Source organism: Nocardioides sp. NPDC127503 (assembly GCF_040302165.1).
Lineage (GTDB): Bacteria > Actinomycetota > Actinomycetes > Propionibacteriales > Nocardioidaceae > Nocardioides.
Window position 1 is genome coordinate 1 of record NZ_JBEORH010000020.1, and the last position, 51275, is coordinate 51275.

Here is a 51275-nt window from a genome sequence, read left to right on the forward strand (position 1 = left end):
GGGGTCGCCGTCGCGGAAGAACCCGTCCCAGATCGAGAAGGACGCCTACCGGCTCTCCTATCAGCGCCGGATCGAGTCGGCGCGCAGCCTGGACCGCAACATCGCCTCCCTGCTCGGTGGGCTGAAGAAGAGCGGTGACCTGGCGCGCACGCTGGTCGTGTTCACCTCCGACAACGGGTTCTCCAGCGGCTACCACAACTTCAACGGCAAGCTCTGGTACTACGAGGAGTCGCTGCGGATCCCCGTGCTGATGAGCGGTCCCGGCGTACCCAAGGGGCGTGAGGTCGGGACCACGCTCACCAACCCGGACATCGCCACGACGCTGCTCGCGGCGGCTGGCGCCGACGACCCGCACGAGCCCGACGGCATCGACATCCTGCCGTGGCTGAGTGCGCCCGAGCAGACCCGCGTCGTCCCGATCGAGGCGTGGCCGACGTCCGACGGCACCTCGCGGCTCTGGTCCGGGGTGCGCGTGGGGCGGTGGACCTACGTCGAGCTGACGACCGGTGAGGTCGAGCTCTACGACCGCACCAAGGATCCGTACGAGATGAAGAATCTCGCCGACGACCCGGCCCACGCCAAGACGGTCTCGCGCCTCGCCGACCTGACCGAGAAGTATCGCGACTGCGCCGGCGACAGCTGCCCCAAGAAGATGTACGCCGCCGACCGCCCGCTCGACCTGGCAGGACTCTAGCGAGTTAAAGTAGACTAAATAACTCATCTTACTTGGGAGTGTTTAGTCATGCCGGTCGGCAACCTGTTCACCCGTCGCAAGCGCGCTGCTGTGGCGACGGTGGCGATGAGCGCCCTCGCGGTGACCGGCCTGGTGCACGAGCCGGCCGCCATGGCGGCGGCTCCGACGCGTACGCCTGCTCTGGAGCGGCCCGCGGAGAAGCCGAACCTGCTGATGGTCACGGTCGACGACCTCTCCGCACTCGACATGGACTACCTGCCGCGCGTGCGGAAGCTGGTCGAGCGGACCGGGGTCTCCTTCTCCGACGGGATCGCGCCGACGCCGATCTGCGTACCTGCGCGGGCCTCGCTGCTGACCGGGCAGTACGCCCACAACCACGGCGCGCGCACGATCGAGGGGCCGTACGGCGGGTATCAGGCCTTCGACGACTCCTCGACGGTCGCCACGTCGCTGCAGGAAGCGGGCTACTCGACGATCCTGGCGGGGAAGTACCTCAACGGCTACGGCGAGGGTGCGACCCGTGGCGAGGTGCCCCCTGGGTGGGACCAGTGGCGCGCGACCGTCGACCCGTCGACGTACAACTTCCGGTCGCCGAAGTTCAACGTCAACGGCGAGATCATCAAGTCCAAGGGCTACTCCTCGACCGTCATCACCGAGCACGCGAAGGCCGGGATCGCGGCCGAACGCGCGAGCGGGAAGCCCTGGTTCACCTGGGTCAACTACGTGGCGCCGCACCACGGAGCGCCGTCGGGGCCCGGTGATCCGAAGAAGGTCTACCCGGGCACCGACGCTGCACTGTCGGTGACCGTGCCCGACACCCAGGACCGCGGGTTCTACGACAACGTGCAGATCCCGGAGCGGCCAAACCTCTTTCCCGAGGACACCTCCGGCTATGCGAAGGGCTCGCCTGGGCGGGGGAAGTTCAACCCACGGAAGAAGGACGCGCTCCGGATCGCCTACCAGCGCCGCCTCGAGGCCATCCGCAGCCTGGATCGCAACATCGCCTCGCTGATCGGCTCGCTCAAGCGCAGCGGTGAGCTGAAGCGGACGCTGGTCGTGTTCACCTCCGACAACGGCTTCTCGAACGGCTACCACAACCTCAACGGCAAGCTGTGGCACTACGACGAGTCGCTGCGGATCCCGGTGCTGGTGAGCGGCCCCGGGGTGCCGCGCGGCCGGACGGTGCGGACCCCGGTCACCAACCCGGATCTCGCCGCCACCGTGCTGGCGGCGGCCGGGGCTCGGCCACCTCGGGCGCCGGACGGGATCGACATCATGCCGTGGTTGCGCGCGCCCGAGCAGGTCCGCGCCATCCCGATCAGCGGCTGGCGGGTGAGCGACGGGAGCAGGCAGCTGTGGTCCGGTGTCCGGGTCGGCTCCTGGACCTACGCCCGCCTGCACACCGGCCAGGTCGAGGTCTACGACCGCTCCTCGGACCCCTATGAGCAGCACAACCTCGCCGCCGAGCCGGCGGTCGCGGAGACCGTCAAGGCGCTCGCGAGGCTCGCCGACCGCTACCGGAACTGCGCCGCCTCGACCTGCCCCAAGGGCCTGTACGCCTCTGGCCGGGCACTCGATCTGGAGGCGCTGTGACGAGGGTCGGTGACCTGGAGCGCGAGGCCGCGCGGGCGCGGCTCGTCGAGGCGTACGCCGCGGGGAGGATCGACGCACCCGAGCTGGAGTCGCGTGCCGAGACGGTGTGGGGTGCGGCCCGGTCCGCCGAGCTCGCCGCGGTCGTCGACGACCTGCGCGAGGATCCGGCTCGGCCTGGTGGGGCAGGCCCCCGTCACGTACGCGATCTGCTGGTGTTCCTGATCTGCGGCGCGGTCGCGGTCGCGGTGTGGCACCTCACTGGCCGCGGCTTCTTCTGGCCGGTCTGGGTGCTGGTCTATACCGGCCTGCCCCTCCTGCGGATTTTGAACCCTAGGAGAGCCAGTCACACCTGACGTGCCTCGCGCTCCTAGGGTTCGGACGGTCTTCGTGGGATAACTGGATCATGGGGGTCTCGGGTGGGTCTCGTGCGGACGACGACGCGTGGGAGCGTGAGCGGGTCCGCCTGCGGTTGGAGAGTCAGCGACGGATGCAGGACGGGGTGCTCACCCACGCTCAGTTGGTGGCTGGTGGTGTGGCGCGGGCCGAACTGGCGAGGATGCAGCGGCGCAAGGAGCTGCGGCGGGTGCATCCCCGGATCTACGTCGACCACACCGGTCCTCTCAACTGGCATCAGCGGGCATGGGCGGCGGTCCTCTATGCCGATCCCGCCTATCTGTACGGCCCGAGCGCGGAATCTCCGAGGACCGAGCAGCTGGCGCGGCCTGGCTTCGTCCCCGATCCGATCCACGTCGCTATCGACCAGACTCGCAGGATCAAGGCGCAGCCCGGCATCGTGATCCACCGGCTCACCAATCTCGAGAGCCATGCCTTTGGCGGCACCCCGCCGCGCCTGAAACTCGAGGACAATGCGTTGGCGATGGCGCACGAAGCGCGTTCGGAGATCGACGCCGTAGCGTGTCTTGCGCAGGTCGTTGGGCGGTCGTACGTCACGCCGGCGAGCCTGCAGACTGCGCTCGGCCGATTCCCGTCGCTACGTCGGCGCGCCTGGATCGCCACGATCATCGACGACTTGGAGTCTGGGAGTCATTCGGTCCTCGAGCATGGCTACCTCACCAAGGTCGAGCGTGCGCACGGACTCCCGCCCGCCGAGCGGCAAGTGCCGCGCACGACGCCCAGCGGCAACCAGTTCCGCGATGTCGAGTACGCGGCGTACGGGCTCGTGGTCGAGCTCGACGGTGCGCTCGGTCATGACGCGTGGCGGGACCAGGCGCGGGACGCCGACCGCGCCCTCGACGACCTCGCCGCGTCGGGAACGGTCACGGCTCGACTGCGCTGGCACCAGGTGTTCGGCACTCCGTGTCGCACCGCCCATGCCGTGGCGCGAATCCTGACATCCCGCGGCTGGCCGGGAGACCCAAGGCCTTGCTCGGGCGACTGCCCGATTGCCACTGACCCCTAGGAGCGCAGATCACGCCATGGGTGACTGGCGCTCCTGAGGTTGCTTGGCGAGGGTGTCCGCGGGGACGTTGCCCGACTCGATCTCCCGCGCCAGCTCGGTGATGCGTACGCCGCTGGCGGTCCAGCTGCCCGCGCGCTCCTCGTGGATGGGGGTGAAGGCGCGGCGGACCTCAACGGTCCAGTGGCGGCCGAAGACGACCCGGGCGCCGACGGCGAAGGGGAGGATCGCGAGCAGGAGGAGGAGCTCGATGCTGGTCAGCAGCATGACCGCGACGACCACGACGAGGATCGGCAGCGCGATGATGAGCCAGACCACCATGAGGATCATGCTGATCGGATCGTCGCCGGAAGGCGCACCGATGGGGACCTCTAATGCGTCGAGACTCATGCGGCGCGACTTCCGCTGCCATGGGACCCAGCGCCGGGTGATCCGATAGACCTGTCCGGCCGGAGTGCGTACCTTCACGGCGGTCAACCTAACGGCGCGTCTCAGTTAGCGGTTGTAAACCTCACACTTTGTGGTCACCGCCACTTCATCGGCCTAAGGTTCGACCCATGAACGACGCCGCTCGCGACGACTCGTTGCGCCTTGCCCAGCCGGCGGATGCCCATTCCCAGGCAGAGTGGGAGGCGGCGACTGCTGCCGTCCTCCGCAAGACCGGTCGGCTGACGGCCGACGACGCCGACTCGCTCGTCTGGGACAAGCTGACCCGCACCTCTCTCGACGGACTCCGGATCGCCCCGCTCGGCTTGCCGGACACGTCCTTCGCCGACGCGGCCCGTCCTACGCGCGCCGGCGCCTGGGACATCCGCTCGCTCGTCTCCGGTCTCTCCGGCCTGGACGCCAAGGCGGCCAACGAAGCCGCGCTGGTCGACCTGGACGGAGGGGTCTCCTCGCTGTGGGTGGCCGCTGACGAGACCACCGACCTCGCGGTGCTCCTCGACAAGGTGCTCCTCGACCTGGCGCCGATCGTGCTCGACGCGCCGATCGGTGCGGTCAAGGTCGCCCAGAACCTGCTCGCGCTGATCGCCGAGCGCGGCGCCGGGCTGCACGCTGCGACCAACCTGGGTGCCGACCCGATGGGCGCGCTGCTGCGCGACCTGCCGCTGGCGCCCGATGAGGCGTTCGCCGAGCTGGTCGACCTCGCTCGTCTTGCCCAGGGGATCGGGGTGCGCGCGATCGTTGTCGATGCCACGGCTGCGCATGATCTGGGCGCGTCCGACGTGCAGGAGCTCGGCTGGTCGATCGCGGTCGGCGTCGCCTACCTGCGCGCGCTGACCGAGGCGGGCTTCTCGCCCGCAGTGGCGGCGAGCCTGATCGAGTTCCGGTTCGCGGCCACCGACGAGCAGTTCCCGACGATCGCCAAGCTGCGGGCCGCCCGCCAGCTGTGGACGCGGGTCCTCGAGCTCTCCGGGGCCGAGGGTGTCGAGATGCGCATCCACGCGGTGAGCTCGCGGCCGATGCTGTCGAAGTACGACCCCTACGTGAACATGCTGCGCGGCACCGTCGCCGCCTTCGCCGCCGGTGTCGGCGGTGCGGACGCGGTGACCGTGCTGCCCTTCGACTCCGCCAACGGCGTACCGGACGGGTTCGGGCGCCGGATCGCCCGCAACGTGTCCCACCTGCTGATCGACGAGTCCCACGTCGCGGCCGTCGCTGACCCCGCCGGTGGCTCCTTCGCCGTCGAGCAGCTGACCGCCGACATGGCCGCCGCTGGCTGGGAGGCGTTCATCCAGCTCGAGGAGGAGTGGACCGGGGCGAACGCCGTCGGAGGCCACGACTTCTCGCCCTTCCGTGACCGGATCGCCGCGGTCTCGGCCGCGCGGGAGAAGGCGATCGCGCGGCGCAAGCGTCCGATCACCGGGCTCACCGAGTTCCCCAACCTCGCCGAGACGCTCCCCGAGCGGCCGGTCGACCCGCTCAACGAGCGGGTGGTGCGCTACGGCGCCTCCTTCGAGGCTCTGCGCGACACTCCCGCCACCACCAAGGTCTTCCTCGCCACCATCGGCACCGTCGCCCAGCACACCGCCCGGGCGACCTTCGCGACCAACCTCCTCGCCGCCGGTGGCATCGGCGTCGAGGTCGCGGGCGCGACCAGCGACGCCGACGACCTCACCGGGAAGTACCGCGCGGCCGGTGCGCCGGCGGTCGTCTGCCTGGCCGGGTCTGACAAGACCTACGCCGAGTGGGGCCCAGCCGCGATCGCGGCCCTCCGCGAGGCCGGCGCCACGCACGTGATCATCGCCGGGAAGCCCGACGCCGTCGACGCCGAGGTGGACGACGCCGCCTCGATGGGTGTCGACGCACTCGCCTTCCTGACCGCTACGAGGGAGAAGCTCTCATGACGATTCCCGGCTCTTTCAAGGGGATCCCGCTGAACAGTGACGGGGTCCCGTACAACTCGACCGGTCCGTCCGGTGAGGGCTGGCTGAGCCCCGAGGGCATCGAGATCCAGCCGGCGTACGGGCCCGCGGATCTCGAGGGTCTCGACGCGCTCGACACCTTCCCCGGGCTGAGCCCGTTCCTGCGCGGGCCGTACCCGACGATGTACACGACCCAGCCGTGGACGATCCGGCAGTACGCCGGGTTCTCGACCGCGGAGGAGTCCAACGCGTTCTACCGCCGCAACCTGGCGGCCGGTCAGAAGGGCCTCTCGGTCGCCTTCGACCTGGCCACCCACCGTGGCTACGACTCCGACCACCCGCGCGTACGCGGCGATGTCGGCATGGCGGGCGTCGCGATCGACTCCATCTACGACACCAGGACGCTGTTCGACGGCATCCCGCTGGACCAGATGTCGGTCTCGATGACCATGAACGGTGCGGTGCTGCCGGTGCTGGCGCTCTACATCGTGGCCGCTGAGGAGCAGGGTGTCCCGCCGGAGAAGCTGGCCGGGACCATCCAGAACGACATCCTCAAGGAGTTCATGGTCCGCAACACCTACATCTACCCGCCGGTGGCGTCGATGCGGATCATCGGCGACATCTTCTCCTACACCGCCGCGAAGATGCCCCGGTTCAACTCGATCTCGATCTCCGGCTACCACATGCAGGAGGCCGGGGCGACGGCCGATCTCGAGCTCGCCTACACGCTGGCCGACGGCGTCGAATACCTGCGGACCGGTCTGGCCGCGGGCCTCGACGTCGACGCGTTCGCGCCGCGGCTCAGCTTCTTCTGGGCGATCGGGATGAACTTCTTCATGGAGGTCGCCAAGATGCGCGCGGCCCGCGCGCTGTGGTCGCGTCTGGTCTCGCAGTTCGACCCGTCCAACCCGAAGTCGCTGTCCCTGCGGACCCACTCGCAGACCTCCGGCTGGTCACTGACCGCCCAGGACGTCTTCAACAACGTCGGCCGCACCGCGATCGAGGCGATGGCCGCGACCCAGGGCCACACCCAGTCGCTGCACACGAACGCGCTGGACGAGGCCATCGCGCTGCCGACCGACTTCTCGGCCCGCATCGCCCGCAACACCCAGCTGCTGCTGCAGCAGGAGAGCGGCACGACCGAGATCATCGACCCGTGGGGCGGCTCCTACTACGTCGAGAAGCTCACCCACGACCTCGCCGAGCGCGCCTGGGCCCACATCCAGGAGGCCGAGGCGGCCGGCGGGATGGCCAAGGCGATCGAGCAGGGCATCCCGAAGATGCGCATCGAGGAGGCGGCCGCTCGCACCCAGGCGCGCCTCGACTCCGGTGCCCAGAAGCTGATCGGCGTCAACACCTTCCGGCTCCCCTCCGAGGATCCGCTCGACGTGCTCAGGGTCGACAACGACCAGGTCTACAAGCAGCAGGTCGCCAAGCTGGAGCGGCTGCGCGCGGAGCGCGACGATGAGAACGTACGCCGGGCCCTGGAGGCCATCACGAACGCGGCCGGTTCGACGAGCGAGCCCAGCGGCACCGGCAACCTGGACGGCAACCTGCTCAAGCTGGCCGTCGACGCGGCCCGTGCGAAGGCGACCGTCGGGGAGATCTCCGACGCGATGGAGAAGGCCTGGGGACGGCACCAGGCCGTCATCCGTACCATCTCCGGTGTGTATCGGGACGAGGCGACGACGTCAGGTGACTCGAAGGTCACCGAGGTGCTGAAGGCGACCAAGGAGTTCGAGGAGGCCGAGGGGCGCCGCCCGCGGATCCTGGTCGCGAAGATGGGCCAGGACGGTCACGACCGTGGCCAGAAGGTCGTGGTCTCGGCCTTCGCCGACCTCGGCTTCGACGTCGACGTAGGCCCGCTGTTCTCCACGCCCGAGGAGGTCGCGCAGCAGGCGGTCGACGCCGACGTACACATCGTCGGGGTCTCGTCGTTGGCTGCCGGTCACCTCGCGCTGCTCCCCGCGCTGAAGGCGGCGCTGGAGGAGCAGGGTCGCCCGGACATCATGATCGTCATCGGCGGGGTCATCCCGCCCGACGACGTGGCCACGCTCGAGCAGATGGGCGCGGCCGCGGTCTTCCTGCCCGGCACCGTCATCGCCGACTCCGCGATCGACCTGCTCGGTCGCCTGCGGGAGCAGCTCGATCACTGATCACTGACCGTTCCGAGTATGTCCTCGCCGGGGGCGTCGGGCTCGTCTAGCCTCAGAGCTGTGACGGACCTACGCCCCGGGCGGGCATCCGGGGACGGGCTGATGAGGGTCGGCGCCTACGAGATCCTCAACAAGCTCGGTGAGGGCGGCATGGGTGTCGTCCACCTCGCCCGCCACGAGGAGACCGGCGAGCGGGTGGCGCTGAAGGTGCTGCGTACGCATGTCGTGGGGGACGAGGAGACCCGCGCCCGGTTGGAGCGCGAGGTGCGGTCGCTGCGGCAGGTGCGCAGCCCCTGGATCGCCGAGATCGTCGACGCCGACCCCTACGCGGATCTTCCCTACGTCGCGACCCGCTACGTGCCGGGTCCGACGCTGCACGACCGGATCAAGGACGACGGACCCGTCGTCGGCGAGGACCGGTTCTGGCTGGCGCGCTGCCTGGCCGGCGGTGTCGCCGCCTGCCACGACGCCGGCGTGCTGCACCGTGACGTGAAGCCCTCCAACGTGGTGATGGAGGGACGTACGCCGGTGCTCATCGACTTCGGGCTGGCCAGGGTCGCCGACGATCCCAAGATCACCCTCACGGGGTGGCTGGTCGGCACCCCGGGCTATCTGGCGCCGGAGATCCTGGAGGGTACGCCCTCGTCGCCGGCCAGCGACGTGCACTCCTGGGCCGCCACGACCGCCTATGCGCTGCTGGGCCGACCGCCGTTCGGGACCGGTCCGTCCATGGCCGTCCTGGATCGCGTACGCCGCGGCCAGCACGATCTCGACGGCATCGAGGGGTCGATGCGGGAGGTCCTTACCGCCGCGCTGGCGACGGATCCTGCGGACCGGCCGGGTCTGGAGGAGCTGCGGGAGTGGCTGATGGAGCCCGAGGTGCCGTGGTCCGGAGCCGATGCCTCCGCGGTCACCAAGGTGCTGCCGGTGACGATGCCGCTCGCCGCCGCACCAGTGGATGCCGAGCTGAAGCCGACCCTGGTCGACCCGGACGCCGCCGGCGATGCCGTGACGGAGGTGGAGGCGGTGCCGCCGACTGCGGTGACCGTCGCCGACGCGCCGGCCGAGCCCGTGGTGGTGCGCCGGTTCGATCCGCAGGCTCCGCCACCGGCTCCGTCGCCCGAGCCCGGCTGGAGCCCGCCCAGCAAGCACGCCAACCTCAAGCGCTGGCCGGGTCCGATGCACTTCCTGGTCCTGGTCGCGCTCGCCGCCATCCTCGCCGGGGTCGTGGCTGCGTACCCGTTCCTGGGCGCGACCCTTCTCGGTCTCGGCGTCTGGCTGCTGCGGGCCGTCTCCATGGCCGCCGACCACCTGTCGAAGCGTCGCGAGGCGCGAGGCCGGAAGTGGTACGACGGCCTGTGGGCGCTCGTCCGCTCGCCGTGGGACCTGGTGCGTGCGATCCCCGGCACGGCGGCGCTGACCGCGCTGACGGGAGTGATCGCGGCCGCTGTGGCTGTCGGCTGCCTCGCCCTCGACCTGCCGCTGACCGTGGTGCTCTACGTCGCCGCGATGGTCTTCATGTCCGCGGCCTGGCTCGCCTCGCAACGGGTCCGTGACACGGTCGGACCGGTCGCCCGGGCCGCGTCCTCGCCGTCACAGCGCTGGGTCGTCGCCGTCGTCGGCCTGGCGATCATCGCCGCCGCGGCCGCCTGGTATGCGGTGCAGATGGGTGTCTCATGGGTGCCGCTGGACGACGTACGTTCGAGTCAGCTGCACGGCGTCGTCCGCGACGTACTGCGGCGCGCTCGCTGACCCGGTTCGCGATTGGCTAAGGTGCTGGCCATGCCAGGGCCCGACGTACAAGACCTTCTCGACGGCATCAGCGACGGCAAGCGGGCGGCGGTGTCACGGGCGATCACCTTGGTCGAGTCGACCAAGCCCCAGCACCGCGACATCGCGCGCGAGCTGCTCACCAAGCTCCCGGCGGGCGACACCGTGCGGGTCGGGATCTCCGGGGTGCCGGGGGTCGGCAAGTCGACCTTCATCGAGGCGCTCGGCAGCCGGCTGACCGCCAACGGCCTCAAGGTGGGGGTGCTGGCGGTCGACCCGTCGTCGGTACGCACCGGCGGCTCCGTCCTGGGCGACAAGACGCGCATGCAGCGGCTCTCCGTGGACCCCAACGCCTTCATCCGGCCCTCCCCGTCCGCAGGAACGCTCGGCGGGGTCGCCAGGGCGACCGTGCAGGCGATGGCGGTGCTCGAGGCGGCCGGCTACGACGTGGTGCTGGTCGAGACAGTCGGTGTCGGGCAGTCCGAGGTGACCGTGGCGGGGATGGTGGACACGTTCCTGTTCCTCACCATCGCGCGCACCGGCGACCAGCTGCAGGGGATCAAGAAGGGCATCCTGGAGATCTCCGACGTGATCGCGGTCAACAAGGCCGACCCCAACGACCCCCACCGAGCCCAGGAGGCGCGCGCGGCCGCCCGCGAGCTCGCCGGCGCGCTCCGGCTGGTGCGCTCGCGCGAGGAGTGGGCGCCGCCGGTGGTCACCGCCTCGGCGCTCCACGACGACGGGGTCGACTCGGTCTGGGAGCAGGTGATGGCCCACCGCACCCACCTCGGCAAGGACGGGCTGCGCACCAAGCGCGCCGAGCAGCAGCTCGACTTCACCTGGGCGCTCGTTCGCGACGAGCTCGACCAGCGGCTCAAGCACTCCGCGGGCGTCAAGGCGATCCGTGACGAGGTGCGTGCCGAGGTGCTCTCCGGGGAACTTCCGGCGACCGTAGCCGCGGACAGGATCCTGGCCGCCTACGACAAGGATTAGTCTGACGGGACCATGCTGGAGCCTGCTGCCTTCCTCGCCGAGCGAGTCGATGCCTACGACGCCGAGCTGATCGACCTGCGTCGGGACATCCACGCGCACCCGGAGCTCTCCTGGCAAGAGCATCGCACCACCGAGCTGGTCGCCGAGCGACTGGAGAAGGCGGGGTGGCAGGTCGACCGGCCGTCGGCGACCGGCCTGATCGCCGACCTGGGCGGTGGTGGGAAGAAGTCGAGGGTCGTCGCGCTGCGCGGCGACATGGACGCCCTGCCCGTCGACGACGTCACCACCGACATCTGGACGAGCACCGTCCCCGGGGTCGCGCACGCCTGCGGCCACGACGTACACACCACGGCACTGCTCGGTGCCGGCCTCGCGCTGGCCGACCTGCATCGCGAGTCACCGCTGCCCGGTGGCGTACGCCTGCTGTTCCAGCCCGCCGAGGAGGTCATGCCGGGCGGCGCGCTGCACCTGATGAGCCTGGGTGCGCTCGACGACGTGGAGCGGATCTTCGCGCTGCACTGCGACCCGACCGTCGACGTCGGCCGCGTCGGGATCCGCTCCGGCGCGCTGACCAGTGCGGCCGATCTGATCGACGTACACCTCAGCGGCACCGGCGGTCACACCTCGCGCCCGCACCTGACCGGCGACCTGGTCTTCGCGCTCGCCAAGGTGACCACCGAGCTGCCGGTGATCCTGAGCCGGCGGATGGACCCGCGGGCCGGGGTCAGCGTGGTCTGGGGCAAGGTCACCGCCGGCCAGATCCACAACGTGATCCCCGCACACGGGTCCGTCGGAGGCACCGTACGGATCCTCGACAGCGACGCCTGGAGCGAGGTCGAGCACGTCGTACGCGAGGTCGTCGCCGAGATCATCGCGCCCTACGGTGTGACCGCCGCCGTCGACTACACCCGGGGCGTCCCGCCGGTGAGCAACGACGAGGAGTCCCACCAGATCCTCGTGGAGACCGTCCGCGAGGTTCTGGGGGAGCGGGGTGCCGTCGTCTCGGCGCAGAGCCTCGGTGGCGAGGACTTCGGCTGGTATCAGGAGCAGGTCGCGGGCTCGATGTTCCGGCTCGGCGTACGCACCCCCGGCGGCCCCACCTACGACCTCCACCAGGGCGACCTGCGCATCGACGAACGCGCGGTGGGCGTCGGCGCCAAGGTACTGGCCGCCGCCGCCCACCGCGCGCTGGTCTGACTCGGGGCTATTCCTTGCGGTACGGCACGCCGTCGGCGGCCGGGGCACGGGAGTGCCCGACGAGCCCGGCGACGGCGAAGATCGTCACGACGTACGGCAGCATCAGCATGAACTGCGACGGCACCGGCGAGCCGATCACCGAGAGCACCGACTCGACGTTGGACGCGAAGCCGAAAAGCAGCGCCGCCAGGGTCGCCTTGATCGGATCCCACTTGCCGAAGATCACCGCGGCCAGCGCGATATAGCCAGCGCCGCCGGTCATCTCACGCCCGAAGGACGGCACCGAGACGAGCGTGTAGGTGGCCCCGCCGATGCCCGCGATCGCGCCGGCCAGCACGATGGTGCGGTAGCGGGTCGCGATCACGTTGATGCCGACCGTGTCGGCGGCCTTCGGGTGCTCGCCGACCGCGCGCACTCGCAGGCCCCACTTGGAGCGGTAGAGGGCCCAGGCGACGAGGAAGACCGCGACGTACATCAGGTAGACCAGCACCGTCTGGCGGAAGAAGATCGGGCCGAGGACCGGGATGCCGGACAGCAGCGGGATCTCCAGGCGCGGGAAGTGGGGCGGGTTGTTGAGCGCCCCGGCGTTCTCGGAGAGGACCTGGGAGAACATGAAGCTGGTGAAGCCGATCACGAGCACGTTGAGGACGACACCGACGATGACCTGTTCGACCCAGTAGGTGATCGCGAACAGGCCCAGGAGCAGCGCGACCAGCATCCCCGCGACCATTGCGGCCACCAGGCCCGCCCACGGGCTGCCGGTGAGAGAGGCGACGATCGCCGCGCCGAAGGCGCCGAAGAGCAGCTGGCCGTCGATGGCGATGTTGACGACGCCCGCCCGCTCACCGAGTACGCCGCCGAGCGCACCGAACACGAGCGGCACAGCCAACGCCAGCGCGCCGGCGAGCAGGCCGACCACGGGAAGCGTCTTGCCCGCGACCGCCCAGGCCAGGAACCCGGAAACCGCGATCACGGCGAAGGCCGCGACCAGCACCAGGGGTGTCTTGCGGCCGGCGCGAGCGTTCCAGGCCGCGTACGCCGTGCACAGCAGGCACAGGACGACGGCCGTCCACACGACGCCGTTGGCCGGCAGCGTGATGTCGGGGATGGCGAACCAGTCACCGTCGCGGCTCCACCTGAAGGTGGAGTCACCGGTGCGGGGAGCCACGATGACGAGCAGCGCCACCAGCACGGTGAACACAGCCATCACGATGGGCGTCTTCCACAGGCCCGGGATGCGCTCGGCGACGGGTGGTGCGTCGGAGTTGACCGGAAGATCGACAGCGGACACGGTCCTCAGGCCTCCTTCGTGGGGAGTCGGAAGATCGCCTTCACCAGAGGTGGCGCGGCGAGGAACAGCACGATCAGGGACTGGATGACCAGCACGATGTCGACCGGGATGCCTTCGGAGGCCTGCATGAAGAAGCCGCCGGACTTGAACGCGCCGAACAGGATCCCGGCGGCCAGGATGCCGAACGGGCGCGATCGTCCCAGCAGCGCGACGGTGATCGCGTCGAAGCCGATCCCGGCGTCGAGGCCGCTGGTCGCGCCGTCGGTCACCGAGCCGAGCACCTGGTTGACACCGGCCAGGCCGACGAGCGCCCCGGAGATCAGGAACGCGCTGAGGTAGGCGACCCCGACGTTGATGCCGGCAGCCTTCGCTGCCGAGGGGTTCTCACCCACCGCACGGAACCGATAGCCCAGCGAGGAGCGGTTGAGGATCCACCAGACCAGGACCGTCGCCAGCAACGCGAGCAGGAAGCCGGCATGCAGGTTGAACTGCTGTCCGAGCAGGTCGGGCAGGACCGCCGACTCCGGCATCGGGGAGGACTTCGGGTTGCCCGACCCGGGCGCCTGGAGCAGCGACTTGCGGGTCAGGGCGTAGAAGACCAGGTAGTAGCCGACGTAGTTGAGCATGATCGTCACGATCACCTCATGGGCACCGGTGAGCGCCTTGAGGAGGCCGGCGATCCCGCCCCACAGCGCGGCGGCCAGAGCTCCGACGAGGATCGCCAGCGGCAGATGCACGATCATCGGCAGGTCGAGCCTGACCGCCACGAACGCGGCGGCGGCGCCACCGAGCAGCATCTGGCCACGGCCACCGATGTTGAAGAGCCCGGCGCGGAAGGTCAGACCGATGCCGAGCCCGGCCAGCGTCAGCGGCGCGGCGAACTTCAGCGTCTCGGTGATCGGCTTGATCTGCTGGGTGAACGTGCTGCCCAGGTCGTTGTAGACCGCACCCCGCCACAGTGAGACGTACGCCCCCGAGATTGCCTCCCACGCGTAGAAGAACGTGTCGGAGGGACGGGCGAAGAAGTAGGAGAGCCCGTAGCGGACGTCCTCGTCGGTGAAGAGGATCATCAGCGACCCGAAGAACATCGCGAGCAGCACCGAGAGCACCGCGACCAGCGCGTTGCCGGTGGTGATCTCGCGCATCGCCACGTGCCAACGGCTCGCCTCGGGCACCCGGTCGGCGTCGGAGGTCGTCGCCGCGCCTTCCGCCTGTCCGGTGGGCTCGGTCGGCTCGGTGGGCTCTGTCGTCTCGGCCGGCTCGTTCTCCGGCCCCTTCTCGCTCATGCCGCCGCCTCCGTTGGGCAGATCGAAGAGTACGGATGCGGCGGCCTGAGGCCTGTTGCCGCTCGCTGGCGCTCGCTCATGCGTCGCTCCCTTCAGGAGACTCGCCGGCCATCATCAGGCCGAGGGTGTCGCGGGAGGTGTCGGCGGGCACGATGCCCACGACCCGCCCGCGGTAGAGGACCATGATCCGGTCGGCGAGGGCGGCGATCTCGTCGAGCTCGGTGGAGACCACGAGCACCGGGACACCGGCGTCGCGCGCGGCCACGATCTGCTGGTGGATGAACTCGATCGAGCCGACATCGACGCCGCGCGTCGGCTGCGCCGCGACGAGAAGTCGCAGGTCACGAGAGAGTTCGCGGGCCACGACGACCTTCTGCTGGTTGCCGCCCGACAGCTGCCCGGCAAGGGTCGAGACCCCGGGGGCGCGTACGTCGTACTCGGCCAGCTTCTCCTTGGCGAAGGTGTCGAGCTTCTTGAGGTTCAGCGAGCCGCGCGAGACGAAGCGCTTGTCATAGCTGCGGTTGAGCATGAGGTTCTCGGCGATGGTGAAGTTGCTGACCAGGCCGTCGACCTGGCGGTCCTCGGGGATGAACCCGATCCCCGCCTCGAGCGCCTTGCGCACCGAGCGACCGACGATCTCGCGGCCGTCGAGGTTGATCGAGCCCTCGACATGCGGAGCCAGGCCCACCATGGCCTCGGTGAGCTCGGTCTGGCCGTTGCCCTGGACCCCGGCGACGGCGAGGATCTCACCGGCGTCGATGTGGAAGCTGATCGAGTCGACGTGGACACGCCCGTCCTCGTCGGCCACCGTGAGGTCGGAGACGACGAGCGCGCGCTCGCCCGGCTGCGCCGGGTCCTTGTGCACCTTGAGCTCGACCGGGCGCCCGACCATCAGGGCCGCGAGCTCGGCGTTGGAGGCCTCCGGGGAGGCCTCGCCGACGACGGTGCCGCGGCGGATGACCGTGATCCGGTCGGCCACCTCGCGCACCTCGCGAAGCTTGTGGGTGATGAACACGATGCCCGTGCCCGACTCCTTGAGCTGGCGCATGATCGCCATCAGCTCGTCGGTCTCCTGCGGCGTCAGCACGGCGGTCGGCTCGTCGAAGACGAGCACCTCGGCGTCACGCGAGAGCGCCTTGATGATCTCGACCCGCTGCTGCACGCCGACGGGGAGGTCCTCGACGAGCGCGTCGGGGTCCACCTGGAAACCGAAGCGGTCGGAGATCTCCCGGACGCGCTTGCGGGCAGCGTCGAGGTCGAGGCTGCCGGCGAACCCGGTCGCCTCGTGGCCGAGCATGACGTTCTCTGCGACGGTGAAGACAGGGATGAGCATGAAGTGCTGGTGCACCATGCCGATGCCGGCGGCCATCGCGTCGCCGGGACCCTTGAAGCGCTGCGGCTCGTCGTCGATGACGATCTCGCCCTCGTCGGCCTGGTAGAGGCCGTAGAGCACGTTCATCAGCGTGGACTTGCCCGCGCCGTTCTCACCGAGCAGGCAGTGGATCTCGCCCGGCTCGACGGTCAGGGAGATGTGGTCGTTGGCGACCAGGGAGCCGAAGCGCTTGGTGATGTCGCGAAGCGCGAGTCTCATGGCACGGATCATTCCTTGCAGGGGTGGAGAAATTCCGGAAGTACGTGGCGAGGGGGCCGGGTGCATCCGGCCCCCTCGTCGTGGTGGTCCCGACGGGCGGGACCACCGGGTGGGTCACTTCGCGAGGTAGGAGTTGACCTTGATAGAGCCGTCCTTGATGCCGGCGGTGACTTCCTCGATCTCGTCGGGGAGAGTCTCCGAGACCTTCGACTCGAAGTTGTGGAACGGCGCCAGGCCGACCCCGTCGTTCTCGAGCGTGCCGACGTACGGCGTCGCGTCGAACTTGTCCTCACCCGCGGCGAGGATGACATCCGTGGTGGAGGTCTTCATGTTCTTCAGGATGGAGGTCAGAACGACGTCCTGGGTGTTCGGGTCGGTCTCGTAGAAGTCGGCGTCGACACCGATCAGGGCGACCTCCTTGCCGGAGTCCTCGATCGCGGTGAGCGCGCCCTGGTAGATCGGGCCGCCGACCGGCAGGATCACGTCGGCGTTCTGGTCGATGATCTGGCGGGCGGTGTTGGTGGCCTTCTCGTTGGCGACGAACTCACCGGTGAAGGAGCCCTTCTCGCCACCCTCGTAGCCGACGACCTTGACGTCCTTGTTCTTGGTCTTCGAGTAGTACTCGACGCCCTGCTTGAACCCGTCCATGAAGATCGTCACGGTCGGGAACGGCTGGCCACCGTAAGTGCCCACGACACCGGTCTTGGTGTAGTCGGCGGCGACGTAGCCGGCCAGGAACGCGGCCTGAGCGGTGTCGTAGAGGATCGGCTTGATGTTCTCCGCGTCGGTCTTGCCGTCGAAGTCGGCGTCGGCCGCGTCGTCGATCAGGACGTACTCGGTCTCGGGGTTGGCCTTGGCGGACTCGATGGTCGCGGCCGAGAGTGCGAAGCCGACGGTCACGATGGTGTCGCAGCTCTGGCCGACCAGGCCCTCCAGGTTGGAGGTGTAGTCGTTGGGGCTGTTGGACTCGACGTCCTTGAACTTCGAGCCCAGCTCGTCCGCGGCTTCCTTCACGCCCTCGTAGCTGAGCTGGTTGAACGACTTGTCGTCGAACCCGCCCTCGTCGGAGACGATGCAGGGAAGGTAGTCGCTGTTCCCCTCCCCAGCGCGCTCGGCCGGCGCCTCTCCGCACGCGGCGAGCGCGGCAGCGGTCAGGACCGCGGCGAAGCCGCCGGTGGCGGCCTTCTTGATGTTGTTCTTCACTGGTGCCTCCAGGTCGTTGCTCCGCGAAGCGCGTCGCAAAGGACATTCATGTCCGAACGTTCTCCCCAAAGACCGAGCATTGCCAGGGATTACGCGAACGGTTACCAACTTTTGATCTCGACGAAGCCTAAGCCTCGTACCTTGTGCTTGGTTGTCCGGACAGGCTTTAAGGTCGAACCATGACCGAGAAGCAGACGTACGCCGCAGAGGGCTTTGACTGGGAAGGCCTGCGTGCGCAAGCGGTGGAGGCCGCAAAACATGCGTACGCGCCCTACTCCAACTACCCCGTCGGAGTGGCCGGATACGCAGACGACGGACGCCTGCTGCATGGGTGCAACGTGGAGAACGCCGCCTACGGCGTGACGCTGTGTGCCGAGTGCGGCCTCGTCTCTTCATTGCACATGACCGGCGGTGGCCGCCTCACCCACGTCGTCTGCGTCAACGGCTCCGGCGAGGTCATCATGCCCTGCGGCCGCTGCCGTCAGCTGCTCTGGGAGAACGGCGGCCCCGAGCTGCTGCTGATGACCGTCTCGGGCGTACGGCCGATGTCCGAGGTCCTTCCGGATGCCTTCGGCCCGGAGAACCTCGCGTAACCGAACTGCGTGCTGCCAGGTTGAACGGCCACATTCTCGGAGGTCACCATGACGTACGCAACGCCCGCCCATCCACCGCCGACTGGGCCGCAGTCGTCCGGACCGAAACGGTGGGTCTGGTTCGTCATCGGCATCGCCGGTGGCCTGGTCGTCGGTCTGATCGGAGCAGGGATCTTCGCGCTCGCGCGCGCGGCGAGCGGTGGCAGCGACGACGAGCGGCCGAACATCGAGGCGCTGGTCGGAGAGAACTACTGCTACCGGATCGCCGAGAAGCTCGGCATGGACTACGTCGGCGACGACCTGTCGGGCGATGCCTTCGGTCTGGACTACGGCGGCACCTGCACTCTCACCGAGGCGAACCCTCCCTCTGAGGACTTCGGGCACAGGTCCGAGGCGAGCTTCGAGGTCGAGCTGCGAAATCTCCATCCCCTCATCGACTGGGCGCGCGATTGCCATGGTGACCAGCGCGCAACGGGCGTTGTGATTCTGCCGGGTGAGCAGGACGATGACACCTGCGTCGTGACGGCATCCAGGAGCAGGATCGGGTGGGCTGGCCGAATGCTCTCGGACTCGCTCAGTCTCACGGTGAGTCCCGACGGGAGTGAGCATCCACGTCTCGACGTACGCCTGGTCGAAATCCTCGACGCCGCAGAGAGCGAGCTGTCATGACCTCGGGAAGCTCTGCGATGTCACGGGTCGTGCTTCCGCTGGTCGGCGGAGCAGCGGTCGCCATCGCTGTGGTCGCTGGGGTGGTCGGTGGCGCGGTCGCCCTGCTCGGACCGGACGAGAGCGAGGCCGCGACTCCTCCTCCCGACGTCTGTTCGAAGGTGTCTGACGCGCTGCCGCCGGAGCTCAGTCAGGTCGGCGACGTACGACGTACGGACTCGGTCGACGGTGTGGTGCTGTGTTCATTCCGGGGTGCCACTTCGGCAGGAGACACCTCTGTTCTCGTCAGCCTCACGACGATCGGCGAGACCGGGCCCGCCGCGCGGATGGAGGAGGACCCGGAGCGTTTCGTGTCGCTCCGCTGCGGTGGGCTCGAAGCGTTTACCAAGATGCCGCAGGCGCCTGGCGTCCCGGAGGGGAGCTACGACGAAGTGCCCGACAAGTGGTGTGCGGCCACCGAGGTCCGGGCAGGTGAGAACGACAGTGCCGAGGCCGAGGCCGGGGCGGGCGCCATTCACAACAGGGTGGAGCACATCGGGGGCAGTTCGTACGTGCAGGTGACCATCCTCCGGTCCGGTGTCGAGATCGAGGGACTGGAAGAGCTCGGAGTCGACGTCGTCCAGGCGCTACGGACCTGAAACTCGGACGAGAAGTGGTCACTTTGGGCCGTCGTCGGCGGCTCGAGGAGGCCCAAAATGACCACTTCTCCGGGTGGTCGCCGGTGAGGTGCGTCGTCCGGTAGGGGAGCTGCGGCAGTCGCGCCTTACGCTGTCCGCATGGCGGAACATGATGCGGTCGAGGTGATCCTCGCCAAGCGCGACGGTGGCGAACTGAGCGACTCCCAGATCGACTGGATGATCGCGGCCTACACGGCCGGGGTCGTGGCTGAGGAGCAGATGTCGGCGCTCAACATGGCGATCCTGCTCAACGGGATGTCGCGGCGCGAGATCGCGCGGTGGACGGCGGCGATGATCGCCTCGGGCGAGCGGATGTCGTTCTCCTCCCTGGACAGGCCGACCGCCGACAAGCACTCCACCGGAGGCGTGGGCGACAAGATCACGCTGCCGTTGGCGCCGCTGGTCGCCGCGTGCGGGGTGGCGGTGCCGCAGCTGTCCGGGCGCGGGCTCGGCCACACCGGCGGCACCCTTGACAAGCTCGAGTCGATCCCCGGGTGGCGTGCGTCACTCTCCAACGAGGAGATGATGTCCCAGCTCGGGTCGGTCGGCGCGGTGATCTGCGCGGCCGGTGAGGGGCTGGCCCCGGCCGATCGCAAGCTGTACGCGCTGCGCGACGTCACCGGCACCGTCGAGTCGATCCCGCTGATCGCCTCCTCGATCATGTCCAAGAAGATCGCCGAGGGCACCGGGGCGCTGGTGCTCGACGTCAAGGTCGGCGCCGGGGCGTTCATGAAGACGCTCGCCTCTGCGCAGGAGTTGGCGCGCACCATGGTCGACCTCGGCACCGACGCGGGCGTCAACACAGTCGCGCTGGTGACCGACATGGCCACCCCGCTCGGCCTGACCGCCGGTAACGCCATCGAGGTCACCGAGTCGGTCGAGGTCCTCGCTGGCGGCGGGCCCGCCGACGTCGTCGAGCTCACGGTTGCGCTTGCCCGGGAGATGTTGGCCGCTGCCGGTGTGTCCGGCCCGGATCCCGCCGACGTACTCGCCTCCGGCAAGGCCATGGACGCCTGGCGGGCGATGATCTCGGCCCAGGGAGGCGACCCGTCGGCGCCGCTGCCGGTCGCCCGTGAGACCCACGTGGTCACCGCGCCGGCGTCCGGCGTCCTCACCCGGCTCGACGCGATGGCCGTCGGGCTCGCCGCCTGGCGCCTCGGCGCCGGGCGGGAGCGGAAGGAGGACGCCGTCCAGGCCGGGGCCGGGGTCACCTGGCACGCGCGCCCGGGCGACTCCGTCGCTGCTGGTGCGCCGCTCTTCACGCTCCACACCGACACGCCTGAGCGCTTCGACCGTGCGCTGGCCGCGCTGGAGGGTGGCTACGAGATCGAGGACGGGGCTGCGTACGAGGCGACGCCGCTGATCCTCGACCGCATCGGCTGACGGAGGCGGAGCGCGGATAACCATTCGCGCCGCACGGTTGCTGGGAACCAGACTTCACCCATGGAGATCGTCAAGCCACCCAAGGCCGTCGCGGGCGACAAGGTCGCCGTGCTGTCACCCTCGTTCGCCGCGCCCGGGGTGGCGCCGGCGATCCACGAGCAGGCGCTGATTCGGTTGACCGAGGTGACCGGGCTGGTGCCGGTGGAGTATCCGACGACGCGGAAGGTCGGTGCGACGTCGCAGGAGCGGGCGGCCGATCTGAACGCCGCGTTCGGCGATCCGGAGATCCGGGCGGTGCTGGCAACCATCGGCGGCGAGGACCAGATCACCGTGATCTCGCACCTCGACGCCGACCTGGTGCGGGCCGACCCGAAGCCGTTCCTCGGCTACAGCGACAACACCAACCTGCTCAACTGGCTGTGGACCAACGGCGTCGCTGCGTTCCACGGTGGCTCGACCCAGGTCCACCTGGGGCCGGGGCCGGGGCTCGATCCCGTCCACGAGGCCTCGCTCAAGGCCGCGCTCCTCACCGGCGAGACCCTCGAGATCACCGAGCCGGGCGAGTCGGAGGACATCGGGCATGACTGGCAGGACCCGCGCGCGCTGACCGAATACGGTGAGCGTGAGGCGACCGAGCCGTGGACCTGGACGGGTCCCGAACGGAAGATCACCGGCCGCACCTGGGGCGGCTGCATCGAGATCCTCCAGTGGGCGCTGACCGCCGGACGCTTCCCGGCCGACCCAGAGGTGCTGGAGGGCGGCGTACTCCTCCTGGAGACCTCCGAGGAGCTCATCCCGGCGCGGGAGTTCGGCTGGATCACGCGGTCGCTGGGCGAGCGTGGGCTGCTCGAGGCGATCGACGCGGTCGTCGTCGCCCGCCCGCCGACGTCGGCCATGCCTGGAACGACCAGCGAGCGTCAGCCCAGCGCCGAGGAGCGTGCCGCCAAGCGCGCCGAGCAGCGCGACGTGGCGATCGAGACCGTCGCCCGCTACAACCCCGACGCGGTGGTCGTCGTCGGCCCGCCGTTCGGGCACACCCGACCTCAGTGGATCGTGCCGTACGGCGGCGAGATGACCGTCGACGGCACGACCCAGCAGCTGTGGGCCGACTACTCCTGAGCCGGGCTCAGTCCTCCAGGAGCAGGACGACCGACTCCGCGACGCATGCGGGCTTGGCGGAGCCCTCGATCTCGATCGTCGTCTTCACGACGAGCTGGAGGCCGGTGGGGAGCTTGGTGACCTCGCCGAAGGTGATGATCGGACGGATGCGGGAGCCGACCAGGACCGGCATGGGGAAGCGGACCTTGTTGAGGCCGTAGTTGAGCTTCGCGCCGGGGGTCTCCAGCGAGTAGACGCTCACGCCGAGGTAAGGGATCAGCGACAGCGTCAGGTAGCCGTGGGCGATGGTGCCCCCGAAGGGACCCTCCTTGGCCCGCTCCTCGTCGATGTGGATCCACTGGTGGTCGCCGGTGGCGTCAGCGAAGGCGTTGACCCGGTCCTGGTCGACCAGGAGCCATTCGCCGGTGCCGATCTCGGTGCCTGCGGCGTCGGAGACTTCTTCGAGAGTGGTGAATGTGCGCACACCCGGAATCTAGCGGCATACGGAATGATGGGCCCATGGAACCGTCCGACATGCAGATCAAGGCCGCCCCGAAGGTGCTGCTCCACGACCACCTCGACGGTGGCGTACGTCCCTCGACCCTCGTCGAGCTCGCCGCTGAGGTGGGTCACCAGCTGCCGGAGGGGACCCAGGACGATCCGGTCGCGCTGGAGGAGTGGTTCGTGACCAGCGCGGACTCGGGGTCGCTGGAGCGCTACCTCGACACCTTCGCGCACACGCTGGCGGTCATGCAGACGCTGCCCGCGCTGACCAGGGTGGCTCGGGAGTGTGTCGAGGACCTGGCCGAGGACGGCGTCGTCTACGCCGAGGTCCGCTGGGCGCCGGAGCTCCATCTGGCCAATGGTCGCGAGCTGGACGAGGTCGTCGCGGCCGTCCAGACCGGGTTCGACGAGGGCATGGCGGCGGTCGCGGCGTCCGGTCGGAAGATCGTCGTACGTCAGCTGCTCACCGCCATGCGGCAGGCCGCCCGCGCTGCCGAGATCGCCGAGCTCGCGGTGACCTGGCGCGACCGCGGGGTCGCCGGGTTCGACATCGCCGGGCCGGAGAAGGGCTTTCCGCCGAGCCGGTTCCTGGCGGCGTTCGAGCAGCTGGCCGCCGACAACATGCGCTTCACCATCCACGCCGGCGAAGGCTTCGGGCTGCCCTCGATCTGGGAGGCGGTGCACCCCTGCGGCTGCGACCGGCTCGGTCACGGCGTACGCATCGTCGACGACATCACCCTCGAGGAGGGCGAGGCGCCGCGGCTCGGCCGGCTCGCTGCGTACGTCCGGGACCGGCGGATCCCGCTCGAGCTCTGTCCGCGCTCCAACGTGCAGACCGGAGCGGCGAAGTCGATCGCCGAGCACCCGATCGGGCTGCTCTACGACCTCGGGTTCCGAGTCACGATCAACACCGACAACCGGCTGATGTCACGCACCTCGATGTCGGCAGAGATGGCCGGCATCGTGGAGGCCTTCGGCTGGGGGCTGCCCGAGCTGCAGCGGCTGACGACCAACGCGATGAAGTCCGCGTTCCTGCCCTACGACGAGCGGGTCGACCTGATCCACGAGATCAAGGACGCGTACGCGGCCCTGTGAGTCGTTCGATGGCGACGTAGCCGTGCTTCGGGTAGACCGCGGTGCAGCCCTTCGCGACCGCGTCCTCGACCACCTGCGGCTGCGCGCGCCTCAGCGCCAGGCCCCGCTTGACCAGCACGAACGGTGGTTTGCGGTGCTCGCGGAGGTCGCGGGTGAGCCGGCGCCAGAAGGTCACCGTCGGTGATTGGGTGACGCAGTAGGCGGCTGCCAGCAGCCCCGCGTCGCGGCACGCGGCCACGATGTCCTGGGCGAAGATCCCCTCGGCGACGAAGAACGGCTCGTCGCCGAGGGTCAGCGACTGCCAGCCGGTACGGCCGTCGTGGGCGATGTCGTAGACGGGTACGTCGGCAGTACCCGTCTCGCAGAGCGCCGTGATCGCCTTCATCGCGTCGTCGGGATGCCAGGAGTCGGGGTGGTCCCAGTCGACCAGGCCCGCGTTGGGACCCTCGGTGATCCGGGGGAGCGAGGGGTCGGAGCCGTCCTTGTAGAAGTCGTCCAGCCTCAGAACCGGCAGCCCGAGCCGCTCGGCCAGGCGGGACTTCCCGGCACCCGAGGGGCCGGCGAGGACGATGACCTGAGCATGCACCGGAGCATTCTCGCCTGTGCCGGGCCGAAGTCAGTAGCCGGCGCCGGTCGACCCCGTCGATCCGGCCAGCAGCGCACGCGAGCCCGAGACGCCGAGCCTGGTCGCCCCGGCGGCGATCATCTGCTCGGCCTGCTCCATCGTCCGCACTCCACCCGAGGCCTTGACCCCGACATCGAGGCCGACGGTCTGCCGCATCAGCTCCACCGCGTGGACGGTGGCGCCGCCGGCGGGGTGGAAGCCGGTGGAGGTCTTCACGAAGTCCGCGCCGGCGCGGACCGCCGCCTGGCACACACCGACGATCTCGTCATCGTCGAGGGCTGCGGACTCGATGATCACCTTCAGCACGGTGGGGGCGGGAACGGCCGCACGGACGGCCGCGACGTCGGCCTCCACGTCGGTGAACCGCTTCTCCTTCGCCGCCCCGACGTCGATGACCATGTCGACCTCGTCCGCACCGGCCGCGACCGCGGCACTCGCCTCGGCGGCCTTGATCGAGGAGATGTGCTTGCCGCTCGGGAAACCGCACACGACCGCGATCTTCAGCTCGGCCGGCGCGTTGACCGGCAGCATCGAGGGAGAGACGCACACCGAGTAGGTGCCGAGCTCGGCGGCCTCCAGGATCAGCGCCTCGACGTCGGCGTGGGTCGCCTCGGGCTTGAGGAGGGTGTGGTCGATCAGCTTCGCGATGTCAGCGGGGGTAGGCACGGGCTCAGCATATGCATCTAGCCCCGGAGGGCTAAGGTTTGCGCCGTGAATGACGTTCAGCCCGAGGAGTGGTTCCGCAACTCCAGCAGCACCATGTGGGGATTCCTCTCGGCGGGGGCCGCGATCGCGGTCGTCGTGATCGACGCGGTCACCGGCTGGCACCCTGAGACGACGGCGGGCGGCGTCCTCTTCGCGCTGGTGGCGTACGCCGCGTTCATCCGCACCAAGGTCGGGGTCAGCGAGGGCGACTTCGTGCTCCACCACCTCTACTCGACGGTGCGCTTCCCGATGGCTGCACTCGAGAGCGTCGCGGTCGGCCGCACCCTCGGTGCCTACGCGGGCGGCCGCACCTATGTCAGCGGCGCCGTCGGGCGTCCGATGCGGGAGGCGGTCAAGGGCGGCAAGCGCGACCACAAGCCGCTGAGCAACCACGCCGACTTCATCGAGGACCGCCTCAACGCGCTGGCCCAGGACGCCCGCGACCGGCGCCGGATCAAGCGGGACTCCGACGAGCAGTTCGCCCTCGCCGAGGACGTACGCCGCAGTTGGGACTGGCCGCTCATCGCCATCACGGGCGTAGTGGCCGTCGCCTTCGTCGTCCTGCTCGTGATCTAGCCATCCCGACTCGGCAGGGGCTAGACGCCGAGGGCGGCGCGGATGTCGACCTTGAGCGCGCCGAGGGCGATCTCAGCGTCGGTCCGGGCCTGTGCGAGCGCCTCCAGCGAGTCGACCGGCTCGACGACCTCGAGGTAACACTTGATCTTGGGCTCGGTGCCGCTCGGCCGCACGATCACCCGTGACCCGCCGGCCAGCTGGTAGCGGATCCCGTCGGTCGGCGGCAGTCCGCCGATCCCGGTGGTGAGGTCGTCGAGCTGCTGCACGGTGGCCCCGGCCAGGGCGGTCACCGGCCGGTCGCGGAGGCGCTGCATCGCGCCCGCGATCTGGGCCGGGTCCTCGAGCCGGATGGAGAGCTGGGTGGTGGCGTGCAGGCCGTGCTCGACCGCGAGCTCGTCGAGCAGGTCGGCCAGGTCACGACCCTCCGCCTTCAGCGACGCGGCCAGCTCGCACAGGAGGAGCAGCGCCGAGATACCGTCCTTGTCGCGTACGTGTTCGGGGTCGACGCAGTAACCCAGCGCCTCCTCATAGCCGAACGCGAGCCCGGGCGCGCGTGAGATCCACTTGAAGCCGGTCAGCGTCTCGGCATAGGCCTGCCCGGCGGCCGCGGCGATCTTGCCGAGCAGCGAGGAGGAGACGATCGAGGCGGCGTACGTCCCGGTCACGCCCTTGCGGATCAGGTGGGTCGCCAGCAGGGCGCCGACCTCGTCGCCGGTGAGCATCCGCCACTTCTTGCCGACGGGGATGGCGGCGGCGCAGCGGTCGGCGTCGGGGTCGTTCGCGATGACCAGGTCGGCGCCCTTCTTGCTCGCCAGCGCCATCGCCCGGTCCATCGCCCCGGGCTCCTCGGGGTTGGGGAAGGCGACGGTCGGGAAGTCGGGGTCGGGCCGCTCCTGCTCCTTGACCACGAACGGCTCGGGGAAGCCGGCGAACTTCATCGCCAGGTTCACCAGGTCGCCGCCGACACCGTGCAGCGGCGTGTAGACCGTGCTGAGATCGCGCGGGCCGCCTTCGTCGAGGAGACCGACGACCGTGTCGAGGTAGCTGTCGACCAGGTCCTCGCTGATCGTGTGGCCGGCCGGGCCCTGCGGGACCGAGCTCACCTTGTCGACCGCCGCGATCCGCTTCGCGATGTCGACGTCGGCCGGCGGCACGATCTGCGACCCGTCACCGAGGTAGACCTTGTAGCCGTTGTCCTGCGGCGGGTTGTGGCTGGCCGTCACCATCACCCCCGCGCTCGCGCCCAGGGCCTTGACCGCGTACGCCAGCACCGGCGTCGGCAGCGAGCGCGGCATCACCAGCGCGTGGAGGCCCGCCCCGGTCATCACCTCAGCGGTGTCCTGGGCGAAGACGTCGGAGTTGTGCCGGGCGTCGTAGCCGATCACGACCGGCCCCTGCGCACCGGTGGCGAGCAGGTAGCGGGCCAGCCCCGCGGCCGCCTTGATCACGACCACCCGGTTCATCCGGTTGGGGCCGGCCCCGAGCGCGCCCCGCAACCCGGCCGTGCCGAACTGCAGCGTGCCGGAGAACCTGTCGGCCAGCTCCGCTGCGGCTCCCGGGGCCGTGGAGGTCAGGAGGCTCTCGAGCTCTGCTCGGGTCTGTGCATCTGGGTCATCGGCAAGCCATTCCCGGGCTTGGACGACGAGCGCAGATTGATCTGTGGGGACCATGGATCTGACCCTAGGTCATCGGGTGCCGGAAGATCGAAGGGCTTCTGTCGTTTTGTGGCTGGGGTTTGCCGCCGACCCGTTTTTGGAGGGTGTTCTCAACGAACCCCGGAGTAAAGGACGGCCTTCGGCCGCCGGCTTCGCCGGTCGCCTTCGGCGATCCTTGACACCGGGCTCCGTCGAGAATTTCGGCTGTATATCGGGTCGGCGGCGGGGTTTGGCGCGGAGATTTGGGTTGGGCGGGGGCTTGGGAGCTTGGGTGGTCGGTCCGACCGGTGGAAGGAATTTTCTTTCCGCCCGGAGACCAGTTCGGCAGGCGGGGTCGGGTAGGCGAACGAATTTTCGTTCGCCGCAGATGCCGCCTCGGCCGGGGGCGGGGTTGGCACGTGGAAGAAACTTTTCTTTCACGTAAAGACCCCATGTCTGGCCGAGGCGTGGATCGGTCACTTGCCGGGTGAGTGTGCCGTGGCCACACCCGGGCCGCCGCCCCGATAGCCAGCCAAATCTTTCTCGATCTGGTCCGGAGTCCAGGACCGCGAAGCGGCCGGCGAAGCCGGCGGGCCGAAGGCCCGTCCTTGACGCCGGTCCAGATCGAGAGACCCTCAAAGAACGGGTCGGCGGCCCAGCCCAGCCCCGTAGACCGCTCAGATCTTGGGAACGAGGTTGCTCAACAGCCCACCCATCCGCGTAGCGGCGTTGCGACCAGCCTCGAGAACCTCGGCGTGGTTGAGCGGCTGGTCGGAGATGCCGGCGGCAAGGTTGGTGACCAGCGAGATACCAAGGATCTCCATGCCCGCCTCGCGAGCCGCGATCGCCTCGAGGGTGGTCGACATGCCGACCAGGTCACCGCCGATGATGCCGGCCATCTTCACCTCGGCCGGGGTCTCGTAGTGGGGCCCGGGGAACTGGACGTACACGCCCTCGTCGAGCGAAGCGTCCACCTCCTTGGCGAGACCGCGGAGACGCGCGGAGTAGAGGTCGGTGAGGTCGACGAAGTTGGCTCCGACCAGCGGGGAGGTGGCGGTGAGGTTGATGTGGTCCTTGATCAGCACCGGGGTGCCAGGGGACCAGGACGGGTTGAGTCCGCCGCAGCCGTTGGTGAGCACCATGGTCGAGCAGCCCGCGGCCGCGGCGGTGCGCACGGGATGTACGACCGCGTCGACGCCCTTGCCCTCGTAGTAGTGGGTGCGGCTGAGGAAGACCAGCAGGTTGCGGCCGCTCGCCGACCGGATGGAGCGGATCTTGCCGCTGTGCCCCTGGACCGCGGCGGCGCTGAAGCCGGGCAGGTCGGTGGTGGCGATCTCGGTGTAGTCCTCGCCGAGCGCGTCGACGGCGGGCAGCCAGCCCGACCCCAGCACCAACGCGATGTCGTGCTTCTCGATGCCGGTCTTCTCCGCGAGCGCGGAGGCGGCTTCCTTGGCGAGTTCGTAAGGCGTGGTCACTCGCCGAGTTTAGACCCGGCTCAGTCGTTGGACCGGCACGGGCGCGTACGCAGCGCATGCACGTAGTCGTCCGGCGCTCCGCCAGCCTCGGCGGCATCGGCCAGCGCGCCCAGGTGGCGGGCGTCCGGGATGCCACCCTCGTACGTGTCGAGGACATAGGTCTCGCAGAGCAGGTCCTCGGCGAGCGCCGAGATCCGCACCTTGGTCTTGAAGTAGAGGCCGATGTCGGCCAGCTCCCACTTCTCCAGGGCTTCCATGTCCTGGTCCACGACGTCGTAGACCGCGACGAAGACCTGCTCGAACGGGTCCTGGACGATCGTGGCCATCGGCCCGTCGCCGAGCACGTTGTCCTCGCCCCCGAAGGTGAGTCGCCAACCACCCAGCCACCCGGTCGTACGCAACGGCGAATGCGGGCACCGCTCACTCATCAGCGCCGGGTCGAGATTGACGCCATAGGCCGCATAGAGAGTCACGGGTCACGAGGTTACCGCCCAGTCCTCACCCGCTTGGGATCTATCTGTTATTGGCGGTCTACCCTTGGGTACGTGACCCACTTTGATGTTCTCGTCCTCGGCGCTGGCCCCGGTGGCTACGTCGCCGCCATCCGTGCCGCTCAGCTCGGCAAGTCCGTCGCCGTCGTCGAAGACAAGTACTGGGGCGGTGTCTGCCTCAACGTCGGGTGCATCCCGTCCAAGGCGCTGCTGCGCAACGCAGAGATCGCGCACATCATCACCCACGAGAAGAAGACCTTCGGGATCTCGGGTGACGCGACCATGGACTTCGGCGCGACCTTCAAGCGCAGCCGCGGCGTCGCGGACGCCAGCGCCAAGGGCGTGCACTACCTGATGAAGAAGAACAAGATCACTGAGATCGACGGCTGGGGCAACCTGACCGGGCCGAAGTCGATCGCCGTCAAGGGCAAGGACGGCGCCTCGACCGACTACACCTTCGACAACCTCATCATCGGCACCGGCGCGACCGTCCGCTCGGTCCCGGGTGTCGTGCCCAACGGGCAGAACATCGTGACCTACGAGGAGCACATCCTCACCGAGGAGCTGCCGGGCTCGATCATCATCGGCGGCTCGGGCGCGATCGGCGTCGAGTTCGCCTACGTGCTGAAGAACTTCGGCGTGGACGTCACGATCGTGGAGTTCCTCGACCGGATGGTGCCGACCGAGGACGCCGACGTGTCCAAGGAGCTGCTGCGCCAGTACAAGAAGCTCGGCGTCAACGTGATGCTCTCGACCGCGGTCAAGGGCGCCGAGGACACCGGCTCGGGTGTGAAGATCACCGTGGCCCCGGCTGCCGGTGGCGAGGAGCAGGTGCTCGAGGCCGACAAGTTCCTGGCCGCCTTCGGGTTCGCGCCGCGGGTCGAGGGCTTCGGCCTCGAGAACGCCGGCGTCGAGCTCACCGACCGGGGCGCGATCGCTGTCGACGCCCGTGGCCGCACCAACGTCGAGGGCATCTACGCGATCGGTGACTGCACCGGCAAGCTGATGCTCGCCCACACCGCCGAGGCCATGGGTGTCGTCGCCGCCGAGACCATCGCCGACGCCGAGACCATGGAGATCAACTTCGACATGATCCCGCGGGCGACGTTCTGCCAGCCGCAGATCGCCTCGTTCGGCTACTCCGAGGCGCAGGCCAAGGAGAAGGGCTACGACGTGAAGACCTCGTCGTTCCCGTTCTCCGCCAACGGCAAGGCCCGCGGCATGGCCGAGGGTGTCGGCTTCGTGAAGATCGTCGCCGACGCCGAGCACAACGAGATCCTCGGCGCCCACATGATCGGCCCCGAGGTCACCGAGCTGCTGCCCGCGCTGACGCTCGCTCAGCAGTGGGACCTGACCGCCGACGAGGTCGCCCGCAACGTCTTCGCCCACCCGACGCTCTCGGAGGCGATGAAGGAAGCCATCGAGGGCATCGCGGGTCACATGATCAACCTGTGATCGACCGCTTCGGCCCGCCAGCCGAAGCACCTGGCCAGAGGCCCGGAACCACGTCCCGTGGTTCCGGGCCTTCTTGCGTCCTGTCGACCCTCGCCCGAGGCGCGAGGGTCTCACCTGATTCGGGGGAGCGCGACCGATCGGGGTTCGCGCGACGATCGCAGCAGCCCAAGGCGGCATGTGAGGCCGCGAGACGTGGCAGACCAAAGGGGTAGGGATCATGGCGCACGGAGCAGGCTCGTTCACGACGAACGTCGACAGGAATCACCTGCCCGAACCGGAGTGGTCCTACGACGACGCCGAGATCGGCATGTACGCCACCGAATCACAGCCCGACTTCCCGCCACCCAAGGAGGCGCCGGCGGGTTCCCCGAACATCCTCCTGGTCCTGCTCGACGACGTCGGATTCGGGTGGCCGAGCGTGAACGGCGGACTGGTCAGGACGCCGACCGCTGAGCGCCTCGCTCGGAAGGGGCTGTTCTACAACCAGTTCCACACGACCTCACTGTGTTCACCCACGCGAGCGGCCCTGTTGACCGGGCGTAACCACCACACGGTGGCAAGCGGGGTCATCCAGGAGATGGCGACCGGGTATCCCGGATACAGCGGCATCATTCCCAAGGGCACAGCGACTTTCGCGGAGCTGCTCAAGCACGCGGGCTACACCTCGGGCTGGTTCGGCAAGAACCACAACGTTCCGGACAACCAGACCAGCCCGGCCGGCCCGTTCGACAACTGGCCGACACATCAGGGCTTCGATTACTTCTACGGGTTCATCTCCGGGGAGACCGATCAGTTCTATCCCTCGCTCTACCGCGGCACCGAACCAGTGGAACCGCCCTCCCGACCCGAGGACGGCTATCAGCTGACTCGCGACCTCGCCGACGAGTGCATCGGCTGGATCGGACGGCAGAAGACGATCGCTGAGGACCGGCCGTTCCTGGCGTACTTCTCGCCAGGTGCTGCCCACGCGCCCCATCAGCCGCCCCTGGACTGGCGGGGCAAGAACGCCGGTCGCTTCGACATGGGTTGGGACGAATACCGGCGGACTGTCCACCAGAACCAGCTCGATCTGGGCGTCATTCCTCCGGGCACCCAGCTCACCGACCGGCCCGAGCAGATCCCCACCTGGGACAGCCAGCCCGAGGACCACCGCCGACTCTTCGCACGCCAAGCGGAGAACTTCGCGGACTTCCTCGAGCACACCGATCACGAAGTCGGCCGCGTCGTGGATGCCATCGAAGAACTGGGCGAACTGGACAACACGATCGTCATCTACATCCTCGGCGACAACGGCTCCAGCGCCGAAGGCTCGCTCGTGGGCACCCCGAACGAGATCATGAGCCTCAACGGGCGCCAACCCTCGATCGACGAGGCGATCGGCTTCTACGACACCTGGGGTCTTCCGGGCACCTCGCCGCACTACGCGGTCGGCTGGGCACACGCCGGCGACACCCCGTTCCAGTGGACCAAGCAGGTGGCCTCCCACTTCGGCGGCACCCGTAACTGCATGATCGTGTCGTGGCCCGACCACATCGCCGATACCGGGAAGGTACGCCCACAGTTCCACCACGTGATCGACGTGGCGCCGACTCTGCTGGAGATCGTCGGCGTCGCTCACCCGAGCGTGGTCAACGGGGTCGTGCAGAAGCCGATCGAGGGCACGAGCTTCGCCTACACCTTCGGCGCAGGGGAGGACGCGACCCCCAGCCGGCACACGCGGCAGTACTTCGAGATGCTCGGCAACCGGGCGATGTACAAGGACGGCTGGATCGCCTCCTGCCGACACGGTCGCCTCCCGTGGGAGACCTCGGGAACGTACTCCTGGGACGACGACGTCTGGGAGCTCTACAACATCGCCGACGACTTCAGCCAGGCGGTCGATCTGGCGAGTCAGCAGCCGGAGCGGCTGCGTGAGCTGCAGGACATGTTCATGGCCGACGCTGCACGCTACAACGTCCTGCCGCTCGACGACCGCTTCGCGGAGCGTCTCGACGTCACGCTACGTCCCAGCTACTTCGCCGGACGGGACCGCGTCACGTTCCGCGAAGGCATGGTCCGCCTGCCCGAGGGGAGCGGCCCCCGGATGGTCAGCGTCCCGCTCACGCTCACCGCGTCGATAGACGTCCCGGACCCGGGCGCCGAAGGAGTGATCTTCGCAGTCGGCGGCGACGCCGCCGGATGGGCGCTGTTCGGATGGGACGGAAAGGCCAGGTTCCACTACAACTACTTCGGGATCCGGCGCTACGACCTGACGTCCGAGGTGGCACTGCCTCCCGGAGCACACACGATCGAGGTCACGATCAGGCCGTCGACAGCCCAGCCAGGTGGCCCGGCCGAGGTCACGATGGCCATCGACGGGACCAAGGCCGGACGGCTCGAGCTCCCCGAGCAGATTCCGATGCGGTGCGGAACCGAGACGATGGACGTCGGGATGGACTGCGTCTCCCCGGTCTGCAACGAGTACGAGGACCGATCCCCGTTCCCCTTCACCGGAAAGATCCACGAGGTCACCTTCGACTTTCCCTACGTCACTCCTCCGACCGGCCACGACCGTCTGAAGATGGCCACGAAGATGGACTGAGCCGCGGCCCGGTGAGGGCTTCGTCGATGGAGGTCTCGCGCCAGGCGCGGAGCTCCTCGTGGAAGGCGACGGCGGAGCCCGGGTAGCCGGTGGGGACGTCGGGGCGCCCGACGCCCTCGGCGTTGTAGTAGCCCGGGGTGCACTCAGCGTGGAACCAGGCATGGCGCGGCGCGCCTTCGGAGAGCCGGCGGGCCCAGGCGTCCTCGGCCTCGCGGGACGGCTCGATGAGGGCGCCGCGCGCCTCGGCGGCAACCACCAGCGCCGCGGCGTGGACGGCCTGCTCGTCGAGGATGTGGCTGAAGTTCACGCTGCTGGCGTTGTGGAGCGAGCCCATCTTGATCAGGTTGGGGAACCCGTTCGACGCGAAGCCGTGCAGCGACCGCGGGCCCTCCTGCGCCCACGCCTGGAGGAGCTGGACACCGTCGCGACCGGTCACCGGCAGCCTGCCCGAGGTGATCCCGGAGACGCCGACGGAGAACCCGGTCGCGAAGACCAGCGCGTCGACCGCGTACTCGACCCCGGCCACGACCACGCCGCGCTCGGTCATCCGCTCGATGCCGTGCGAGTCAGCGGTGTCGACGAGGGTGACGTTGTCGCGGTTGAACGCGGGCAGGTACGTGTCGGAGAACGTCGGCCGCTTGCAGGCATAGCGGTACCAGGGCTGGAGCGCCGACGCGGTCGCCGGGTCCTCGACGATCTCGGTGACCCGGGCGCGGATCCGCTCCATCGTTGCGTGGTCGAGGGCCTCGTACGCTGCTTCGAACTCCTCGTTGTCCTGGCCGGCCTCGTCGCGGCGGAAGCTGGGCAGCAGCTTCTCGAGCAGCGCCGCCGACTCGGTCCAGGCGTCGTCGACGAGGTCCTCGTCGACGCCCGGGACGGCCTCGCCGGAGACGATCCGAAGGAAGTTCTCGCGGCGCTCGGTGGCCCAGCCGGGGCGGTCCGCCCCGAGGTCGGTGGCGGTCAGCGGGCGCTGGCCGCGTACGCCGACGGTGGAGGGGGTGCGCTGGAAGACGTAGAGGTGCTCGGCGTCCTCGGCGAGCATCGGCACCGCCTGGATGCCGGTCGCGCCGGTGCCGACGATGCCGACCTTCCGGCCGGCGAGGCCGGTCATGCCGCCCTCGGGGGTGCCGCCGGTGTAGCCGTAGTCCCAGCGCGAGGTGTGGAAGGTGTGACCCGCGAACGACTCGATCCCGGGGATGCCGGGCAGCTTCGGCTCGGTCAGGGTGCCGGTCGCCGTGATGACGTACGTCGCCCGGAACTCATCGCCGCGATCGGTGGTCACCAGCCAGCGCTGGTCGGCATCGTCCCAGGTCAGCGAGGTCACAGCGGTCGAGAAGAGCGCGTTCTGGTAGAGGTCGAACTTCTCGGCGATGCGTACGGCGTGCTGCCGGATCTCCTCGCCCGGGGCGTACTTCCATCGCGGGATGTAGCCGGTCTCCTCGAGCAGCGGCAGGTAGACGGCGGCGTCGATGTCGCAGTGGATGCCGGGGTAGCGGTTCCAGTACCAGGTGCCGCCGAAGTCGCCGCCCTTCTCGACGACGCGCACCGACCCGACGCCCTGCTGGCGCAGTCGCGCGCCGGCGAGGATGCCGCCGAAGCCGCCGCCGACGACTGCCACGTCGACCACGTCGTGAACCGGCTCGCGCTCGGCGCGCTCGGTGTAGGGGTCCTCGGCGAAGTAGCCGAACTCGGCCTCGGTGGGTCGGTACTGCGCGGATCCGTCGGGATGTACCCGGCGTTCGCGCTCGGCGGTGTAGCGCTCCCTGATCTGGGCAGCGCGCTCGGGGGTGACCGGGTTCTCGCAGCGCGGCAGGGTCATCGCGCGGCTCCTCTCGTGGGGTGGGGTGTGCCCGGTGCGCCGACGAGGGTCGCGAAGTGCCCCGAGCGGCATTCGCGGTTACGATAGCCGAAACGGACAAGCCTGTCCGGATCGCTCCGACGAAAGGCCGCCGCCATGTCGAACCTCACCCCCGCCTCGCCCGTACGCAGCTTCTTGGACCATCCGGTCGCCGGGAAGGTCCTGCGCGGCATCATCGCGGCCGGCGGCGGCACCGAGGAGGCGCTCGCTCCGGCGCTCGGGTTGCCGCTGGACAAGCTCGTCGAGATGTCCGGCGGCAGGTTCCCGGCCGAGGTCGTCGGGCTGCTGGTCGGTGTCGCCGAGACCGGCGTGATCCCGGAGGGTGTGCCGACCGTCGACCGGGCCCCGGCGAGCGCCGCCACGGCACCCGCAGCTGACCTGGGCATCGAGATCGGCTCGCCCCAACCCTGGACCGAGGTGCTCACTGGCGGCCGGTTCGCCGGTCAGACCGCGGTGGTCACCGGCGCCGCGGGCGGGATCGGGAAGGCAGTCGCGGCACGTATCGTCGGCGAGGGCGGGCAGGTGGTCGGCATCGACGTATCGGCCGAGAAGCTCTCCACGACGGCGACCGAGCTGGGCGAGAGGTTCCACGCGCTGGCCGCGGACATCACCGCGCCCGAGACCGCGGCCGCCGTCCTGGCCGCTGCAGGCGATCGCATCGACGCGCTGGCCAACGTGGCTGGCGTGATGGACGACGACGCCGCGCCGCACGAGATCGACGACACGATCTGGGCGCGCTGCATGTCGGTCAACGTGGACGGGCCGATGCGGCTGATGCGTGCGGTGCTGTCCGGGATGCTCGCCGCGGGCGAGGGCCGGATCGTCAACGTCGTCTCCGAGGCCGGTCTCCGCGGCTCGGCGGCCGGTGCTGCGTACACGACCTCGAAGCACGCCCTGGTCGGGCTGACGAAGTCGGCGGCGTTCCAGTACGCGGGGACCGGGGTGCGCATCAACGCGCTCGCTCCCGGTGCGGTCGCGACCGGGATCCACGTGCCCGAGGGCGCGCCGTACGGCTCGTCCCGGACGGCCGGGATGCGCGTCGCGATCCCCGGGATCGCCACTGCCGAGGAGCTCGCCGCGTCGATCACCTTCCTGCTCTCGCGCGACTCGGTGAACATCAACGGGGCCGTGGTCGCCTCCGACGGCGGCTGGTCGGCCGCCTAGAACGCGGGGGTTCAGACGCCCGGCGTGACCGGGCCGATCTCGATCCCGAGCAGGGCCCACGCCCGGCGGGCGGCGGTCTCGCGCGCCTCCGGGGTCGGTCCGTGCACCCCGCCGGAGACCATCGCGACGGCGAGCATGAGGTCGTCGGCGTCGTAGGCCTCCCTCGGGAGCCCGCCGATGGCGGTGCGTACGCGATCGGCGAGGAAGAGGGAGCTCTCCTCGCCGCTGAGCCGGATGATGCCGACGAAGGCGGTCGAGTGGATCATCTGCCAGGTGACGACGCCGAGCACATCGGCCAGCGTCGCATCAGGGCGAGCGGCGACCTGCTCGATGTCGCGTACGTTCTCCTCCAGCACCGCCGTCGCCAGGGTGAGCCGGTCCGGGAAGTGTCGGTAGAGGGTGCCCTGGCCGACGCCGGCGCGCTTGGCGACCGCCGACATCGGGGCGTCGAGACCCTGCTCGGCGAGCACCTCGCGGGCGGCGGTGACCAGGAGGTCACGGTTGCGGACCGCGTCGCTTCGGGTCGGGTTGGCGGGGCTCGTCATCCCAGCAGGGTAATCGCCTGCGGATCTTCTTCGGTCGTCGGTCCAATGCGGACCGAAACTGACCTGAATGGCTCATAGCGTTGTGGGTGTCAGCGGGAAACACCACCAAGGAGTCCATGCCATGACCGCAACCGCCGCCAGCGCCATGAAGACCAGCGCCACCGCCACCCTGTCCCGTGAGCGCACCGACCTGCTCGAGACCCTGGCCAAGCACCGCGACTTCCTGCGCTTCGCCGTCCGCAACCTGACCGACGAGCAGGCCCGGCTCACGCCGACCGCCTCCGCGCTCAGCCTCGGCGGCCTGGTCAAGCACGTGGCAGCCGGCGAGCGCGGCTGGGCCGACTTCATCGTCCGTGGCGCGGTGGCGCAGGAGCTCACCCCGGAGAAGTACGCCGAGTTCGCCGCCGACTTCGTCCTCGCCGAGCACGAGACGCTGGAGGGTGTGCTGAAGGCGTACGAGGGCGTGGCCGCCGCCACCGACGAGCTGATCCGGACCGTCGACCTCGACGAGGACCACGCCCTTCCCGAGGCGCCTTGGTTCGAGTCCGGCGCGCGCTGGTCCAACCGACGCGCCCTCGCCCACATCCTGGCCGAGACCGCCCAGCACGCCGGCCACGCCGACATCATCCGGGAGACCATCGACGGTCAGAAGACGATGGGCTGAATCTGCTGCTCCAGGGGCGTGGAAGAATGCGGCCCATGGCGCGAGTGACGATCATTGGTGGGGGTCCTGGCGGATACGAGGCGGCGCTGGTCGCGCAGCAGCTCGGGGCGGAGGTCACGGTCGTCGACCGTGACGGCCTCGGCGGCAGCGCGGTGCTCACCGACTGCGTGCCGAGCAAGACCCTGATCGCCACCTCCGAGCTGATGTCGGACATGACGCTCGCCCGCGACCTGGGCATCAACTTCCGCGACCACCACGGCGACCCGGCCACCGAGCTCTACGCCGACCTCGAGCTGGTCAACAAGCGCGTCAAGTCGCTCGCGCTCGCGCAGTCGAGCGACATCGAGAACCGGCTGACCCGCCGCGGGATCCGTATCGTCAAGGGCGCCGGGCGCATCGACGCCGACAAGCGTCAGGTGATCGCGACCCGGGCCCAGGACGGTAGCGAGGAGGCGATCGAGAACGACGCGGTCCTGATCGCCACCGGCGCCCGGCCGCGGGTGCTGCCCACCGCCCAGCCCGACGGCGAGCGGATCCTGACCTGGGAGCAGGTCTACGACCTCGACGAGCTGCCCTCGCACATGATCGTGGTCGGCTCGGGTGTCACGGGCGTGGAGTTCGCCAACGCCTACCTCAACCTCGGCTCCCAGGTCACCCTGGTCTCCTCGCGCGACCGTGTTCTCCCCGGTGAGGACGCGGACGCGGCGACGGTCCTGCAGGACGTGCTCGAGCGGCAGGGCATGAACATCCTCAGCAAGTCGCGGATGGAGTCGGTGACCCGCTCCGGCGACGTGGTCACCGTCAAGCTGACCGACGGTCGCGAGGTCACCGGCAGCCACTGCGTCCTCGCGCTCGGCTCGATCCCCAACACCGAGGGCCTCGGCCTCGAGGAGGCCGGCATCGAGCTCGACGAGGGCGGGTTCATCCGCACCGACAAGGTGTCGCGCACCTCCGCCTACGGCGTGTACGCAGCCGGCGACTGCACCGGCGGCTTCATGCTCGCCTCGACCGCCGCCATGGCCGGCCGGATCGCGATGCGCCACTTCCTCGGCGACGCGGTCATCCCGATGGACCTCAAGGAGGTCGCGGCAAACGTCTTCACCTCGCCCGAGATCGCCACGGTCGGCTACTCGCAGGCTCAGGTCGACTCGGGCGAGGTCGTCGCCGACACCCTGCGCCTCGACCTCAAGGGCAACGCGCGGGCGAAGATGCAGGGCATCTCCGACGGCTTCGTCAAGCTCATCTCCCGCCCCGGCACCGGCGTCGTCATCGGCGGCGTCGTGGTCGGCCCGCGCGCCTCAGAGCTCATCCACCCCATCGCGCTCGCTGTCTCCACCGGGCTCACCGTCGACCAGATCGCCAACACCTTCACCGTCTACCCGTCGATCTCCGGCTCCACCGCCGAGGTCGCCCGCCGCCTCCACCACGTCGAGTAGGCACCTAGAAAACGGTGTGCGAGCAGCGCCACGCCTTCGCTAGCGTGAGCGCCATGGGTAACTGCTGCATGACGATGATCGTTCGGATCCGCCGCCGCTGACGGCGCGGATCCCACCCGAAGCACTCGTTCGCATTCGCGCCGCCACCTGGCAACCCTGCCGGGCGGCTCCGAGTGCTACCCGCATGCCGCCCGGCTCCTTCTGTCTCGAGGAGCATCCATGTCCGACGTACGCCCTGGCCGGCACGAGCTCGGCCAGAACTTTCTCACCGACAGGTCGGTACTCGACCGCATCGTCCATCTCGTCTCGCAGCGGCAGGGTCCGCTGGTGGAGTGGGGCACCGGCAACGGTGCCGTCACCCTGGCGCTGGCCGAGCTCGGTCGTCCGCTGGAGGGTGTCGAGATCGACTCCCGCCGGGCGGCCGAGCTGCGCCGACGGACCGGTACGCACGTGTGCATCGCCGAGGGCGACATCCTGCGTCACGCGCCACCGCAGGACGCGGTCGTCGTCTCCAACGTCCCGTTCCACCTGACCACGCCGATCCTGCGCCACCTGCTGTCCTCGACGACGTGGCGCCATGCCGTACTCCTCACCCAGTGGGAGGTCGCCCGCAAGCGTGCGGGCGTCGGCGGCACGACCCAGCTCACCGCGCAGTGGTGGCCGTGGTTCACCTTCACCCTCGACCGCCGGGTCCCGTCGACCGCGTTCCGCCCACGGCCCAATGTCGACGGCGGCCTGCTGCTCATCGACCGACGTCGCGAGCCGCTGCTGCCCGAGTCGGAGCTCAGCGAATTCCAGCCGTGGGTGGCGGCGGTCTTCAGCAGCCGTGGCCGCGGCGTCGCCGAGATCCTGCGCCGCAACGGCGTACCCGATGCAGCTGCCGGCCAGATCGCCCGGAGGCGCCGACGATCTCAGGCGCCGGTGCTGCCGCGGGACCTGCGTGCGGAGGACTGGGTCGAGGCGTACGCATCGGTCTGACCCCGCCGAGAAGTCGCGCGCGTCGGCCGAGATAGCACTCGGGTGCCATCTCGGCCGACGCGGCTGACGTCTCGGCTCAGCCGAGCACGAGGACCAGGTCGCCGCCGTCGACGGACTGGGTGCCGGAGAAGGCGAGGCGGGAGACGGTGCCGTCGACGGGGGCGGTGATGGCGGCCTCCATCTTCATGGCCTCGATGGTCGCGACGGTGTCGCCGGCCTTGACCGACTCACCGGCCGCGACCGAGATGGTGACGACACCCTGGAACGGCGCCGCGACCTGACCCGGAACGGCGGGGTCGGCCTTCTCGGCGGCGGCGACCTCGGCAGCGACGGAGCGGTCACGTACCCCGATCGGGCGCAGGTGACCGTTGATCGTCGCCATGACGGTGCGGATGCCGCGCTCGTCGGGCTCGGAGACGGCGGTGAGCCCGAAGATGACGGTCTTGCCCTCGGAGAGCTCGACGACGTGCTCCTCGCCCTCGCGAAGGCCGTAGAGGTAGTCGAGCGTCGAGATCACCGATACGTCGCCCCACTTCGAGCGGGCCTCGGTGAAGTCCTTCGTCGGTCCGGGAAAGAGCAGCCGGTTGAGCGTCCCACGGCGGTCGGAGGCGAGCCCGGCGGCGTCCTCGGCCGACAGGGTCGGCGACGCCGCCTTCCAGGTGCGTCCCGCGGTCGCCTTGCTGCGGAACGGCTCGGGCCAGCCGCCCGGCGGGTCACCGAGCTCGCCGTTGAGGAACCCGATGACCGAGCCCGGGATGTCGTACGCAGCCGGGTCGGCCTCGAACGCGGCCGGGTCGGCACCGGCCGCGACCAGCGACAGCGCCAGGTCGCCGATGACCTTGGACGACGGGGTGACCTTGGGGACGCGGCCGAGGATCTGGTTGGCCGCGGCGTACATGTCCTCGATCTGCTCGAACTTCTCGCCCAGCCCGAGCGCGATCGCCTGCTGGCGCAGGTTGGAGAGCTGGCCGCCCGGGATCTCGTGGCGGTAGACCCGGCCTGTCGGCGCAGGCAGCCCGGACTCGAAGGGCGCGTAGACGCGGCGTACGGCCTCCCAGTAGGGCTCGAGCGAGTTGACCGCCGCCAACGACAGGCCAGTGGCACGCGAGGTGTGGTCGGTCGCCGCCACCAGCGAGGAGAGCGGCGGCTGGGAAGTGGTGCCGGCCATCGACGCGGTCGCCGCGTCGACGGCGTCGACACCGGCCTCGATCGCGGCCGTCAGCGTGGCCAGCTGGCCGCCGGCGGTGTCGTGGGTGTGCAGGTGGACCGGCAGGTCGAACCGCTCCCGGAGCGCGGTCACCAGGGTGCGCGCGGCGGGTGCCCGCAGCAGCCCGGCCATGTCCTTGATCGCCAGCACGTGCGCCCCGGCCGAGACGATCTCCTCGGCCAGCCCCAGGTAGTAGTCGAGCGTGTAGAGCTTCTCGTCCGGCGAGGAGAGGTCACCGGTGTAGCAGAGCGCCACCTCGGCGACGGAGGTCCCGGTCGCCCGCACCGCGTCGATCGCGGGACGCATCTGGGACACGTCGTTGAGCGCGTCGAAGATCCGGAACACATCGATGCCGGTCTCGGCGGCCTCCGAGACGAACGCGTCGGTGACCTCGGTCGGGTAGGGCGTGTAGCCCACCGTGTTGCGACCGCGCAGCAGCATCTGCAGGTTGATGTTCGGGATCGCCTCACGCAGGTGCGCCAGCCGCTCCCACGGATCCTCGGAGAGGAAGCGGAGAGCAACGTCGTACGTCGCCCCACCCCATGCCTCCATCGACCACAGCTGCGGCGTCAGCCGGGCGACATGGCCGGCGACGCCGAGCAGGTCGGTAGTGCGCACCCGGGTCGCGAGCAGCGACTGGTGGGCGTCGCGGAAGGTGGTGTCGGTGACGGCGACCGGCTCCTGGGAGCGCAGTGCGGCGGCGAAGCCCTCCGGCCCGAGCTCACGCAGTAGATCCCGCGACCCGGCCGGCGGAGCCTCGGAGAGGTCGAGCTTGGGCAGCTTCTCGACCGGGTGGAGCGAGACCGGCGCGGCGCCGTGCGGCTGGTTGACGGTCACGTCAGCCAGGTAGGTGAGCAGCTTGGTGCCGCGGTCACCGGAGGCCCGCGCGGTCAGCAGCTGCGGGTGGGTCTCGATGAACGAGGTCGTGATCGAGCCCGAGATGAAGTCGGGGTCGTCGAGCAGCGCCTGCAGGAACGGGATGTTCGTCGCGACCCCGCGGATGCGGAACTCCGCCACGGCCCGCCGGGCGCGGGTGACGGCGTCCTCGAAGGTGCGCCCACGACAGGTGAGCTTGGCGAGCATCGAGTCGAAGTGGGGCGAGACCTCGGCCCCGGCGTACGTCGTGCCGCCGTCGACGCGGATCCCGGCACCGCCGGGGGAGCGGTAGGTGGTGATCATGCCCGTGTCGGGGCGGAAGTTGTTGGCGGGGTCCTCGGTGGTGATCCGGCACTGCATCGCGGCACCGCGCAGCTGCACGGAGTCCTGGGTGAGCCCGAGGTCGGCCAGCGTCTCGCCGGACGCGATCCGCATCTGCGAACGGACCAGATCGACGTCGGTGACCTCCTCGGTCACGGTGTGCTCGACCTGGATGCGCGGGTTCATCTCGATGAAGACGTAGTTGCCGGCGGGGTCGAGCAGGAACTCGACGGTGCCGGCGCAGGAGTAGCCGATCTCCTTGGCGAACCGCACCGCGTCCGCGCACATGCGTTCCCGCAGCTCAGGGTCGAGATTGGGGGCGGGGGCGATCTCCACGACCTTCTGGTGGCGGCGCTGCACCGAGCAGTCACGCTCGAAGAGGTGGATCACCTCACCGGTGCCGTCGGCGAGGATCTGCACCTCGATGTGACGCGGCTCGACCACGGCCTGCTCGATGAAGACGGTCGGGTCACCGAAGGCCGCCTCGCCCTCGCGCATGCAGGTCTCGACCGCCTCGCGCAGCTTGTCGGGGGAGTCGACCCGCCGCATCCCGCGCCCACCGCCACCCGCGACCGCCTTCACGAACAGCGGGTAGGGAAGGGCGGAGGCGGCGGAGACGAGTGCGTCGACGTCGGTCGACGGCTCGACCGACTGCAGCGTCGGTACGCCGGCAGCCTTCGCCGCCGCGATGGCGGTGGCCTTGTTGCCGGTGAGCGTGAGGACCTCCGCCGACGGCCCGATGAACGTGATCCCGGCCCGGGCGCAGGCCTCGGCCAGCGCCGGGTTCTCGGAGAGGAACCCGTAGCCGGGGTAGATGGCGTCCGCGCCGCTCTGCTTGGCGACCTCGACGATCGCGTCTGGATCGAGATAGGCCCGGATCGGGTGACCGAGCTCTCCGATCTGGTAGGCCTCGTCGGCCTTCAGCCGGTGCTCTGAGCCCCGGTCCTCGTAGGGAAAGACGGCGACCGTCTTGGCCCCGAGCTCAAAGCCTGCGCGGAAAGCTCGGATCGCGATCTCACCGCGGTTGGCAACCAACACCTTCGTGAACATGGCGGCCACGCTACCCATCCGAAGCGCGTCGTCCAGGTTATGGGACGATTTCGCCCAGTTAGTGGACGTTAAGAAGTCGCGAACTGTGCGGATTCGTTGGGACCGCTGAGCGGGTCGCGGACCATACCCTCGGCGGCATGAAGATCAAGACTCGACAGCGCCGTTCAGCTCTGGTCGCCATCGCTGGTACGGCTCTGCTGGCCGGATCGCTCACCGCGCTCGGAGCGGCGAGGTCGCCGGCCGCCGCGGCCGGCACCGTGAGCTGCTCCGGCTCGATCAACGGCAAGGCCGGTGGCTACATCCGCAAGCGCGGCATCAAGAACAGCACGGTGACCAGCAACTACCGCAGCGCCGGCACCGTCACCTGGTCGCCACGGGCCTGGATCGAGATCGGCGGAGCCGGCGACGAGACCACCTGGAAGACCAGCTACATCGTGCCCGGCACCGACGGCACCGGCCGCACCGTGACCATCGGCGGGACCAACGGACAGTCCGTGCTCACCGAGACGAAGGCCGTGCAGCTCTACCGCTCCAACGGCACCGCGGTGACCGGCTGGAGTCCCAAGAAGGTCGTGAACGGCCCCACGACGGCGGTCTACAGCGTCACCACCTCCGGCGTCGTTCAGCAGACCGCGCTCTCCTACTCCAGCACCGGCACGCGCCTCGGCACGGTCACGAATCTGCCGGTCACGCTGCCGAGCACCACGACCGTCGCGGGCGTGTGGACGAGCCACAACGGGGTGATGTACAACCTGCTCTACTCGATCAACCCGAGCACCAACAAGCTCGAGCAGATCGTCGTACGTCCCGACCGCCCGGCGGAGGCGAAGAAGTACGTCGTCCGCAGCCTCGGCACCGGATGGCGCTACATGTCGGTGCACAACTGCTACGACGCCGACGGCTCGGTCGCGGCCAAGGACATCGTGCTGATCAACCCGACGACCGGCAACGCGGTGCGCATCCGCCAGAGCAGCGGCATCGGGCACAGCACGACCTTCTCTGCCTCGACCCGCGTCGGCACCGACGGCTCATGGAAGTGGAGCGGGATCAGCAGCTAGACCCTCATCCCGGCCAGAGGTCGAGCAGGTCCCCCGGGCGCAGCCCGAGGGCGTGCTCGATGTCGCCGGGAGAGGTCTCGCGCAGATACTGCGAGACCAGCTGGGCCAGCTCCATCCAGTAGCCGCGCAAGGTCGACTCGGACAGGTACATCGACCGGCTCATCTCTGCGTACGTCAGTCCGCGGGCGCGATGGGCGAGCACCTCGCGTTGCCTCGGCGTGAGGACGGTGATGCTGCGGCGGCGTACGAGGACCTCGATGAGGCCGGTGATACCCGGGGGGATCACCGGCTCATCGGCGGCGACCGCGCGGAACGCCGCCTCCGCCTCGGCCAGCGAGGCCGCCTTCGAGACCACGCCGGTCGCTCCGGCGGCGAGGCAGGCCGCGAGCACGAACCGGCGCTCCTCCTGGGAGTAGACGCAGACCCGGTAGCCGGCCTCGACGATCCGCCGGATGGCCGTGGTGCCCTGCGAGGCGTCGGGCTGGCCGGTGTTGGCGAGGTGGAGGTCGAGGATCACCACGTCGGCCTCCGGCCTCGCCGTCAGCAGGTCCTCGACGTTCTCGTGGCTGGACACGAAGGTGAGGTCGGGCAGCAGCAGACTCAGCGAGGCGCGCATTGCAGTCGCGTCGTCCACATGGCTGAAGCGCGGCCCGGAGGGTGCGGCGGACATCACGACACCTCCGCGGCAGTGGTCTGCGCGAGCGTGACGGTCGTGCCGAGGTCGCGGATGCTGTTGATCGCGACGTCGACGCCCGAGCGCGCGAGCTGCTCGACGACCACCTCGCGCAGACCGAACCCGTACGTCGTCGTGGAGCTGTCGAAGCCGATGCCGTCGTCGTGCAGGGTGACCTCCCAGCCGGATCCGTCCTCGTCCTCGGCGGCGTGCAGGCCGACCCGGCCCGCCCGCGCGTGCTGGCGTACGTTGAGCAGCAGGCTGCGCAGCGCGGCGGCCAGGTCGTCGGCGAGCGCGCGTCGGAGCGCGACGTCCTGGGCGAGGTCGGCGACCACCGTGATCGGGAGGTCATCGAACTCCGCGCCGACGGCGGTGACCACGGCGGCCAGGTTGGTCGCCTCGCTCACCGGCGGCGGGGTCTGGCCGCTCAGATAGGCGCGCATCCGGTTGAGCTCGACCTCGGCCTGCGACCGCAGCGCCCCGTTGCTGCCGGCGGAGTCGGTCTCCACCAGCAGCCGCATCATCGCGGTGCCGTTGTGGATCGCGAGCCGGGCACGCCGCTCCTCCTCGGCCTTCGCGGCCTCGGCGGCATAGCGTCGCGCCTCATCGGCCTCGGTCCCGATCCGCACGATCGTCTGACAGCCGAACCAGGCCAGCGGCCCGAGGACCAGCAGGGTCAGGCAGGTGCTCAGTGCGCCGGTCAGGTCGGCCCAGTCGTCCACGGTCGGCGCGATGTAGACCGCCTCGGCGACCGCCAGCGAGGCGAGCAGGAACATCCACAGCCACCGCGAGCGTACGGCCGACAGCCCGCAGGAGACGCACAGCGCGTAGCCCAGCTGGAACCCCACCCAGGTGCCCGTACGCAGCTCCACCGGGACCGTCCACAGCCCCACGATCAGCAGGGCCACGGCCACGGCGACGTCGAGCACGGCGTACGGCACTCCCGGCGGCCGCCTGGTGGCCAGGGTGATCGCAGCGATCGCGACGAGCATGACGGTGGCCAGGATCCAGCTGGCTCCGGTCAGCCAGGGGTGGTCGACGCGGGAGAGCGCGGGCATCGCCGCCAGCAGGGACGGCGCCATCTGCGCGAGGGTCGCGAGCCGCATCCCGGCCACGAAGAATGCCACCAGGCGCACGGCGGCTGCCCGAGTCGAATGTGGCACCCGTGAATTGTCGCTGATGGTCGATCCGCGGACGTCACCGGCCGATCAGGGCATCTCGCTGTTCGTCCATCTGCTCCCGCAGGCCACCCACGACGGCGGCCACAGCGGGACGGCGCCAGGACTCGGGATGCACGACCGCCCAGTAGGGCAGCCGCTGGTGGATGTCCTCGTGGAGCAGCCGGACGAGGTCGGGGTGCCGGTCGGCCATGAAGCAGGGCAGCAGGCCCAGACCGGCCCCGGCCCGGGTCGCCTCGACGTGCACGAACACGTTCGTCGACGTGACCGCATCGCGGATGCCGGGCAGCAGACGCCGGGGGATGTCGAGGTCGTCGACCTGGAGCATCGAGTCGACGAAGTAGACCAGGCGGTGGCGTACGGCCTCCTCGATCGTGCCCGGGGCGCCGTGGCGCTCCAGATAGCCGGGGGAGGCGTAGAGACCGAGCTCGTACCCGCCCAGGTGCATCGCCCGGCCGCGGTTCACCGCGGGCTCGCCGACCACCACCTCGATGTCGACGCCGGAGCGGTGCTGCGCAGCCTGCCGGGTCACGGTGACGATCTCGACCGATAGCTCGGGATGGTCCTGCCGCAGCGCGGCCACCGCCGGCGAGGCGATGTACGCAGCGAACCCGTCGGTCGTCGACATCCGGACCACGCCGGCCACCGGGTCGGCCGGCTCGTCGGCCGCCAGCCGGGCCAGCGACTCGGCGACTCCCTCGGCGGCCCGCGCGGCGCGTTCGCCGAGAGCGGTCAGCGCCCAGCCGTCGGAGCCGCGCACCAGGACCCGGCCGCCGAGGGCGCGCTCGAGGGCGGAGATGTTGCGGCTGACCGTGGTGTGGGTCAGGCCGAGCGAGCGGGCGGCGGTGGTGAAGCGGCCGCTGCGCGCCACCTCCAGCAGCACCAGCAGCTGGTCGGCGGAGGGCGGCGTCGACGGGGAGGTGGCCATCGGGCCAGCCTATCGGCAATGTGCATTTGCGTTCACGCCGTGTGCCAACATGCGCGTTGCGAGCACATCGTGATCGCTGTCACACTCCCAGCCATGTCCTCGACACAGCCGGGCGCCACCGCCGCCCCCAACGACCAGAGCCTGCTCCGCAGGACCGTGGCGGCCTCCATGGCCGGCACGGTCGTGGAGTGGTACGACTTCTTCCTCTACGCCACCGCCTCGGCGCTCGTCTTCGCCAAGGTGATCATGCCGGCCACCGGCAACGCCTACGACGCGATCATCGCCGCCTTCGTGACGTACGCCATCGGGTTCGTCGCCCGCCCGCTGGGCGGCGTCGTCTTCGGCCACATCGGCGACCGCCTCGGCCGCAAGTACACGCTGCAGCTGACCATCATGCTGATCGGTGTCGCCACCGTGCTGATGGGCTGCCTGCCGACGTACAACCAGATCGGCCTCCTCGCGCCGATCGCGCTGGTGGTGCTGCGGTTCGTGCAGGGCCTCGCCCTGGGCGGTGAGTGGGGCGGCGCCGTCCTGCTGGTCGCCGAGCACGCCCCCGACGACCGGCGGGCGACCTGGGCCGCCTGGCCGCAGGCCGCCGTGCCGGTGGGCAACCTGCTCGCCACGCTGGTGCTCACCCTGATGACCATCACGCTCTCCGACGCCGCGTTCCTGGCGTGGGGCTGGCGGGTCGCGTTCTGGCTCTCCGCCGTGGTGGTCGTCGTCGGCTACTTCATCCGCCGCTCGGTGACCGACTCGCCCATCTTCGAGGAGGCGAAGGCGGAGCAGACCGAGTCCGCCTCGACCGGCTACGGCGTCTTCGAGGTGCTCCGCCGCTACCCGCTGGGCGTGCTCAAGGGCATGGGCCTGCGGTTCGCGGAGAACATCATGTACTACCTGGTGGTCTCCTTCTCGATCGTCTACCTGGTCGAGGACCAGAAGATGGACCAGGGCGCGTTGCTCGGCCTGATCGCGGTCGCGCACGCCTGCCACTTCTTCTTCATCCTCGCCGTCGGCCGGATCGCCGATGGCGTGGGCCGCAAGCCGGTCTACCTGGGGGGTGCGGTGCTCGGCGCGACCTGGGGCTTCTGGGCCTTCCCGATGCTCGACACCAAGAACAACCTCGCGATCGTGGCGGCGCTGATCGCCGGTCTGGCCATCCACGCGCTGATGTACTCCACGCAGCCCGCGATCATGGCCGAGATGTTCCCGACCCGGATGCGCTACTCCGGCATCTCGATCTCCTACCAGGTGACCTCGATCTTCGCCGGCTCGCTCGCGCCGCTGCTGGCCATCGCCTGGCTCAAGGACACCGGCACCTGGACCAATACCGCGATCTACCTCGCCGTGGCCGGCATCATCACCGGTCTGGTCGTGCTCACCCTCAAGGAGACCAAGGGCACCTCGCTGCGGGCCCTGGACCGCGCCGACGCTGAGCGTACCGAGCGCGAGGTGAGCCCGGCGTGAGCTCAGCGACGACGGCCCCGCCCGCGTCGGTCGATTCCGGACGTACGCTGCGGGGCCGGCGCGCCCTGGTCACCGGCGGCGCCTCGGGGATCGGCGCCGCGGTGGCCCGCGAGCTCGCCGCCCGTGGCGCGAGGGTCGTCGTCGCCGACGTGGCCGGCGATGCCGCCCAGGCCCTCGCCGAGGAGATCGGCGGCGAGGCGTGGGTGGTGGACCTGACCGCGACCGAGGAGCTGGACGACCTCACCCTGGAGGTCGACATCCTGGTCAACAACGCCGGCATCCAGCGGGTCAGCCCCATCGAGAAGTTCGATCCCGACGACTTCCGCCGGATCCACTCGATCATGCTGGTCGCGCCGTTCCTGCTGGTCAGAGCCGCCTTGCCGCACATGTACGCCAACGGCTGGGGTCGCATCGTCAACATCTCCTCCGTGCACGGCCTGGTCGCCTCCCCCTTCAAGAGCGCCTACGTCTCGGCCAAGCACGGCCTGGAGGGACTCTCGAAGGTCACCGCCCTCGAGGGCGGCCCGCACGGGGTGACCAGCGTCTGCGTCAACCCGGGCTATGTGCGTACGCCGCTGGTGGAGAAGCAGATCGCCGACCAGGCCGAGGTGCACGGTGTCCCGGCCTCCGAGGTCGTCGAGCAGGTGCTCCTGCAGGACGTGGCGGTGAAGCGGCTGGTCGAGCCGGACGAGGTCGGCTCCCTGGTCGGCTGGCTCACCGGCCCGGACGCATCGATGGTCTCCGGCGCCTCGTGGGCCATCGACGGCGGCTGGAGCGCCCGGTAGCTCCAGCCCGGCCGCGCTCAGGCCTGCGTACGCCACCAGTCCACCGTCGCCTTGGCCCCGGTCTCGAGCGGGGTGGGGGCCAGGCCGAGCAGGGCCTCGCTGGCCGAGGAGTCCAGCACGAACGGCTTGTCGAACTGGTAGACCATCTCGGCCAGCTCCCGGGTGCCGGCGTGCACCGTGCCGATCGCCTTCATCGTCCAGGTGGGGATGCGGCCGACCCGGGGCGCCGCGACCCCGGCCACGTCGGCGTAGAGCTGGACCAGCGCACGCTGGGAGACCGCGGGTGCGGTGGGCGCGTGCAGGAAGGTGTCCCACAGGGTCTTCTCGTCGGCCGCCTTGATCATCGCGGCGCCCAGGTCGGGGACGTACGTCCAGGAGTGCGGCGCGTCCGGATCACCGAGGACGCGCATGGTGCGGCCGGCGAGGACGGTGGGGACCATGCGCTCGCCGGCGTGAGCGGTGCGCACCAGCGGGCCGTAGAAGTCCGAGGCGGCGACGCTGACCGTCGGTGTCGGTGAGGCATCGCGGGCGCGAAGCAGCTCGACCCGCACCGCGGGCTTGCCGAAGTCGGCGTTCCGCGGTGTCTGCTCGGTCATCGGCCCGGTGACGTGGCCGTAGGCGTAGAGGCTCTCCGGGAAGACGACCACGGCACCCGCCCGTCCGGCGGCCTCGAGCACGACCTTCTCGGCCCGCGGGAGCTCGGCGCGCCAGGTGTCGGCGGCGTAGGCGCTGCCGTGCATGCAGTGGAAGACGGCGCTGACCCCCGCGGCCGCCTGGGTGACGGTGTCGAGCTCCGTGGCGTCGCCGCGGAGCCGCTCGATGCTCGCGTGCACCGGGCCGCTGCCGGAGCGGGTGAGGAGGCGTACGCGATCCCCGCGGGCGGCGAGCTGCTGGGCGATGGTCGAGCCGACGGGGCCGGCGCCGATGACGAGGTAGGTGCTGTTCATGGCTGTCTCCTGAGTTCGAGGGTTTCGAGAGCAGTGCTCTCGGAATGAGTCTGGCGCGAGTCGTCGGCAAAAGCAAGAGCACTGCTCACTTTTGTTGACAGCGCTCTCTGGGTCGGGTCACGATGGAGCCATGACAGCCACCTCACGAGACGGCACGCCCCGCGAGCGGGCGCGGGCGCAGACCATGGACGAGATCGTCCGGATCGGCCGCGAGCACCTGGCGATCCACGGCGCCGCCGCGCTCTCGCTGCGCGCGGTCGCCCGCGATCTCGGGGTGGTCTCCTCGGCGGTCTACCGCTACGTGAAGAACCGCGACGAGCTGCTGACGCTGCTCCTCGTCTCCGGGTACGACGAGCTGGGCGACGCCGTCGACGCCGCCGTCGCCGCGGCCCCCGAGGACGACCACCGAGCCCAGTTCGTGGCGCTCGGGCGCGCGGTCAGGACCTGGGCGCTCGCTGAGCCGGCGACGTACGCCCTGCTCTTCGGGTCGCCCGTCCCCGGCTATGCCGCGCCGGACGAGCGCACCAGCGTGCCAGGCACCCGCGTACCGACCGCGATGCTGCGTCTGGCCGCCGGCGCGATGGCGGCCGGTCGGCTGCGCGTGCCCGAGGAGCCAGCAGAGGTCTCACCTGCTCTCGCGATGGGGCTCCAGGGCATCCGCGACCAGCTCGGCCTCGACCTGCCCGACGCCTGCCTCACCCGCGGCGTACTCGTCTGGACGAGCCTCTTCGGCCGTGTCAGCTTCGAGGTCTTCGGTCAGTTCGGCCCCGACAGCTTCGGTGACCCCGCCGCCCTCTTCGAGCTCCACCTGACGACCCTGGCCGACTCCCTAGGCCTAGCCGAGTAGTCAGTTTCTGGCGCCGCGAAGTCAAAAATTGACGGCGAGAGGTCACCGGAGTGACCTCTCGCCGTCAAAAATCGACTACTCGGCGACTACTTGATCTCGGCGATGACCGCGCCGTTGGCGACGGTCTCGCCGACGGTGGCGTTGAGGCCGGTGATGGTGCCGGTCTTGTGGGCCTTGAGGG

At 69.8% G+C, this 51275-nt stretch carries 44 protein-coding genes; 26 read left to right on the forward strand and 18 right to left on the reverse strand.

Annotated features, from left to right (window positions below; genetic code table 11):
* The 4 genes from ABTW65_RS28715 to ABTW65_RS28730 all read left to right on the forward strand — a co-directional run.
* Window positions 1–694: sulfatase/phosphatase domain-containing protein (locus ABTW65_RS28715; protein ID WP_350666549.1), on the forward strand; the 694-nt coding region annotated here is incomplete at its 5' end.
* Window positions 695–742: 48 nt separating this feature from the next.
* On the forward strand, window positions 743–2287 hold the full coding sequence (locus ABTW65_RS28720; protein WP_350666551.1) for a sulfatase-like hydrolase/transferase: 1545 nt from the start codon (window positions 743–745) through the stop codon (window positions 2285–2287).
* Complete coding sequence (locus ABTW65_RS28725) at window positions 2284–2640, forward strand: DUF1707 SHOCT-like domain-containing protein (protein WP_350666553.1); 357 nt, start codon at window positions 2284–2286, stop codon at window positions 2638–2640. Before ABTW65_RS28720 ends, ABTW65_RS28725 begins: the two co-directional genes overlap by 4 nt.
* Before the next feature lie 134 nt (window positions 2641–2774).
* On the forward strand, window positions 2775–3707 hold the full coding sequence (locus tag ABTW65_RS28730) for a hypothetical protein (RefSeq protein WP_350666555.1): 933 nt from the start codon (window positions 2775–2777) through the stop codon (window positions 3705–3707).
* A 9-nt stretch (window positions 3708–3716) separates the two neighbouring features.
* Here the strand turns inward: ABTW65_RS28730 and ABTW65_RS28735 are convergent, their stop codons facing one another.
* Window positions 3717–4172: a hypothetical protein gene (locus ABTW65_RS28735; protein ID WP_350666557.1), complete on the reverse strand. Its 456-nt coding sequence runs from the start codon at window positions 4170–4172 to the stop codon at window positions 3717–3719.
* An 89-nt stretch (window positions 4173–4261) separates the two neighbouring features.
* Between ABTW65_RS28735 and ABTW65_RS28740 the strand changes: the two genes are divergently transcribed.
* From ABTW65_RS28740 to ABTW65_RS28760, 5 genes are read left to right on the forward strand one after another with little or no spacing between them, the layout of a single operon-like run.
* Window positions 4262–6052 (forward strand): methylmalonyl-CoA mutase family protein, encoded by a 1791-nt coding sequence (locus ABTW65_RS28740; RefSeq protein ID WP_350666559.1) that lies wholly within the window; start codon window positions 4262–4264, stop codon window positions 6050–6052.
* Complete coding sequence (scpA, locus tag ABTW65_RS28745; protein WP_350666561.1) at window positions 6049–8226, forward strand: methylmalonyl-CoA mutase; 2178 nt, start codon at window positions 6049–6051, stop codon at window positions 8224–8226. Before ABTW65_RS28740 ends, scpA begins: the two co-directional genes overlap by 4 nt.
* Before the next feature lie 60 nt (window positions 8227–8286).
* Window positions 8287–9978 carry a protein kinase domain-containing protein gene (locus ABTW65_RS28750; protein ID WP_350666563.1) on the forward strand — a complete coding sequence of 564 codons (1692 nt, stop codon included), beginning with the start codon at window positions 8287–8289 and terminating at the stop codon, window positions 9976–9978.
* Between the two features lie 12 nt (window positions 9979–9990).
* Complete coding sequence (gene meaB / locus ABTW65_RS28755; RefSeq protein WP_400460498.1) at window positions 9991–10989, forward strand: methylmalonyl Co-A mutase-associated GTPase MeaB; 999 nt, start codon at window positions 9991–9993, stop codon at window positions 10987–10989.
* A 12-nt stretch (window positions 10990–11001) separates the two neighbouring features.
* Window positions 11002–12186, forward strand: coding sequence for an amidohydrolase (locus ABTW65_RS28760; protein WP_350666567.1), 1185 nt, complete (start codon window positions 11002–11004; stop codon window positions 12184–12186).
* A gap of 7 nt (window positions 12187–12193) precedes the next feature.
* On the opposite strand, the gene ABTW65_RS28765 is transcribed toward ABTW65_RS28760, so the two are convergent.
* The 4 genes from ABTW65_RS28765 to ABTW65_RS28780 form a co-directional block, all read right to left on the reverse strand.
* Window positions 12194–13477, reverse strand: a complete 1284-nt coding sequence (locus ABTW65_RS28765) for an ABC transporter permease (RefSeq protein ID WP_350666569.1) — start codon at window positions 13475–13477, stop codon at window positions 12194–12196.
* Window positions 13478–13482: 5 nt separating this feature from the next.
* The gene (locus ABTW65_RS28770) at window positions 13483–14763 is read right to left on the reverse strand and encodes an ABC transporter permease (RefSeq protein WP_350666571.1); all 1281 of its coding nucleotides are present in this window, start codon (window positions 14761–14763) and stop codon (window positions 13483–13485) included.
* 76 nt (window positions 14764–14839) lie between these two features.
* Window positions 14840–16354 (reverse strand): ABC transporter ATP-binding protein, encoded by a 1515-nt coding sequence (locus ABTW65_RS28775; RefSeq protein ID WP_350666573.1) that lies wholly within the window; start codon window positions 16352–16354, stop codon window positions 14840–14842.
* A 114-nt stretch (window positions 16355–16468) separates the two neighbouring features.
* A complete protein-coding gene (locus ABTW65_RS28780) occupies window positions 16469–17557 on the reverse strand; it encodes a BMP family lipoprotein (RefSeq protein WP_350666575.1) in 1089 nt (362 codons plus the stop codon).
* A 179-nt stretch (window positions 17558–17736) separates the two neighbouring features.
* On the opposite strand from ABTW65_RS28780, the gene ABTW65_RS28785 reads away from it, so the two are divergent.
* The 5 genes from ABTW65_RS28785 (at window position 17737) to ABTW65_RS28805 (ending at window position 21995) form a co-directional block, all read left to right on the forward strand.
* Complete coding sequence (locus ABTW65_RS28785; protein WP_350666577.1) at window positions 17737–18150, forward strand: cytidine deaminase; 414 nt, start codon at window positions 17737–17739, stop codon at window positions 18148–18150.
* A 48-nt stretch (window positions 18151–18198) separates the two neighbouring features.
* Window positions 18199–18819 carry a hypothetical protein gene (locus ABTW65_RS28790; protein ID WP_350666579.1) on the forward strand — a complete coding sequence of 207 codons (621 nt, stop codon included), beginning with the start codon at window positions 18199–18201 and terminating at the stop codon, window positions 18817–18819.
* A gap of 17 nt (window positions 18820–18836) precedes the next feature.
* Window positions 18837–19454 carry a hypothetical protein gene (locus tag ABTW65_RS28795; protein ID WP_350666581.1) on the forward strand — a complete coding sequence of 206 codons (618 nt, stop codon included), beginning with the start codon at window positions 18837–18839 and terminating at the stop codon, window positions 19452–19454.
* A 138-nt stretch (window positions 19455–19592) separates the two neighbouring features.
* Window positions 19593–20876, forward strand: coding sequence for a thymidine phosphorylase (locus ABTW65_RS28800; RefSeq protein ID WP_350666583.1), 1284 nt, complete (start codon window positions 19593–19595; stop codon window positions 20874–20876).
* Between the two features lie 60 nt (window positions 20877–20936).
* On the forward strand, window positions 20937–21995 hold the full coding sequence (locus tag ABTW65_RS28805) for a S66 family peptidase (protein WP_350666585.1): 1059 nt from the start codon (window positions 20937–20939) through the stop codon (window positions 21993–21995).
* Between the two features lie 7 nt (window positions 21996–22002).
* Here ABTW65_RS28805 and ABTW65_RS28810 read toward each other — a convergent pair whose 3' ends face one another.
* Complete coding sequence (locus tag ABTW65_RS28810; protein WP_350666587.1) at window positions 22003–22458, reverse strand: MaoC family dehydratase; 456 nt, start codon at window positions 22456–22458, stop codon at window positions 22003–22005.
* A 35-nt stretch (window positions 22459–22493) separates the two neighbouring features.
* Between ABTW65_RS28810 and ABTW65_RS28815 the strand changes: the two genes are divergently transcribed.
* Window positions 22494–23573: an adenosine deaminase gene (locus tag ABTW65_RS28815; RefSeq protein WP_350666589.1), complete on the forward strand. Its 1080-nt coding sequence runs from the start codon at window positions 22494–22496 to the stop codon at window positions 23571–23573.
* On the opposite strand, the gene ABTW65_RS28820 is transcribed toward ABTW65_RS28815, so the two are convergent.
* Window positions 23548–24159, reverse strand: coding sequence for a uridine kinase family protein (locus ABTW65_RS28820; protein WP_350666591.1), 612 nt, complete (start codon window positions 24157–24159; stop codon window positions 23548–23550). The genes ABTW65_RS28815 and ABTW65_RS28820 overlap by 26 nt on opposite strands.
* 30 nt (window positions 24160–24189) lie before the next feature.
* Window positions 24190–24864, reverse strand: a complete 675-nt coding sequence (gene deoC / locus ABTW65_RS28825) for a deoxyribose-phosphate aldolase (protein ID WP_350666593.1) — start codon at window positions 24862–24864, stop codon at window positions 24190–24192.
* Window positions 24865–24909: 45 nt separating this feature from the next.
* Here deoC and ABTW65_RS28830 point away from each other — a divergent pair, with 45 nt between their 5' ends.
* Complete coding sequence (locus ABTW65_RS28830) at window positions 24910–25479, forward strand: hypothetical protein (RefSeq protein WP_350666595.1); 570 nt, start codon at window positions 24910–24912, stop codon at window positions 25477–25479.
* Between the two features lie 20 nt (window positions 25480–25499).
* Here ABTW65_RS28830 and ABTW65_RS28835 read toward each other — a convergent pair whose 3' ends face one another.
* The 3 genes from ABTW65_RS28835 to ABTW65_RS28845 form a co-directional block, all read right to left on the reverse strand.
* Window positions 25500–27149, reverse strand: coding sequence for a phospho-sugar mutase (locus ABTW65_RS28835; protein ID WP_350666597.1), 1650 nt, complete (start codon window positions 27147–27149; stop codon window positions 25500–25502).
* 641 nt (window positions 27150–27790) lie between these two features.
* Window positions 27791–28588, reverse strand: a complete 798-nt coding sequence (locus ABTW65_RS28840; protein ID WP_350666599.1) for a purine-nucleoside phosphorylase — start codon at window positions 28586–28588, stop codon at window positions 27791–27793.
* Window positions 28589–28608: 20 nt separating this feature from the next.
* Window positions 28609–29061, reverse strand: a complete 453-nt coding sequence (locus ABTW65_RS28845; protein WP_350666601.1) for a gamma-glutamylcyclotransferase — start codon at window positions 29059–29061, stop codon at window positions 28609–28611.
* A 72-nt stretch (window positions 29062–29133) separates the two neighbouring features.
* Here ABTW65_RS28845 and lpdA point away from each other — a divergent pair, with 72 nt between their 5' ends.
* Entirely contained in the window at window positions 29134–30534 is a 1401-nt protein-coding gene (lpdA, locus tag ABTW65_RS28850; protein WP_350666603.1) for a dihydrolipoyl dehydrogenase, read from the forward strand.
* A 217-nt stretch (window positions 30535–30751) separates the two neighbouring features.
* Window positions 30752–33115, forward strand: coding sequence for an arylsulfatase (locus tag ABTW65_RS28855; protein WP_350666605.1), 2364 nt, complete (start codon window positions 30752–30754; stop codon window positions 33113–33115).
* Here the strand turns inward: ABTW65_RS28855 and ABTW65_RS28860 are convergent.
* Window positions 33063–34934 carry a flavin-containing monooxygenase gene (locus ABTW65_RS28860; RefSeq protein WP_350666607.1) on the reverse strand — a complete coding sequence of 624 codons (1872 nt, stop codon included), beginning with the start codon at window positions 34932–34934 and terminating at the stop codon, window positions 33063–33065. The two genes, ABTW65_RS28855 and ABTW65_RS28860, sit on opposite strands and share 53 nt — an antisense overlap.
* A gap of 135 nt (window positions 34935–35069) precedes the next feature.
* Here ABTW65_RS28860 and ABTW65_RS28865 point away from each other — a divergent pair, with 135 nt between their 5' ends.
* A complete protein-coding gene (locus ABTW65_RS28865) occupies window positions 35070–36137 on the forward strand; it encodes an SDR family NAD(P)-dependent oxidoreductase (RefSeq protein ID WP_350666608.1) in 1068 nt (355 codons plus the stop codon).
* An 11-nt stretch (window positions 36138–36148) separates the two neighbouring features.
* On the opposite strand, the gene ABTW65_RS28870 is transcribed toward ABTW65_RS28865, so the two are convergent.
* On the reverse strand, window positions 36149–36682 hold the full coding sequence (locus ABTW65_RS28870; protein WP_350666610.1) for a TetR family transcriptional regulator: 534 nt from the start codon (window positions 36680–36682) through the stop codon (window positions 36149–36151).
* Window positions 36683–36803: 121 nt separating this feature from the next.
* Here ABTW65_RS28870 and ABTW65_RS28875 point away from each other — a divergent pair, with 121 nt between their 5' ends.
* The 3 genes from ABTW65_RS28875 to erm all read left to right on the forward strand — a co-directional run bounded on the left by ABTW65_RS28875 (window position 36804) and on the right by erm (window position 39760).
* Entirely contained in the window at window positions 36804–37346 is a 543-nt protein-coding gene (locus ABTW65_RS28875; protein ID WP_350666612.1) for a DinB family protein, read from the forward strand.
* 35 nt (window positions 37347–37381) lie between these two features.
* Window positions 37382–38782: an NAD(P)H-quinone dehydrogenase gene (locus ABTW65_RS28880; RefSeq protein WP_350666614.1), complete on the forward strand. Its 1401-nt coding sequence runs from the start codon at window positions 37382–37384 to the stop codon at window positions 38780–38782.
* 219 nt (window positions 38783–39001) lie between these two features.
* Entirely contained in the window at window positions 39002–39760 is a 759-nt protein-coding gene (gene erm, locus ABTW65_RS28885; protein ID WP_350666616.1) for a 23S ribosomal RNA methyltransferase Erm, read from the forward strand.
* Window positions 39761–39836: 76 nt separating this feature from the next.
* On the opposite strand, the gene ABTW65_RS28890 is transcribed toward erm, so the two are convergent.
* Window positions 39837–43214: a pyruvate carboxylase gene (locus ABTW65_RS28890; RefSeq protein ID WP_350666618.1), complete on the reverse strand. Its 3378-nt coding sequence runs from the start codon at window positions 43212–43214 to the stop codon at window positions 39837–39839.
* A 137-nt stretch (window positions 43215–43351) separates the two neighbouring features.
* Between ABTW65_RS28890 and ABTW65_RS28895 the strand changes: the two genes are divergently transcribed.
* Window positions 43352–44272 carry a hypothetical protein gene (locus tag ABTW65_RS28895; RefSeq protein ID WP_350666620.1) on the forward strand — a complete coding sequence of 307 codons (921 nt, stop codon included), beginning with the start codon at window positions 43352–43354 and terminating at the stop codon, window positions 44270–44272.
* A 4-nt stretch (window positions 44273–44276) separates the two neighbouring features.
* On the opposite strand, the gene ABTW65_RS28900 is transcribed toward ABTW65_RS28895, so the two are convergent.
* From ABTW65_RS28900 to ABTW65_RS28910, 3 genes are read right to left on the reverse strand one after another with little or no spacing between them, the layout of a single operon-like run.
* A complete protein-coding gene (locus tag ABTW65_RS28900; protein WP_350666622.1) occupies window positions 44277–44942 on the reverse strand; it encodes a response regulator transcription factor in 666 nt (221 codons plus the stop codon).
* Window positions 44942–46108: a sensor histidine kinase gene (locus ABTW65_RS28905; protein WP_350666624.1), complete on the reverse strand. Its 1167-nt coding sequence runs from the start codon at window positions 46106–46108 to the stop codon at window positions 44942–44944. The genes ABTW65_RS28900 and ABTW65_RS28905 overlap by 1 nt, the downstream gene beginning before the upstream one ends.
* A gap of 34 nt (window positions 46109–46142) precedes the next feature.
* Window positions 46143–47051 carry a LysR family transcriptional regulator gene (locus ABTW65_RS28910; RefSeq protein ID WP_350666625.1) on the reverse strand — a complete coding sequence of 303 codons (909 nt, stop codon included), beginning with the start codon at window positions 47049–47051 and terminating at the stop codon, window positions 46143–46145.
* A gap of 93 nt (window positions 47052–47144) precedes the next feature.
* On the opposite strand from ABTW65_RS28910, the gene ABTW65_RS28915 reads away from it, so the two are divergent.
* Both ABTW65_RS28915 and ABTW65_RS28920 read left to right on the forward strand, forming a co-directional pair.
* A complete protein-coding gene (locus ABTW65_RS28915) occupies window positions 47145–48515 on the forward strand; it encodes an MFS transporter (protein WP_350666627.1) in 1371 nt (456 codons plus the stop codon).
* Window positions 48512–49300 (forward strand): 3-hydroxybutyrate dehydrogenase, encoded by a 789-nt coding sequence (locus tag ABTW65_RS28920; RefSeq protein ID WP_350666629.1) that lies wholly within the window; start codon window positions 48512–48514, stop codon window positions 49298–49300. The genes ABTW65_RS28915 and ABTW65_RS28920 overlap by 4 nt, the downstream gene beginning before the upstream one ends.
* A 17-nt stretch (window positions 49301–49317) precedes the next feature.
* On the opposite strand, the gene ABTW65_RS28925 is transcribed toward ABTW65_RS28920, so the two are convergent.
* A complete protein-coding gene (locus ABTW65_RS28925) occupies window positions 49318–50247 on the reverse strand; it encodes an NAD-dependent epimerase/dehydratase family protein (protein ID WP_350666631.1) in 930 nt (309 codons plus the stop codon).
* Between the two features lie 130 nt (window positions 50248–50377).
* Between ABTW65_RS28925 and ABTW65_RS28930 the strand changes: the two genes are divergently transcribed.
* Window positions 50378–51094: a TetR/AcrR family transcriptional regulator gene (locus tag ABTW65_RS28930; RefSeq protein ID WP_350666633.1), complete on the forward strand. Its 717-nt coding sequence runs from the start codon at window positions 50378–50380 to the stop codon at window positions 51092–51094.
* Window positions 51095–51275 lie beyond the last annotated feature (181 nt).

What these genes read in the sequence shown, in the direction of transcription:
- ABTW65_RS28720 (WP_350666551.1), top strand. Translation starts at nt 743, where the DNA reads ATGCCGGTCGGCAACCTGTTCACCCGTCGCAAGCGCGCTGCTGTGGCG.
- ABTW65_RS28730 (WP_350666555.1), top strand. Translation starts at nt 2,775, where the DNA reads ATGCAGGACGGGGTGCTCACCCACGCTCAGTTGGTGGCTGGTGGTGTG.
- ABTW65_RS28740 (WP_350666559.1), top strand. Translation starts at nt 4,262, where the DNA reads ATGAACGACGCCGCTCGCGACGACTCGTTGCGCCTTGCCCAGCCGGCG.
- scpA (WP_350666561.1), top strand. Translation starts at nt 6,049, where the DNA reads ATGACGATTCCCGGCTCTTTCAAGGGGATCCCGCTGAACAGTGACGGG.
- ABTW65_RS28760 (WP_350666567.1), top strand. Translation starts at nt 11,002, where the DNA reads ATGCTGGAGCCTGCTGCCTTCCTCGCCGAGCGAGTCGATGCCTACGAC.
- ABTW65_RS28770 (WP_350666571.1), bottom strand. Translation starts at nt 14,763, where the DNA reads ATGAGCGAGAAGGGGCCGGAGAACGAGCCGGCCGAGACGACAGAGCCC.
- ABTW65_RS28775 (WP_350666573.1), bottom strand. Translation starts at nt 16,354, where the DNA reads ATGAGACTCGCGCTTCGCGACATCACCAAGCGCTTCGGCTCCCTGGTC.
- ABTW65_RS28785 (WP_350666577.1), top strand. Translation starts at nt 17,737, where the DNA reads ATGACCGAGAAGCAGACGTACGCCGCAGAGGGCTTTGACTGGGAAGGC.
- ABTW65_RS28790 (WP_350666579.1), top strand. Translation starts at nt 18,199, where the DNA reads ATGACGTACGCAACGCCCGCCCATCCACCGCCGACTGGGCCGCAGTCG.
- ABTW65_RS28795 (WP_350666581.1), top strand. Translation starts at nt 18,837, where the DNA reads ATGTCACGGGTCGTGCTTCCGCTGGTCGGCGGAGCAGCGGTCGCCATC.
- ABTW65_RS28800 (WP_350666583.1), top strand. Translation starts at nt 19,593, where the DNA reads ATGGCGGAACATGATGCGGTCGAGGTGATCCTCGCCAAGCGCGACGGT.
- ABTW65_RS28805 (WP_350666585.1), top strand. Translation starts at nt 20,937, where the DNA reads ATGGAGATCGTCAAGCCACCCAAGGCCGTCGCGGGCGACAAGGTCGCC.
- ABTW65_RS28815 (WP_350666589.1), top strand. Translation starts at nt 22,494, where the DNA reads ATGGAACCGTCCGACATGCAGATCAAGGCCGCCCCGAAGGTGCTGCTC.
- ABTW65_RS28835 (WP_350666597.1), bottom strand. Translation starts at nt 27,149, where the DNA reads ATGGTCCCCACAGATCAATCTGCGCTCGTCGTCCAAGCCCGGGAATGG.
- ABTW65_RS28855 (WP_350666605.1), top strand. Translation starts at nt 30,752, where the DNA reads ATGGCGCACGGAGCAGGCTCGTTCACGACGAACGTCGACAGGAATCAC.
- ABTW65_RS28860 (WP_350666607.1), bottom strand. Translation starts at nt 34,934, where the DNA reads ATGACCCTGCCGCGCTGCGAGAACCCGGTCACCCCCGAGCGCGCTGCC.
- ABTW65_RS28865 (WP_350666608.1), top strand. Translation starts at nt 35,070, where the DNA reads ATGTCGAACCTCACCCCCGCCTCGCCCGTACGCAGCTTCTTGGACCAT.
- ABTW65_RS28870 (WP_350666610.1), bottom strand. Translation starts at nt 36,682, where the DNA reads ATGACGAGCCCCGCCAACCCGACCCGAAGCGACGCGGTCCGCAACCGT.
- ABTW65_RS28875 (WP_350666612.1), top strand. Translation starts at nt 36,804, where the DNA reads ATGACCGCAACCGCCGCCAGCGCCATGAAGACCAGCGCCACCGCCACC.
- ABTW65_RS28880 (WP_350666614.1), top strand. Translation starts at nt 37,382, where the DNA reads ATGGCGCGAGTGACGATCATTGGTGGGGGTCCTGGCGGATACGAGGCG.
- erm (WP_350666616.1), top strand. Translation starts at nt 39,002, where the DNA reads ATGTCCGACGTACGCCCTGGCCGGCACGAGCTCGGCCAGAACTTTCTC.
- ABTW65_RS28890 (WP_350666618.1), bottom strand. Translation starts at nt 43,214, where the DNA reads ATGTTCACGAAGGTGTTGGTTGCCAACCGCGGTGAGATCGCGATCCGA.
- ABTW65_RS28895 (WP_350666620.1), top strand. Translation starts at nt 43,352, where the DNA reads ATGAAGATCAAGACTCGACAGCGCCGTTCAGCTCTGGTCGCCATCGCT.
- ABTW65_RS28900 (WP_350666622.1), bottom strand. Translation starts at nt 44,942, where the DNA reads ATGTCCGCCGCACCCTCCGGGCCGCGCTTCAGCCATGTGGACGACGCG.
- ABTW65_RS28910 (WP_350666625.1), bottom strand. Translation starts at nt 47,051, where the DNA reads ATGGCCACCTCCCCGTCGACGCCGCCCTCCGCCGACCAGCTGCTGGTG.
- ABTW65_RS28915 (WP_350666627.1), top strand. Translation starts at nt 47,145, where the DNA reads ATGTCCTCGACACAGCCGGGCGCCACCGCCGCCCCCAACGACCAGAGC.
- ABTW65_RS28925 (WP_350666631.1), bottom strand. Translation starts at nt 50,247, where the DNA reads ATGAACAGCACCTACCTCGTCATCGGCGCCGGCCCCGTCGGCTCGACC.
- ABTW65_RS28930 (WP_350666633.1), top strand. Translation starts at nt 50,378, where the DNA reads ATGACAGCCACCTCACGAGACGGCACGCCCCGCGAGCGGGCGCGGGCG.